Below are 57,671 nucleotides of genomic sequence, written 5' to 3'. Positions count from 1 at the left end.
AGGGGCTGCTCCCTGCCCTGTGGACGTGCCAGGTTCACCAGATTTGCTGGTACCCATGGCGGCCGTACGCGAGGGGACGCCCGGGCGGCGACCCCTCACGGGCGACACACATGTCGTGTCGCCGTTCCTGCTCAACACCGCGAGCAAGGATCCGCTTCCCATCGTAGCCAGCGATGGGGAGGTCGGCCACGACGCGCAAGTGACATCCGTCCCCGCTTCACAGGTCCGACCGGTCCAACTTTGCGCGGACCAGGCGATCCGGAGTTAGAGTCTCAACGACCATTAGTGCACGGGACCCGTGGGGACACTGTCGTGAAGGGCACACTTTCGCGGGGTTGCTCCCGCCGCGGCCGGCGGAGGCCCGCCGCGACGACACCGGGCCCGCGACGGCCCGGCCGAGCCCACGAGCAGCGAGCGCGGCGGCCCACCCGGGCCAGCCCGAAGGAGCGGACATGACCACCAACCCGGCCCTGGAACGCCTGGGCGTCACCGCGTCGCCGCTCGCCCTGCTCCTGCTCGGGCGCGAGGCCGATCCCGACAGCGAGCGGGGAGTCGAGTGCCCCGGTGACCTGCCGCCGGCCGCCGACCCCCAGCTGGCCGAGCGGGCGGCGGCCGCCAAGGCCGCGCTCGGCGACGACGTGTTCATCCTGGGGCACCACTACCAGCGCGACGACGTGATCGCCTTCGCCGACGTGACCGGTGACTCGTTCAAGCTCGCCCAGCAGGCCGCGGCCCGGCCCGACGCCAGCTCGATCGTGTTCTGTGGTGTGCACTTCATGGCCGAGAGCGCGGACATCCTGACCGCCGACCACCAGCGGGTGATCCTGCCGGACCTGGCCGCGGGCTGCTCGATGGCCGACATGGCGACGGCGGAGCAGGTGGCACAGGCCTGGGACGACCTGCTCGACGCGGGTGTCGCCGCCGACACCGTCCCGGTCAGCTACATGAACTCCTCCGCGGCGATCAAGGCCTTCACCGGGCGCCACGGCGGGACGATCTGCACCTCCTCGAACGCCGAGCGGGCCCTGGGGTGGGCGTTCGGCGAGCGGCGCGGGAAGCGGGTCGTGTTCCTGCCGGACCAGCATCTGGGCCGCAACACCGCCATCGACAGGATGGGCATGTCCGAGGCCGACTGCGTGGTCTACGACCCGCGGCGCCCGGGTGGCGGGCTGACCCGCGCCCAGCTCCGCGACGCGCGCATGATCCTGTGGCGCGGGCACTGCTCGGTCCACGGCCGGTTCACCCTCCGGTGTGTGGACGAGGTGCGGGCCCGCGTCCCGCAGGTGCGGGTGCTGGTGCACCCCGAGTGCCAGCGTGAGGTGGTGGCCGCCGCCGACCTGGTCGGATCCACCGAATACATCATCAAGGTGGTGGATGAGGCCCCGTCCGGGTCGGTGTTCGCCGTGGGAACCGAGCTGAACCTGGTACAACGGCTGGCGAACCGCCATCCCGACAAGAAGATCGTCTTCCTCGACCGTACGGTGTGCTTCTGCTCCACGATGAACCGCATCGACATGCCGCACCTGGTGTGGACACTCGAAGCGCTCGCCCGTGGGGAGACCGTGAACCGGATCACCGTCGACCCCGAGGTCGCGACCTACGCCCGGAAGGCCCTCGACCAGATGTTGGCACTGCCCTGATGGCCCTGTTGAAGAAGCGCAAGACCGATCCGGCCGACCCGGCGGGCGGCGCGGCCGCCGACCTCGTCGAGGTCGGACCCGCGGAGGCGACCACCGGCAACGCCCGGGTCACGGCGGGCAAGGGACGCCCGACTCCGACCCGCGCCCAGGCCCGGGCAGCCCGGCCGCGCGGCGCCACCGGTGCCGGGCGCACGAGGGCGACCGGCAAGGAGGGCCGCCGGCAGCAGCGCTCCGAGCGGCGTGAGCAGAGCCAGCAGTACCGGGCCGCCATGCTGTCCGGCGACATCAGCAGGCTCCCGCCCCGCGAGCGGGCCCCGGAGCGGGTGATCGCCCGCGACTTCGTGGACACCCGGCTGAACGTCGGCCCGGTCTTCCTGCTCATCGCCGCCGTCTACTTCGTCGGCGGCCTGGTGCCGAACGACTATGTCCGGCTCTCGGCCACCTACCTGATGCTGGTCGGCATCGTCGCGGTCGTCGTCGACTCGTTCGTGCTCGGCCGGCAGGTGACCCGGCTCGTGGCCGAGAAGCACCCGGACTCGGGCGTCCGCGTGCGGGCCTACTCCGCCCAGCGCGCGCTGCTGCCCCGCCGCTGGCGGATGCCCCGGCCCCGGGTCTCCCGCTCCGGCCGCTGAGGCCCCGGGCGGCTGCCCCGTCGGCCAGCCGTCCGGTCGCGGCCGCGGCGGCCAGCCGCCCGGCCGCGGCGGGCTCGCGGCCGCTGCGGGCCCGTGCACAGGCGGTTCGGCGCCGCCGGGTGACCGGTGCGGCGGGCCGAGTCGCCATCGAGGGTGTGAAAAGGTTCGGATGTGAAGCATCGACGCCTCGGACGCAGCGGACTGTCGGTCAGCGAGATCTCCTACGGCAACTGGATCACCCATGGTGACCAGATCGAGGCCGACGCCGCGACCGCCTGCGTGCACGCCGCCCTCGACGAGGGCATCACCACCTTCGACACCGCGGACGTCTACGCCCAGACCCGGGCGGAGTCCGTGCTCGGCAAGGCGCTCGACGGCGTGCGCCGCGAATCCTACGAGCTGTTCACCAAGGTCTTCTGGCCGACCGGCCCGGGTGAGAACGACAAGGGCCTGGGCCGCAAGCACATCATCGAGTCGGCGCACAACTCCCTGCGCCGCCTGAACACCGACCACATCGACCTCTACCAGGCACACCGCTACGACCCGACGGTGCCGCTCGAGGAGACGCTGCGCGCCTTCGACGACCTGGTACGCGCCGGCAAGGTCCTCTACGTCGGCGTCTCGGAGTGGACGGCGCAGCAGATCACCGACGCCGTGCGCCTCGCCGGCGAGCTCGGCCTCGACCGGATCATCTCCAACCAGCCGCAGTACTCGATGCTGTGGCGGCCGATCGAGACCGACGTCGTCCCGATGTCCCGGGACCTCGGCATCTCGCAGATCGTCTGGTCGCCGATCGCCCAGGGCGTCCTGACCGGCAAGTACCTGCCCGGCCAGCCGCCGCCGTCGGGCAGCCGTGCGACGGCGGGCAGCGGAGCCGGCTTCATCGCCCGGTTCCTGACCGACGAGGTGCTCGGCGCCGTCCAGAACCTGCGCCCGATCGCCGCCGACGCGGGGCTGACGATGGCGCAGCTGGCGGTCGCGTGGGTGCTGCAGAACACCAACGTGGCCTCGGCCATCGTCGGGGCGACCCGGCCGGAGCAGGTGAAGGACAACGTCGGTGCCTCCGGCGTGGTCCTCGAACCGGCGTTGCTGGCCCGCATCGACGAGGTCCTCGCCCACGTCGCCGTCCTCGAGCCGGAAGGAGACTGACGGGCCTCCGCCGCTGGCCTGCCCGGCGGCCATCGGTCTCCGACGGCCCGTCAGTCGCCCGCGTGGGCGGTGAAGGCCCTGGCCAGCGCCGCCCACGTCCGGTCCAGATCGGAGCCGGGCAGGAACCGGTCGGACAGCTCCAGCATCACGGTGCCGTGCGCCGCCGCCCACAGGGCCTGGGCGACGTACGGCTCCGCGGTGGCGCGGTAGAAGGGCTCGCCTGACCAGCCCTCCAGGCCGGGCGTGAGGTCGGCCCGCCCGATCGGGTCGGCAGCGGACAGCCGGTAGAGGTTCGGCCGTGCCAGGGCGAACCGCCGGTACTCGGCCAGCAGCCGGCCCACGACGTCGTCGGGGCCGGCCGCGTCCACCACCCGGTGCAGCGCGTCACCGATCTCCCAGAGCGCGGTCTCGATCAGTGCCGTCTCCACCGCGGGCTTGCCGGGCAGGTGCTTGTACAGCGACGGCGCGCGGATGCCGAGCACCTCACCGAGCCGGCGCATGGTGAGCGACTCCGCGCCCTCGGTCTCCAGCAGCCGCTGCGCCGCCTCGACGATCTCGGCCGCCCGCGAGGAGCGGACCGGCGGCTCCGGGCGCGGCGCGGTCCGCGGGAGCGGGAGCGCCGGCGGCGCCGGGACGGGCGTGGGCGCACCGCCTGCCACGCTCACCGCCGGGTGAGGACGAAGGCCGGGTGCCTCGGCGCGATCCGCGCCAGTTCCTCGTCCGTCGAATCCGGGCCCACCCCGTCGAAGAACACGCCCACCTCCGCTTTCCACTTCGCCAGGTACGCCCGGAGCACCGGGACCTTCGCCGCGTCGGTCAGCTCGACCGCCTGGTAACCCGTCCGCCGGCGTCCCAGGACGAGCGACAGCTCCCCGCCGGCCGCACGGACGTTGCGGACCCACTGGCCGTGCCCGCGGGCCGAGACGAGGTACTGCTGCCCGTCCAGGTCGAGCAGGTTGACCGGGATCCGGCGGATCTCTCCCGAGGTCCGGCCGCGCACCTCCAGCACCCGGCTCCCCCACAGGCTCAGCCCGATTCCGGTGGACAGCATCACCGACCTGTTGAACAGGTTCCGGGTGAACCAGCCGGGTCTGCGGTAGTGCCTGGCCGTGTCCTGGCGGGCCGTGCTCTGCCGGGCTGTGTCCTGGCGGGCTGTGTCGACATCCTGCGCTGTCATGATCTTCGCCTCGCTCGGGTCGTCGAAGCCACCCCACGGCGGCTAACGGTGTTAGCTGACATCGATAGCTAACACCGTTAGCCGCTGGGGCGTCAACCCCTTCGGGCCCGATCGATGTGACTTCGCCCGCCGGGCTCTGCGGCCCCCGGCGCCGGGCCCACAGGCCCGGCAGGTGTACCGGCCGCTCAGGTCACCGGACGCAGGCTCATCGGCCCGTACACCCGGGTGCCTGCCTCGAGCAGGCTCACCTGTGTCACACCCAGGTCCAGCAGCTCCCGCCAGGTCTCGCCGATCCACGTCTCGGCGTCGCCCTGACTGGTGAACGACTCCGACCCGTTCGCGCCGCCCACCGCCACGACCGAGCCGTCCTCTCCCTCGTAACGCCAGGTCCAGCTCACGGTCCACGTCCTTCCCGACGTCCGGCGGCGTGGGCCGCCCGGCCGGGGCCACCACCCACCTCGGGAGATGCCCATCCCCCCATCCAAGCGTGTCCACCCCGCGGATGACGGCCACACGCGACCGGAGACCACCAGGACCCTCGGCCCGGCGTCCCCGCGCGCGGTGGCCCGGAGATCCGGGCACAACCCCGCAGATCCTGGCGCAGGCACGGCATCAGCCACCCGTGGGTCGGTAACGTCGGTTCCGGCCGCGGCCCGCGCGCCGCCCGGCACGCTCGACCGACGCACCTCGACCCGGCCCGGGCCAGTTCTGCAGAGAGGAAGGCAGCAGTGACTCCCGCCTACACCGCCGCGGCGGTACTCGCCGAGACAGCCGAGCACCACGAGGAGGGCGGCATGGTCTGGTGGGCCGCCACCCTGGCCACCTTCGGCGCGATCGCCGCACTCGCCGTGATCCTCACGCTGATGACCCTCTGGGAGCGCAAGCGCCACCCGCACGCCCACCACTGACCGCCGGGGCTCGACAGACATGCGGCTCACCCTGCTGGGCACGGGTTCGGCCGACGGATGGCCGAACCCGTGGTGCGAGTGCGCGTCCTGTGGGTGGGCCCGCGTGCACGGGCCCCGCGGTCAGACCGCCGTCCTCGTCGACGGGCGGCTGCTGCTCGACTTCGGTCCGGACGTCCCGCGGGCCGCGGCCCGGTTCGGGGTGAGCCTGGCCGGGCTGCGCCACGTCCTGATCGGGCACGCTCACCCCGACCATCTCGGTCCCGACGCCCTGATGTGGCGGTCGTGGTCCAGCGTCGCGCAGGAGCCGCTGGACATCGTGGCGCCGCCCGCCGCGCTGGACGTCTGTCGAACCTTCCTCCGCCGCTGGGAGGGCCGCGAGCCCGGTACCGACGGCTCGCCGCTGCGGCTGCTGCCCGCCGTCGCGGGCGGCCCGCTCGAACTCGGCGAACCCGGTGAGGCCGACGAACCCGGTGAGGCCGGTGAGGCCGGATCGGACGGCGGTTCGCGCTACCTGGTGCGTCCGGTCGCGGCCCGGCACGGCGGTGCCGACATCGGGCCGGCCGTGCTCTACGACGTGACGGCGCCCGACGGGGCACGCCTGCTGTACGGCTGCGACACGGCCGCGCCGCTGCCGCCCGAGACACTGGCCGCGCTGACCGGCCGGGCGTTCGACGTCGTGCTGCTCGAGGAGAACAACGGCGACCGCCCCGGCTTCGGCGAGCACCTGGACCTGCCGTCGTTCACCGGGCTCGTCGCCCAGCTGCGCGGCCTCGGCGCAGTCGGGCCCGGCACCCGGGTGCTCGCGGTCCACCTGAGCCACCGCAACCCGCCCGGGGACGAACTGGCCCGGCGGCTGGCCGAGCTGGGCGCGCAGGCCCCGCCGGACGGCACGGTCCTCGACATCCCGGCCGGCAGTGCCTCGGCCCCGATGCCGGCCCCGATGCGCGCGGCTCCGCTTTCGGCGCCGGCGGCGGCGCCGTCCCCGGAGACGGCGCGCCGCATCCTGATCACCGGTGGCACCCGGTCGGGCAAGTCCGCCCATGCCGAGCACCAGCTGCTCGCCGAGCCGGACGTCGTCTACGTGGCCACCGGCCGCCCCGCGGACGGCTCCGACGCCGACTGGGCCGCCCGGATCCAGACGCACCGGGACCGCCGCCCCGGGCGGTGGGCCACCGTCGAGACCCTCGATCTCGAGCCGCTGCTGCGCTCCCCCGGGCCGCCGCTGCTCATCGACAGCATCTCGCTGTGGGTCGCGGCGCGTCTGGAGGAGCCCGACTTCGCGCAGTCCGTGGCCGGCCTGGTCGACGCCTGGCGCGCCACCCGCCGGCGGGTGGTCGCGGTGACCGACGAGGCCGGCTCGGGTCCCGTCGCGCCGACCCCGCTGGGGCGCCGGTTCGTCGACCGCCTCGGCGAGGTCAACGCGCGGCTCGCGGCCGAGTCCGACGAGGTGTGGCTGGCCGTGGCGGGCGTCCCCGTCCGGCTGCGCCCGCGCTGACCCGCGGCTCGGCCGGCGGCCGCTCGGCCGGCGGCCGCTGGGCCGACCCGGCGCCGCCGACCGGCTCTCAGCCGGGCAGGAGCGAGTACAGGTACAGCCCGGACGAGCCTGCGACCGCGAGACTGGACCCGTCCGGTGACCAGGCGCAGCCGCGCGCGGCACCCTCGAAGCGGATCATGGTGCGGCAGGCCCAGGTCCGCGGGTCCCAGATACGCACCGACCCGTCACCGCCCGCGGTGGCGAGCCAGGCGCCGTCCGGGGAGAAGGCCACCTCCCGCACCGTGTGCACGTGCCCCGCCAGGACGGCCAGCGGCTCGCCGGTCGGGACGTCCCAGATCCGCACGGTGTGGTCCAGCCCGGCCGAGGCCAGCACCCGGCCGGCCGGGTCGGTCGCGAGGCCGAGCACCGGCCCGCGGTGCCCACCCAGCAGCCTGCGCTGCTCCAGGGTCACGACATCCCAGATCCGCACGGTCGCGTCGTCTCCGGCGGAGGCGAGCCAGCTGCCGTCCGGCCCGGCCACGGCGGCGAGGACCCGCGCGGTGTGGCCGGTGAAGGTGGCCATCCACTCGCCGGACTCGGTGTCCCAGAGCCGCACCGAGCCGTCCTCGCAGCCACCCGCGACCCAGGTGCCGTCCGCGGCCACGGTGAAGCCGAGCACGGCGACGTCCGCGGTGAGCACCGCCCGCACGTTGCCGGTGGCCGGATCCCACAGCCGCAGTGCGTCCGGCTGGGCCGGCACGACGACCCAGCTGCCGTCGGGGGCGGCCCGACAGCCGCGGGCAGGGCCGGGCAGTCCCACCATCGCCGCGCCGGGCTCGCCTGTCCCCAGGTCCCACGCGGTGACCGTCCCGTCGTCACTGGACGACACGACGTACCCGGCCGACCCGGCCGACCCGGCCGTGGCTGCGACGACGGCGCAGCCACGGGAGCCCTCGTTGCGCCCCCCGCTCGACAGGCGGGGCAGGTCGCTGCCGGTGCTCCAGACCCGGATCGTGCCGTAGCGGCCGCCGGAGGCGATCCAGGAGCCGTCGGGAGCGACCACACAGGCCCGGGTACCGATCGCTCCGGTCAGCTCGGCCCGCTGGGCGCCGCTGAGCGGGTCCCGCACGGCGATCACACCCCCGTCCGGCGCGACGAGGAACGCACCGTCCGGAGCCAGCGCGCAGGAGCGGACCGGGCGGCCGCCGTCGCCGATCACCCCGATCTGCCGGCCGGTGCGGGCGTCCCAGCGCCGCACCGTGCCGTCCTCGCCGGCCGAGACCAGCCAGCTGCCACCCGGGCCGAGGGCAAGCGCGAGCACCGGGCCGGCGTGGCCGGCGAGCGGGCCACGCCGCGCGCCGCCGCCCGCCGGGCCGTCCCGCCCACCGGGGCGTCCCGCCGCGGCTCCGGCCACGCCACCCCGCACCACCGTCCGCCGCTCGTCGGTGGCCGGCCTGTCCGGGCTCCGCTCGAGCATGCGCCGCTCACCGGTCGACGGACCGTCGGTACGCGGGTCGAGCAACCAGATGAACCCGTCGTCCCCGGCCACGGCCAGGGTCGGGCCGTCAGGACCGTCGGGGCCGGCCACGCAGCAGCGCAGGGCGCCGCCCGCCACCGGCATGACCAGGCGGACCCGGCCGGTGACGGCGTCCCAGACCCGCAGGGTGCCGTCGGCACCGACCGAGTACACCGACGCGCCGTCGGCGCTCACCGCACACCCGTTCACCGGGCCGCGGTGCCCGCGCAGCACGAGACGCGCCGCCGGCTCGGCACCACCGATCCCCCCGGCCGCGCCAGGGCCGCCCGCACCTGCGCCGGCACCGCCACCGCCACCGCCACCGCCACCGAGGAACTCTCCGGCATCCTTCTCGTCTGGCACATCCCAGACCCGCAGGGTGCCGTCCGCACCCGCCGAGACGAGCCAGCTGCTGTCCGGCGCCACGGCAGTGCCCAGCACACTGCCGACGTGCCCGGTGAACACCGACCGCGCCGCCCCCGCGCCCGCCGTCCAGGTGCGGACCGTCCCGTCCATCCCGGCGGAGGCGAGCCACCTCCCGTCGGGTGCCACCGCCAGCGCGTGCACCTGCTGGCTGTGCCCGGCCAGGACTCGCCGCAGCGCGGGGTGCGGCTGGTCGGGCAGTGCCCACCGGTTGACCAGGCGCGGGCCCTGGAGCCGGGCGGCGAGCGCGGCCCGGGCCGGTTCGAGGGTGCGAATGCCGTCCAGCCTGCTGAGCAGGACCGCGCCGAGGGCCTCCGGCGGCTCGGTGGGCCCGAGCAGGTGCGCGTTCTGGCCGAGCGCGCGGCTCAGCGCGGCCAGCACCGGGTCGTCCGGCCGCAGCGCGGCGGCCACGTCGAGGTCCGCCTCGACGGCGACCGGGCCGAGCCGGCCCACGGCGAGCTTGCCGACCGTCCAGCGCAGGTCCCCGAGCAGTGCGACCAGCTCGTCGACACGGCCGGCTCCGGCCAGGTGGCCCGCGAGGTGCCCCCACAGGTAGCCGGACTGCTCCGGCGCCGTCCACCACCGCACGGGACGCCGCCCGGCGGCGCCCACACCTCCGGTCGCACGGTCGATCATGCGAGCGAGCGCGTCACACAGGACGCCGTCGAGGTCGCGCAGCCGCGCCGGGCCGACCCGGGAGCGCAGGTAGGTCCGCAGCACGTCCTGCAGCACCAGGGACGGCGGGTCGCGGCGGTAGGCAACCACGAGAGACAGGTCGGAGAGCTCCTGACACAGGTCGTCGACCTCGTCGCGGTCGAGATCGCCGGTGGCCGCCCAGTAGGTCTCCAGAACGTCCCGTGGGATCTCCACGTCCTCGCCGAACACCGCGAGCTCCAGGTAGCGCTCCAGGTCGTCGCCGGTGAGCAGACCCAGGCTCGCGGACAGCGTGGCCTCGACAGCGAGCGCGCGTTCCTCGACCCGGCTGACGTCCAGCGCCGTGGGGCCGCGCCGTTCGAGGCGACGCAGCACCCGCTCGGCCGCCCGCCGCACCGGCATGCCGTCCCGGGCCTGCCGTGCCACCGCCCGGTTGACCAGGGAGAGCAGCACCGGCCAGCGGCCGGTGACCACCAGCAGCCGGCGCAGCAGCGGCTCGGGCAGCCGGGCTGGCAGGTCGCGGGAGAGCAGGCTGGCGGCTTCGCTGTCGGCCATCGCCGGCACCTGGAGGATGTCGCCGTCGGGGACCAGCCCACGCATCCGGGTGGTGATCAGCCGGACGCACCCGGGGCCGCCGGCGAGGAACGGGCGGAGCTGGGCCCGCCGCCACACGTCGTCGAGGACCAGCAGGCGGCGCTCCCGGCCGAGCAGCTCGCCGAGCCGGAAGCCGGCCTGCTCGGGGTCGGACAGGGTCGGTCTGACCCCGGACAGCGCCTCGCTCAGGTCGTTGATCCGGTCTGCCAGGTGCGCGCCGCCGAGCGACTCGCCGAGCGTCACCCACAGCACGCCGCCGTCGAACCGGGACGCCACGCGCGGGCTCGCGCACACCGCGGCCGCCAGCGTCGTCTTCCCGAACCCGCCGGCTCCGGCGAGCACCACCGGGCGGGGGATCTCGCCGTCGCCCGGCCCGCCTGGTGCCGGCCCGCCCGGTGCCGGCCCGCCGCCGGCCGGGGCTTCGGCCGGGCTGCCCGCGGCCAGCAGCCTGCCCAGGACCTCCTCGGCGAGCGCGGGCCGCTCGATCAGCCCCCGGACGGGGGGCACCATGGACGGCGGCCGCACCGGCGCAGGTGATGCCTCCGGCAGCTCCGGGCGCACCGGCCGGTCGCCGCGTTCGCGCAGATTGACCAGGGCACCGAGCACAGCCGTCTCCAGCAGCCCGTCACGGAAGTCGGCGACGATCACCCCGGCGTCGCGCAGCCGCCGGCGGAACGCCTCCTGACGGTCGCCGTACTCACGGTCGAGGAACTCGCGGAACGGCACCTCGGCGTCGTCGTCCAGCAGAAACACCAGCCGCGGCAGGCCCGCCTCGGTCGCCGCCTGAAACTCCAGCTCGGTGTAGGAAAGGTGCGGCATCTCCCGGACGGGTGATCCGTAGCGGAACCCGATGAGGCCGATGTAGACGTCGCATTCCTTGACCTGGCGCACGCAGAAGTCGGCGGGGCTCTGCGCCCGGGCACCGAAGTACTCCATGTCGACGGCCCGGTCGCCGGCAAGCGCGATCGCGCGCTCGGCGGCCGCGACGAACGAGCGGTCCCGGGGGAAACGCCGCAGCTCGGTGGTGTGGCTCAGGAAGACGGATCGGCCACGAACAGGGTCCAACGGGTCCCCCCTCCCCCAGCGCGCAGCGCCCGGTCACGTGTCCGCCGCCGTCCGGCGGACCTGAAGGATGTCGGCCGCTCCGGTACAGACACACCGGCAAATTACCGGATCACTCTCCACCCGGCTCGCCCGGCGATCGGCCACCAGGTGACGATCAGGTAATAAGGACCTGTGGACACCACCTCGCCCGAGCCGCCCGAGCCGCCCGCGGCATCCACGGCGCCCCTCGCACCCGCCGCCCCCGCTCCGGCGCCGGCCCCCGCGTCGGACGCCGTTCCCGCCGTGCCGGACCTCGACCGGGCGGCGATGGACGCCGCGCGCCGGCGCCAGGGCATCCTCACCAAACCGCCAGGTGCCCTCGGCCGGCTGGAGGAGCTGTCGGTCTGGATCGCCGGCGCCCAGGGCCTGTGCCCGCCGCGACCGCCGGCCCGCATCCGGGTCGTCGTCATCGCCGGTGACCACGGCATCGCCAGCGCCGGCGTGTCCGCCTTCCCGGCCGAGGTCACCGCGCAGATGGTGGCGAACTTCGCCGCCGGCGGCGCGGCCGTCAACGTCCTCGCCCGCGGGGTCGGGGCGTCGGTGCGGGTGGTGGACGTCGCCGTCGACACCCCGCTGCCGACCTCCCCGGGCGGGGTGGACGGCACGGCCCCGCCCGAGCGGTACCGGGTCCGGCGCGCGAGCGGCCGGATCGACCAGGTCGACGCGCTGACCCCGGCCGAGGTCGACGCGGCGTTCGCCGTCGGCCGCCTGATCGCGGACGAGGAGATCGACGCCGGGGCGGACCTGCTCGTCCCCGGCGAGATGGGCATCGGGAACACCACTCCCGCGGCGGCGGTCGTCGGCACACTGCTGGACCGGGAGCCGGTGGACGTCGTCGGGCGCGGCACCGGCATCGACGACCAGCGCTGGATGGTCAAGGTGGCGGCCATCCGCGACGCGATGCGCCGCTCCCGGCCCTACTCCGGCAACGCGCTCTCCGTCCTGCGGGTCGCCGGCGGGGCGGATCTCGCCGCGCTCGCCGGGCTGCTCGTGCAGGCCAGCGTCCGGCGCACCCCGGTGGTCCTGGACGGCGTGATCGTCTGCGCGGCGGCACTCGCCGCCGAACGGATCGCGCCCGGGGCGAAGGAGTGGTGGGTCGCGGGCACCCGCTCACCGGAGCCGTCGCAGCGTTTCGTGCTCGACCACCTCGGGCTGGAGCCGCTCGTCGACGCCGGCCTGCGCCTCGGGGAGGGCACCGGCGCGCTGCTCGCCGTGCCGCTGCTGCTGGCGGCGCAGCGCACCCTCGCCGAGATGGCCACCTTCGACCAGGCCGGCGTCAGCAGCAAGGACGTCCTCCCCACCGGAGCGGCCCAAGACGGCGCGGGCAGTGACGGCGCGGAGGACTTCGACGGCGCCGGCCCGGGTACCCCATGACGGCCGCGTGATCGGGGCACGCGCAGCCGTCACCCTGCTCACGGTCGTGCCGATCCGCGGCCCCGAGCGCCTGGACCGCACCGTGGCTGGCCGGGCCATGGTCGCCGCCCCCGCCGTGGGGTTCGCTCTCGGGTTCGTCTGCGCCCTGGTGGTGGTGGCGATGCGGATCATGACCAAGCCGCCGACCGGCAGCCCGCAGACACTGCTGCCGGCCGTCGTCGGTGTGGCGCTGCTCGCCGGGCTCACCCGCGGCCTGCACCTGGACGGACTGGCTGACGTGGCGGACGCGGTCGGCGTCCGTGGCGGGCGCGAGCGGGTGCTGGCCGTCATGCGCGAGTCGACCATCGGGGCCTTCGGCGCGGTCACGGTGCTGTTCGTGGTGCTCGTCCAGGTCTCGGCGCTGAGCACCGCGATCGCCGCCCACCGCGGCACGGTCTCCATCCTGGTCGCGGCGATGGCGAGCCGGCTCGCGGCGACCTGGTCGTGCGTCGAGGGAGTGCCCGCGGCCCGGCCGGACGGACTTGGAGCGCTGGTCGCCGGCACCGTGCGGCGCCGGGACGCGGTCCTGGCCACCGCCGGGGTGTTCGCCGTCGCGGCGCTGGCCGGGCGGTTCGACTTCCACGGCGGAGACAACGGCCGTGCGGTCCGCGCCGTGGTCGCCGTGGCCGTCGCGCTGGGCGCCGCCTTCCTGCTCCGCCGCCGGCTGGTCCGCCGGTTCGGCGGCGTCACCGGTGACACCCTCGGCGCGACCGTCGAGATCACCGCCATGGTCAGTCTGGTCACGATGGCGATGACCATTCCGACCCCGGCCCTGCGGCTCGTCGGCCTCGACTAGTCCTGGTGCCTCGACTAGTCCTGGTGCCTCGGCTGGTCCTGGTGTCTCAGCGCGGGGAGGCGGAGACGAACGGCGGGCGGACGACCGTCATCGCCGAGCTGCGGCCGCGGACGTCCACCGTGACGGTGTCGCCGGCGGTGACCGACCGGTCGAGCAGGGCGAGGCCGATGCCCTGACGCAGGGTCGGCGAGAAGGTGCCGCTGGTGACCTCGCCGAGCTCGGCACCGTCCGCGCCGTTCACCCGCATGTGCGGGCGGGGGATGCCGCGGTCGTTCGACCGCAGGCCCCACAGCGACCGTGCCGGCCCGGCGGCCCGCTCCGCGAGCAGCGCGTCGCGGCCCCAGAAGGCCGGCTTGTCCCACCCGACAGCCCAGCCGGAGCGGGCCTGCACCGGGCTGATGGTGGACGAGAGGTCCTGGCCGTGCAGCGGGTAGCCCATCTCGGTCCGCAGGGTGTCACGGGCACCGAGACCACAGGGAAGGCCACCGAGCCGGGCCGCGACCGCCAGCACCTCGTCCCAGAGCGGGACCGCGTCCTCCCAGCGGGGCAGCAGCTCGAACCCGGTCTCGCCGGTGTAGCCCGACCGGCAGACCACGACCGGCCGCCCCTTCCACTCCGCGTCGGCGAAGGTCATGTAGGCCCCGTCGGCGGGCAGGCCGAGCGCGCCCAGCACCTCGACCGAGGCGGGCCCCTGCACGGCCAGGACGGCGAAGCCGGTGTGCAGGTCCGTCACCGCCACCTCTGCCGGCGCGGCGGCGGCCAGCCGCCCGACGACCGCGCCCGAGTTCGCCGCGTTCGGGACGAGGAACACGTCGTCGTCGGCGTAGTAGTACGCGATCAGGTCGTCGACGACGCCGCCGGTCTCGTCGCAGCACAGCGTGTACTGCGCCTGGCCGGGACCGATCCGGCGCAGGTCGTTGGTCAGGCAGGCGTTGACGAAGTCGACGGCACCGGGCCCGGCCACCCGGGCCTTGCCCAGGTGGCTCACGTCGAAGACACCGACGGCGGAACGCACGGCCGCGTGCTCGGCCAGGACCCCGCGCCCGGCGTACTCGATCGGCATCTGCCACCCGCCGAAGGCGGCCAGTTTGGCGCCCAGCTCGACATGCCGCTCGTGCAGCGGGGACCGGCGCAGCTCTGTCATGCCGGCAGCGTAACCGCCCGCGGAGCGCTCCGGCGGGTCGGCCGGGGATCGCCCGGATGGTCGAGCTGCGCCGCCGGGAGTGAGCTGCGCCGCCGGGAGCGCTGCCCGACTGGCCACCGGCCTGCCCGCGGCGCTGCCGAGCCGGCACGGCGCTGCCGAGCTGGCACGGCGATGCCACACCGGCACGGCGATGCCACACCGAGATGCCACACCGAGGCACACGCGCGGGCGGCCAATACGCTGAGGCCATGACCGTCACCGCTGCCTCCGCCACCATCCTCACCGATCTTGACGTCGACACGATCGTGATCGGCATGGCCAGCGGTGACGACGGCCCGGTCCCCCTCGGCGGGGCCGGCGCGATCGACGCCGCGCTCGGCGGCCGGCTGGCCCGGATCCTCGCCGACCTCGGGGCGACCGGCGCCATCGGGAACACCGTGCGCTTCGCGACGCTCGGCGCCACGAAGGCACCCACCGTGCTCGCGGTCGGCGTCGGGGACCACAGCACGTTCACGGCGAGCTGGGCCGCCGGCGGCAGCGAGGGCGCCCAGGCCAGCCAGGGCAGCCCCGCGCACGAGACGTTGCGGCGGGCCGCCGGCGCGGCGGTGCGCACGCTGGCCGGCACCCGCCGGGTCGCCACCACACTCGCGCTCGCCCCCGGCGGGCTGACGCCTGCGTCACTGCGGGCCGCGGCCGAGGGCTCGCTGCTCGGGGCCTACGCCTTCGACAGCCTGCGGTCCGCCGCGAACGGGCCGGCGCCCGTCCGGGAGATCGTCCTGGTGGTCGACGATCCGGCCGGCGTGGCGCCGGCGGAGGCCGCGCTGGAGCGGGCGGGCATCGTGGCCGAGGCCGTCGCCCTCGTCCGGGACCTGGTGAACACCCCGCCGAGCCATCTCTCCCCGGCCCGGCTCGCCGAGATCGCGACGGAGCGGGCCGCCGCCGCCGGCGTCGAGGTGACGGTGCTGGACGAGACCGCCCTCGCCGAGGGCGGCTACGGCGGCCTGCTCGGCGTCGGCCAGGGGTCGGCCAACCCGCCGCGGCTCATCCGCCTGCGGTACGCGGGCGCCGAGGCTGCGGGTACCGCCGGGTCGGCCTCGGAGGGCGGCGGCCCCGACACCGATCTGGCACTGGTGGGCAAGGGCATCACCTTCGACTCCGGCGGCCTGTCGCTCAAGCCGCCGGTGTCCATGGAGTGGATGAAGAGCGACATGGCCGGCGCCGCCTCGGTGCTCGCCGCGGTCGTGGCCGTGGCCCGGCTGGGCCTCCCGCTGAACCTGACCGGCTGGATGCCGTGCGCGGAGAACATGCCCTCCGGCGACGCCATCCGCCCGTCCGACGTGATCACTCTGCGCGGCGGCAAGCGGGTCGAGGTGCTCAACACCGACGCCGAGGGCCGGCTGGTGCTCGGGGACGCGCTGGCCAGCGCCGCCGAGGAGGAGCCGGCACTGATCGTCGACGTCGCCACCCTCACCGGCGCACAGATCGTGGCGCTGGGCACCCGCACCGCCGGGGTGATGGGCCGCGGCGACGCGCCGGACACCGTCGCAGCCGCCGCCGGCCGGGCCGGGGAGACCGTCTGGCCGATGCCGATGCCCCAGGAGCTGCGCAAGAGCCTGGACTCGGCCGTGGCCGACCTGGCGAACGTCGCCCCCGGCGGCAACCGGGACGCCGGCATGCTGCTGGCCGCCCACTTCCTCGCCGCCTTCGTGCCCGAGGAGATCCCGTGGGCGCACGTCGACATCGCCGGCCCCTCCTGGAACGGCGGCGAGCCCTACGGCTACACCCCCAAGGGCGGGACCGGGGCCATCGTGCGCACGCTCGTGCAGCTCGCCGAGGATCGTGCGGGCGCCGGTGAGCCGGGCCACCACGACGTCGCGTAATGCGGCACAGTCGGCGCCGTCTGTCCAGACAGCGCGCCTCCGCGTGAAAGACTGGTCCCAGCCGGAGCGGTCCGGGCGGGGGACATCAGTCCCCTTTCCGCACAGTCGTTCCGGCCAGGCTCACCGGTCTGCGACGACGGCCACGCTCCCGCCGCCGCCGGGCCGTGACCCGCAGTCCGCAAGCTGACGACGAAGGGACCCTCGCGTGGCGGGCACAGCGGACGGTCCTGTCGACCTCGTCGTCCTCGGCGGCGGCAGCGGCGGGTACGCCGCCGCGCTGCGGGCGGCCGAGCTCGGCCTGCGGGTCGTGGTGGTCGAGAAGGACAAGCTCGGTGGCACCTGCCTGCACCGCGGCTGCATTCCGACCAAGGCCCTGCTGCACGCGGCGGAGGTCGTCGACACCGTCACCGGCAGCGCCGCCGTCGGCGTGCACGCCACGCTGGACGGGATCGACATGGCCGGCGTGGCCGGCTACCGCGACTCGGTCGTGGACGGCCTCCACAAGGGCCTGACCGGCCTGGTGCGCTCCCGCGGCATCGAGGTGGTCGAGGGAACCGGCCAGGTCGTCTCCCCGACCGCCGTGGCCGTCGGGGACCGTCTCGTCGAGGGCCGGCACCTGCTGCTCGCCACCGGCTCCGCCCCGCGCGCCCTCCCCGGCCTGGACGTCGACCACCACCGGGTGATCGACAGCAACGACGCGCTCGCGCTGACGCGGGTACCCGCCTCGGTGGTGGTCCTCGGTGGTGGCGCGATCGGGTGTGAGTTCGCCTCGCTGTGGCGCTCGTTCGGCGCCGAGGTGACGCTCGTCGAAGCCCTCCCCCACCTGGTGCCCGCCGAGGACGAGGCCAGCTCGAAGCTGCTGGAACGCGCCTTCCGCGGGCGCGGCATCACGCTGCGCCTCGGAGCGGCGCTCAGCGACGCCAAGGCCACCGACCAGGGCGTGACCGTCACCCTGGCGGACGGCTCGACGCTCGGCGCCGAGCTGCTCCTGGTCGCGGTGGGGCGCGGCCCGGTCTCCGCCGGGCTCGGCCTCGCCGGCATCGGGATCGCCACGGACCGCGGGCATGTCGTCGTCGACCGGCACCTGCGCACGAACGTCCCCACGGTCTCCGCGCTCGGGGACCTCCGACCGGGGCTCCAGCTGGCCCATCTGGCGTTCGCCGAGGGCATCCTGGTTGCGGAGCGGCTGGCCGGGCTCGACCCGGTTCCGGTCGACCACGACAACGTCCCGAAGGTCACCTACTCTCATCCCGAGGTGGCGTCCGTCGGCCTGACCGCGGCCGCCGCCCGGGAACGTCACGGGGAGATCAGCACCGCCACGTACCACCTGGCCGGCAACGGCAAGGCCCGCATCCTGCGCTCGACCGGAGCGGTGACCGTCGTCGCCGCGAAGGACGGCCCCGTCCTGGGCGTCCACATGGTGGGCGACCGGGTCGGCGAGCTGATCGCCGAGGCCCAGCTCATCACCAACTGGGAGGCCTACCCCTCCGACGTCGCCCAGCTGCTCCACCCGCACCCGACCCTCTCCGAGGCGCTCGGCGAGGCGCACCTCGCTCTCGCCGGCAAGCCACTGCACGTCCACAGTTAGCCTGCGGTGCCCGCCGTCCGCGCCGGCCGCCCGACCGGGCACCGGGACGGACGTCGGGCGCGACGAAGGAGTCGTTGTCAGCATGTCAGTATCCGTCACAATGCCCCGCCTCGGGGAGAGCGTCTCCGAGGGGACGGTCACCCGCTGGCTGAAGAAGGAAGGCGAGCGCGTCGAGGCCGACGAGCCGCTGCTCGAGGTCAGCACCGACAAGGTCGACACCGAGATCCCCGCGCCCGCCTCCGGCGTCCTGAGTTCGATCAAGGTCGCCGAGGACGAGACCGTCGAGGTCGGCGTCGAACTGGCTGTCATCGAGGACGGGGCGGCGGGCTCCGGTGACGGCGCGGCCCCGGCCGCACAGCCCGAGCCGGCCCCGGCACAGGCCGCTGCGCCCGCACCGCCGGCTCCTGCGCCGACGCCGCCGCCCGCACCCGCGCCGAAGCCCGCTCCCACGCCGACGCCGCCGCCCGCACCGGCCCCGACTCCGCCGCCCGCACCGGCCCCCGCACCCGTCCCGGCGCAGGCCCCGGCCGCCGCGTCCGCCCCGGACGCCGGAGCGGACGGCCTGGGCCGGTACGTGACGCCGCTGGTCCGCAAGATGGCGGCCGAGCTCGGCGTCGATCTCGGTTCGGTCACCGGCAGCGGCCCGGGCGGACGCATCACCAAGCAGGACATCCAGGACGCGGCGCGGTCGCAGACGGCCCCGGCCCCCGCGCAGGCAGCACCGCCCGCTCCCGCCGCACCGGTGGCCGCGGCCGCACCGGCGGCGCGGCCGGCCAGCGCACCGGCGACGGCTCCCGCCACGGCCGCGGCCCGCGGTCGCACCGAGAAGCTCACCCGGCTGCGTTCCCTCGTCGCCCGCCGGATGGTCGAGTCGCTGCAGATCAGCGCGCAGCTCACGACCGTCGTGGAGGCGGACGTCACCCGGATCGCGAAGCTGCGCGACCGGGCCAAGGGTGCCTTCGCCGCCCGCGAGGGCGTGAAGCTGTCGTTCCTGCCCTTCTTCGCGGTCGCCGCCTGTGAGGCGCTGCGCGAGCACCCGGTGATCAACTCCAGCATCGACCTGGAGGCGGGCACCGTCACCTACCACGACTCGGAGAACCTCGGCATCGCGGTCGACACCGACCGCGGCCTGGTCGTCCCGGTCATCCACAGCGCGAGTGACCTGAACCTGAGCGGCATGGCACGCAAGATCGACGAGCTTGCCGCCCGCACCCGCGCCAACCAGGTCTCCCCGGACGACCTGGGCGGGGGCACCTTCACCCTCACCAACACCGGCAGCCGGGGTGCGCTGTTCGACACCCCGATCCTCAACCAGCCGCAGGTGGCGATCCTGGGCACCGGGACGGTCGTGAAGCGGCCGGCGGTGGTCACGGATCCCGAGCTCGGCGAGGTCGTCGCGGTCCGGTCGAAGGTCTACCTGGCACTGACCTACGACCACCGGATCGTTGACGGCGCCGACGCGGCCCGTTTCCTCACCGCGGTGGCCAGCCGGCTCGAGGAAGGTGCCTTCGAGGCCGAGCTGGGGCTGTAGACAGGCACGACGCAGTGGTGGCGGTCAGACGCGGGTCACGGGCCGCGGGCCGGGTCACACCGGCCTCACTCCCAGCCCTCCTGGCCGCCACCGCCGTCGCCGTCGCTGTTCAACTACGGTCGGCTACGGTCGGCTACGGTCGGCTACGGTCGGCTACGGTCGGCTACGGTCGGCTACGGCGCTGAACGTGCCTGGCACGGCGGTCGAGATGGTTGATCGAGCAGGCGAGGAGCCCGGCGCATGAAGGTGGCCGTCACCGGATCATCGGGGCTGATCGGCTCCGCGCTGCTCCCCGCGCTGCGGGCAGACGGCCATGAGGTCGTACGGATCGTCCGCCGCCCCCCGGGCGAACCGTCGGAGATCCGGTGGGATCCGGCCGCCGGCATGCTGGATCCCACCGCGCTGCGGGGCGTCGACGCGGTGGTGAACCTGGCCGGCGCGGGCATCGGTGACCACCGGTGGACCTCGGACTACAGACAGCGGCTGCGGTCGAGCCGGATCGACGGCACCCGGCTGCTCGCCGAAACCCTGGCGGGTCTCTCCCCGGCCCCACGGGTCCTGCTCTCGGGCAGCGCCATCGGCTGGTACGGCACTGCGGCGGGGTCGGAGACGGCCGCCCTGGACGAGTCCGCCGCCCCCGGCGACGGGTTCCTCGCCGGCCTCGCCCGCGACTGGGAGGCCGCCACCACGGCAGCCGACCAGGCCGGCCTCCGGGTCGTGCACCTGCGCACCGGCATCGTGCTTTCCGCCCGCGGCGGCATGCTCCCCCGCCTGCTCCCGATCTTCCGCCTCGGGGCGGGCGGGCGGCTCGGTTCCGGTCGGCAGTGGCTGAGCTGGATCAGCCTGATCGACACGGTCGGGGCGCTGCGCTTCCTGCTGGGCGCGGAGGAGGTGCGGGGGCCGGTGAACCTGGTCGCCCCCCATCCGGTGACCAACGCCGAGTTCACCACCGCCCTGGCCCACGCCGTGCGCCGCCCCGCCGTGGCACGGGTGCCGCGGGCGGCGCTGCGCCTGGCCCTCGGTGCGTTCGCGGACGAGGGGGTGTTCGCCTCCCAGCGCCTCACCCCGGCCGCCCTGCTCGGAGCCGGTTTCGCTTTCGCCCACCCGGATCTGGCCTCCGCGCTCTCGGAGGCGCTCCGCTCCGGTACCTGACCGGCTCAGCCGGGCGCGACCGACGCACTGCTGGCCAGCCGCCACCCACCCTCTGTCCGCCGCAGGGTCAGGTCCCTGGTGCTCGGCGGCACCCGGGGCTCGCTCGCCTGCACCGTGCCCGCGGCGTCGACGAAGTCGTAGGGCTCGATGCTCTCGGTGACCCGCAGGACCACCTCGTCCGCGCTCTCCGACCGGATCACCAGGTCGACGATCTGGACACGGACCGGGGTGGCGTGCACGCCGCGCTCCCGCATCTCGCCGATCAGCCCCTCGTCGTGGCTCAGCGCCGGGCTGCCCGGCGCGTCGGCACCGGCAAGGGTGGCCGGGTCGGCCCGCTCGAAGGCGGCGCTGCGCGCGCTGTTGAGCTCGTCCAGGACCGCACGCCAGGCCTGTTCCGGGGAGCGACCGTTCACCGGGGTGGCGCTCGAGTCCCGCTGGCTGCCACCGCCGGCCGTCGCGGCGGCCGGTCTCCCCTCGGAGCCCTCGGGACCACCACCACTCATCAGCACGGCCGCGATGACGACCGCCACAAGCCCGACGCAGCCGACCACCGGAAGCAGCAGCCGGCTCCGCGCGGTGCCGCCGGCCCGCCGCCCCGCGCCGCCGCGCCCGCCGTCACGCCCGGCACCGCGCCCCCGGACGTGGCCTGCTCCGCCCGGTGCGCCACGGCGCCCCGACGCGGCTGGGCGCCCGGCCCGGCCTGTGGCCGGCCGGCCCGCCCGCCCGCCGCTGCGAGGGGGCCGGGGCCTGCGCTCCCGCTCGGTCGGCGGCAGCGCACCCACCAGCTGGGACGGGTCGGACGGCGCCGTGCGGCCGTCGCGCGGCCACCCGCTGCCCGCCCCGGTGTCCTCGCTGCCGCCCTCATGGGCGGCCTCGGCCTGCGGTTCCCCGGCCGTTGCCTGGCGGGCGGGACCGCCCGCGCCGCGGGGATCATCCCAGGCGGGATCGAGCCCCGCCGGCTCACCGCCCGAGAGGTCGCCGCCCAGATCGGCATCGCCGGTGGCCGCCTCCGGGATCCGGCCGCTCTGCCACTCGGGGCCGGTGGCCCACGGGTCGTCTCTCTGCTCGCCCTCGCCCTCGCCGTGGCCGGAGCTCGCGCCGGTCGGCTCCCCCCACCCGTCGTCCGGGAGTGGTTCGACGTCGATGACGGGCGCGTCGGCCGGCACCGCTGTCATCCGGACCGGCAGCGGGGTGGTGCTGCGGGCCAGGCCGGCAGCCAGCTCGGCCGCCGAGGGCCGGCGCCGCGGGTCGTCGACCAGCGCCAGCGCCACCGCGACCGCCACCGCGGCCGCGTCGGGGCCGGTGGCCTGCCGCATCGCGCCGAGCAGGAGATCGGCGAGATCGCGCACGTCGTCGGCGGTCGACAACCCGGGGCTGGTCAGACCGGCGATGCCGGTACCGGTGAGGAGCGGCCGGCCGTTCGCCTCCAGCAGGATGTCGAGCGCGGTCAGCTCGCCGTGGACCAGCCCTGCCTCGTGCGCCACGGCGAGCGCCTGCGCCACGGGCAGGCCGATCGTCACCACCTCACCCGGATCGAGCCGGCCGCGGGCCGCCAGGAGCCTGGACAGGCTGATGGTCTCCTCCACCGGCTCGGAGACGACGGCCAGCCCGTCGGGCGTGGGGATCGCGCCGGTCACCGCGGCCAGGTGCGGATGGCGGACGTCCAGCTGCCGGCGGGCCTCGTCGACAGCCTCGGCGCGCAGCAACGGATCGGCCGGAAGCCGCACGTAGCGGACGGTGACAACCGTGCCGAGACGCTCGGCGCGGCCTGACCAGACCTCGCCGGCGCCGGCGTCGTAGTGGCGGTGGCGCAGGAAGATGCCCGGCACCACGGGATCGCCGCCGCGTCGCCCGGGCCGTTCGCCGGATTCGTCGGTGAAGGTCACGAATCGACGCTAGGCGCAACGGGCCCCCCACGCAGAAGAGTTTTCCGCGCTGTGGATAACTTCCTCCCGTATGACGGCAATGGTCCGCCGGGGCGCCCGGCAGCGCGGCCTGCCACGCTGCTACCCCGTCATCCAGCCACCCCGGGTCACCGGGCCGGTCAACCAGGAGTCCTGACGTGCAGATCCTCGCGGCAAGCGGCGGCTTCCAGCCCGACGGCCGGTGGGGCGCCCGGGTGGGGCCGCTGCTCGACCATGCGATCGCGGTGGCGGCGACCTCCGGCCGGCCCCGACTGTGCCTGCTCCAGACCGCGCTCGGCGACGACCAGTCCGCCTACGCCCGCGGCTACGCCGCGCTGAACCGGGACCGCCCCGAGGTCGTCGTCTCCCACCTCGCACTGTTCCCGATGCCGTCGGTCGCCGACGTCCGACGTCACCTGCTCGCGCAGGACGTCATCTGGGTCGGCGGCGGCAGCGTGGCGAACCTGCTCGCCGTGTGGCGGGTACACGGCCTGGGCGAGATCCTGCGCGCGGCGTGGGAGGCCGGAGTGGTCCTCGGAGGCGTCTCCGCCGGCTCGCTGTGCTGGCACGTCGGTGGCACCACCGACTCGTTCGGCCCGGACCTGCGCCCGGTGACGAACGGGCTGGCCCTGCTGCCCCACAGCAACACCCCGCACTATGACTCCGAGGCGGCCCGCCGACCGCTGTACCAGCGGCTGGTGGCCGATGGGACACTGCCCGCCGGCTGGGCCACCGACGACGGCGTCGGCCTGCACTTCCGCGGGACGGAGCTCGTCGAGGCGGTCGCCGACCGACCCGACGCGTACGCCTGGCGGGTCGAGCCGGGCCCGGGCGGCAGGGCCGTCGAGACCCGCGTCACCCCCCGGCTGCTGTCCGAAGCGCGGACGGGCGGGGAAGGCGGAGGTCGCTGACACCGGTGGGGCGCTGACACCGGTGGGGCCGCTGACACCGGTGGGGCGCTGGCGGGGCGCTGGCGCCCGCCGATGGCCCGGCCTGTTCGCCCCACCGGCGTACGCTCGGACGGTGGATGTCCTCCGGTTGGGTGTCGTTCCATATCACGAGGCCTGGAGCATGCAGCGGGCTCTGGCCGAGGAGCGCCGCCACGGGCGCGGCGAGGACACGCTGATCCTGCTCGAGCATCCCGAGGTCTACACCGCGGGCCGGCGGACCGGCGCGGGTGACCGCCCGGTCGACGGCACTCCCGTCGTCGACGTCGACCGGGGCGGCGGCATCACCTGGCACGGCCCGGGGCAGCTCGTCGGTTACCCCATCGTGCGGCTGCCGATGCCGCTGGACGTCGTCGCCTACGTCCGCGCGCTGGAGGCCGGCCTGATCGTGGCCTGCTCCGAGTTCGGCCTGCCCGCCCGCCGCGTCGAGGGCCGCACCGGCGTCTGGACGTCCGACGGGCAGCGCAAGCTGGCCGCGATCGGGGTGCGGGTCAGCTGGAAGGTGACCTGTCACGGCTTCGCGGTCAACTGCGATCCCGCGCTGTCCGCCTTCGGCCGGATCGTGCCCTGCGGAATCTCCGACGCGGGGGTGACCAGTCTGAGCCGGGAGCTGGGGCGGCCGCTGCCTGTCGCCGAGGCCCGTCCGGTGGTCGAGCGGCACCTCACCCGGGCGATCGGCGACTATCTCGCCGCCGGCCGTGAGGCGCCGGCCCGCCGCACGCCGAAGACCGACAGTGACCAGACCAGTCCGCCCGACCTGATCGGCGTCGGGCGCGCCGACGGGAGGACGACCCGATGACCGCCGTCGCACCGGAGGGCCGGCCGTTGCTGCGTCTGGAGGCGCGTAACGCGCAGACGCCGATCGAGCGCAAGCCGCCGTGGATCCGTACCCGGATGCGCACCGGCCCCGAGTACACCGACATGCGCAGTCTGGTGCGCGGGGCGGGCCTGCACACGGTGTGCGAGGAGGCCGGCTGCCCGAACATCTACGAGTGCTGGGAGGACCGCGAGGCGACCTTCCTGATCGGCGGGGACGTCTGCACCCGCCGCTGCGACTTCTGCCAGATCGACACCGGCCGCCCGGCCCCGCTGGACGTCGACGAGCCCCGCCGGGTCGCCGAGTCGGTGTCGACCATGGGGCTGCGGTACGCCACCGTGACCGGCGTCGCCCGCGACGACCTGCCCGACGGCGGCGCCTGGCTGTACGCGGAGACGGTCCGCCGCATCCACGAGCAGTCCCCGGGGACGGGGGTCGAGGTGCTGATCCCGGACTTCGCCGGCCACGCCGACCAGCTCGACGAGGTCTTCGGGGCCACGCCGGAGGTGCTCGCGCACAACCTGGAGACGGTGCCGAGGATCTTCCGCCGGATCCGGCCCGGCTTCCGCTACGAGCGCTCGCTGGAGGTCCTCACCCGGGCCCGCGCCGCCGGTCTGGTCACCAAGTCGAACCTGATCCTCGGCCTCGGCGAGACCGACGAGGAGGTCGACGAGGCGATGACCGCGCTGCACCGCGCCGGCTGCGACCTGCTGACCGTCACCCAGTACCTGCGCCCGACCCCGCGCCACCACCCCGTCGAGCGCTGGGTCCGGCCCGAGGAGTTCGTCGCCTGGGAGCAGCGCGCGACCGCGATCGGCTTCGCCGGGGTGATGTCGGGGCCGCTGGTCCGCTCCTCCTACCGGGCAGGCCGCCTCTACCAACAGGCAGTCACATTCCGTAATGGCAATGTGGCTTCCGAGGGCGTTCTGCCCGAAAGTGTGTCGCACGACTCTCACGTGGGGTGACGGTCGCGCTGGTGAGGGCCACCGCCTGCGACTAGGCTCGGAGCTGCGTCACGCGGTCGTCACGAGAAACGTGGCGTCCGCGGTGTAGGGGTTGCCGCCATCGGAGTGGATATCCGGATGACACCTGCGCCGTTCACACTCAGTGCTGTTCCGGCGGGACCTGTCCCGCCCCGGGCGCCACGACCGCGTCGGGAGGTCGTCGACACCGTGCTCCGCTCACTGCTCAACGCACTTGAGGAACTGACCCTTCTCGTTCTTCCCCACGGCGGCCAGCGCACGGCCCGCCACAACGCCTGGCGCGCCGCCACCGACCTTCACGTCACAACCGGCTACCAGTGGGTCGACCAGATCTCCGTGTCCGCGTTCGATCCCGCTCCCGACCCGTCGGCGCAGCCCGCGCCGGTCGTCGCGACCGTGCCGTCCGCAGCACCGCCGCCGTGTGTGCCACCGCGTGCCCCGGTGGCAGCCGGGTCCCGGATCTCCCGGCCGCGGCTCGCCGCGGCCCGTCCGCCGGCGACCGTGGGCGCGCCCTCCTGAACCACCTGGCGTCGACCACCCGCCAGGCAGGCGCCGCGAAGCCGTAGGCTCGCGGCTATGGCGCTGCGGAGGAAGCCGTCCGGTGCCGGCGGGGAGCCGGTACTGGCGGCCGCGGGTAAGGACGGGACATCGGGTGGCGGGGCATCCCGCCGGTCGGGGCAGTCGGGCGGTACCGGTAAGGGCGCCGCTCGGGCGTCGGGCACCGGGGGCGGCTCGCGCGGCGCGGACCGCGGCGAGAAGTCGCCTGACGCGGGCGGCGGCAGGAAGGGCGCGGGCGGCGGCGGGACCAGCAAGCTCGCCCAGATCCGGCTCGTCTACAAGATCACCCGCGAGCGCGACCCCAGCGTGCTGTGGTGGTCCCTCCTCGGGCTGGCCGTTCCTGTCGTGGTCGGTGTGCTCCTGGGTGTCTTCGTGGGCCCGCTCTACCTGTGGCTGCCGATCGCGATCCTGCTCGGCGTCGTCGTGGCGCTCAACGTCTTCAGCCGCCGGGTGCAGCGAACCGCGTATGCCGAGATGGAGGGCAAGCCCGGCGCCGCGGCAGGTGTGGTGGAGCGCATGCGGGGCGACTGGCGCCTCACCCCGGCGGTCGGTGTGAACCGGCACCAGGACGTGGTCCATCGCGTGGTCTGTCGCGCCGGGGTTGTGCTGATCGCCGAGGGCCGTGGCCGCGGTCCGCGGGAGCTGCTGGTCGCCGAGAAGCGCCGCATTCGCAAGATCGTCGGTGAGGCGCCGCTGACCGACTACATCGTCGGCACCGGCGAGGGTGAGATCCCGCTGCCGAAGCTGCAGAGCACCCTCATGCGGATGCGCCGCGAGCTGCGCAAGCGGGACGTCGACGCCCTCGAGCGCCGACTGCGGGCCGTGAGCGCCCCGGCCCTGCCCATCCCGAAGGGCCCGATCCCCCGCAACATCTCCCGCGGCGGCCGCCCGCGCTGATCCGCACCCGCAGACCCGCGCTCACGCGCCCGGCGGACCCGCGCTGACCCCCAGCACGGGTCCGCTCTGTTTTCTCCTCGGCCGTGGCCTCCGCCTGCCTGCGGCGCTACGGCCAGGACACAGCAGCAGTAGCGGGTAGCCGCGCTCAGGCGCCGGTCGGGACCACCGCGTCACGCACCACGACCGTGCCGGCGGCACGGTCGTGCGTGCCACGCAGATCACGGTCCCAGATGAAGGCGGGCACCAGCAGGGCGAGCAGCAGTGTCCGCACCGCGATCCAGGACCAGCTCTGCCGCGCGCCGTCACGGGCCCGGATCACCCGGATGCCGGCGAGACGCATGCCGATGGTCTGCCCGGCCACGGCGACCAGCAGGAACTCCTCCAGGAGGAAGGCCCCGTAGACCGCCAGCCCGCGGATGTCCGCCGCTGCGTCGAGCCCGACGATGAACAGCACGCCGACCAGCAGGTTCGCGATGACCGCGTCGACGAGGTAGGCGACGATGCGCGGCCCGAAGCCCACCACCGACCCAGGCCCGTCAGCCGGTAGCCCGAGCCGGGCTCCGGGCGGTGTGTCCCGGGGCAGCCCGGGCCCTTCCAGCCAACCTCCGAGTGCGCGTCCCACGACGCAAGCCTATGCGGCGCGCCCGCACCATCCGGGCGATGACACAACGTCACAGACACCACTAAGGTAACATCCCAGAAACAGTGTAGTGATTTCCCGGGTACGCCACGCCGTGCCGCCACGCCAGCGATCAGAGCGTACTCTGTCAGTCATTGGAAGCCTGAACAACGCTGGAGGGTGGATGTTCACGAACGCCGACGACGTGCTCCGTTATATCCGGGACGAAAAAGTTCTGTTCATTGACGTACGATTCTGTGACCTTCCCGGCGTCATGCAGCACTTCACTATCCCGACGGAGGTCTTCTCCCAGTCGGTCTTCAGCGATGGCCTCATGTTCGACGGCTCGTCGATCCGCGGGTTCCAGGCGATCCACGAATCCGACATGCTGCTGCTGCCGGACCCCCGCACCGCGTTTGTCGACCCCTTCCGCGAGCACTCGACCCTCGCGATGACCTTCTTCATCCACGACCCGATCACCAAGGAGCAGTACTCGCGCGACCCGCGCAACATCGCGAAGAAGGCCGAGGAGTACCTGCGCGGCACCGGCATCGCCGACACCGCGTACTTCGGCCCGGAAGCCGAGTTCTACATCTTCGACGACGTCCGGTACGACTACAGCCCCTACGGCTCGATGCACGCCGTCGACTCGGTCGAGGCCGCGTGGAACACCGCGCGCAAGGAGGAGGGCGGCAACCTCGGGTACAAGCCCCGCTTCAAGGGGGGCTACTTCCCGGTGCCGCCGACGGACCACTTCACCGACCTGCGCTCGGAGATGACCCGGGTGCTGTTCGACGTCGGCATCACCGTCGAGATGCAGCACCACGAGGTCGGCACCGCCGGCCAGGCGGAGATCGACATCAGGTACGACACGCTGCTCAAGACCGCCGACAACCTGATGCTCTACAAGTACGTGATCCGCAACGTGGCGCGCAGCCGGGGCAAGACGGTCACCTTCATGCCCAAGCCGCTGTTCGAGGACAACGGCTCCGGCATGCACACACACCAGAGCCTCTGGAAGGACGGCGAGCCGCTCTTCTACAGCCCCAACGGGTACGGCGGCCTGTCCGACACCGCCCGGCACTACATCGGCGGCCTGCTGCACCACGCCCCGGCCCTGCTCGCGTTCACCAACCCGACCACGAACTCCTACCGGCGACTGGTGCCCGGCTACGAGGCCCCGGTCAACCTGGTCTACTCGGCCCGCAACCGCTCGGCGTGCTGCCGGATTCCGCTCGGCGGCGACTCCCCGAAGGCGAAGCGGGTCGAGTTCCGCGTGCCCGACCCGAGCTGCAACCCCTACCTGGCGTTCGCGGCGATGCTGATGGCCGGCCTGGACGGCGTCAAGAACAAGATCGACCCGCCGGACCCGATCGACAAGGACCTCTACGAGCTGCCGCCGGACGAGCTCGCCGCCGTCCCGCAGGTGCCCGGCTCCCTGGAGAAGGTGCTGGACGCCCTCGAGGCCGACAACGAATTCCTGCGTGCCGGGAACGTGTTCACTCCCGACCTGATCGAGACCTGGATCGACTACAAGCGGGTGAACGAGGTGGACGCCATCCGGCTCCGCCCCCACCCCTACGAGTTCAGCCTCTACTACGACATCTAGCCCCGGGCAGCCCCGGATTTCCGACTGGTCCGGACCGGCGCCACCATCGGGTCCCGGCACCTCTCGTCACACCGTGCCGGCCCTCGGGCGACGGCCTCGGGCATGACCTGTGGCCCCGCCCGCCGGGCCATCGGTCTACCACCGGCGACCTGCGCACAGGTCTTACCTGAATAGGTCCGGCACCGCCTCGCCGGGATCGGCCGACAACGGACGGCCCGTGTCCATGAACCCCCGGACACGGGCCTTCTGTCGTTACGACAACTTTTCCGGCCGCCGTCTCCCGCGCCCCTCCCACTATTCGGCCCGCCGCCACCGCCACGCCACCCCCGCAACGCCCGAGTGACCGAGAATTAACAATGCGGGAACTGATTGGAAACCAGGCCCGACCAAGCTCCGGACGAACCCTCCCGTCAGTCGCGGCCGGGGGTCGGCCCTCCCCCGGCCGATCACACAGTCGCTCCGTCACGTGACACGTCAACCACGGGGAGTATGAGTGAGCTATCAGGCCGAGTACATCTGGATCGACGGCACCAAGCCGGAGCCGTTGATGCGGAGCAAGACCCGCATCGTGAAGAGCGGCAAGGAGCCGGAGATCTGGGGCTTCGACGGCTCCAGCACCAACCAGGCCCCGGGTTCGAACTCCGACTGCGTGCTGCAGCCCGTCTTCACCGTCCCGGACCCGCTGCGCGGTGGCGACAACGTCCTCGTCCTGTGCGAGGTACAGCTGACCGACTTCACGCCGCACCCGACGAACACCCGCGCCGCGGCCCGCAAGGTGGCCGAGAAGTACGCGGACATGACGCCGAACTTCGGCATCGAGCAGGAGTACACGTTCTTCCAGAACGGCCGGCCGCTGGGCTGGCCGGCGACCGGCTTCCCCGAGCCGCAGGGCCCGTACTACTGCGGCGTCGGCGGCGAGAAGATGCCCGGCCGTGCCATCGTCGAGCGGCACACCCAGGCCTGCCTGGACGCCGGTCTCGCGATCGAGGGCACCAACGCCGAGGTCATGATGGGCCAGTGGGAGTTCCAGATCGGCGTCCTGCCGACGCCGGCGATCGGTGACCACATCTGGCTCGGCCGCTGGCTGCTGCACCGGATCGCCGAGGACTTCGACACCACGGTGTCCTTCGCCGCCAAGCCGGTGCTCGGTGACTGGAACGGTGCCGGCGCGCACACCAACTTCTCCACGAAGCAGACCATGGAGAGCTGGGACGCGATCGTCGCCGTCTGCGAGGCGCTGGGCACCCGGGTCATGGAGCACGTCACCCACTACGGGACGGGCATCCAGGACCGCCTGACCGGCCAGCACGAGACCGCCCCGTGGAACAAGTTCTCCTGGGGTGCCTCGGACCGCGGCGCGTCCATCCGCATCCCGTGGGCTGTCGAGAAGGCCAAGAAGGGCTGGATCGAGGACCGCCGGCCGAACGCGAACATGGACCCGTATGTGGTCTCCGCGCTGATCGTCGACACCTGCTGCAGCGCGCTGGCCGGCGACAAGCCGACCCTGTTCGTACCGTCACAGACCGCCGACGCGACCGTCTCGGTCTGACCGACCACCGACCAGCGGACCCACCGCACGGCCCGCTGGTCACGACAGCACAGGTCGCGGTTCCGGCGCCGCACGCGCCGGGGCCGCGGCCAGCCCGCCGAGTTCGGTCCGCTCCGGTCCGCCGCTAGCCCGCCCGTTCGTGGTCGAGGACGTCGTCAGCCACCGAGCGTGCCCGGGCGGCTACCCGGCGGTAGTCATCCGGCAGCGCCTCCACCTTCTCCGCCGGGTAGCCAAGGGCACGGGCGACCCGCTCCAGCCCCGGCCGGCTCGCCGGCAGCAGGTCGCCGGCCTGGCCGGAGGTCAGCATGATCCCGTTGCGGATCCGGGACGCCAGCGTCCAGGCGGCATCCAGGGCCGCGAGCTCCCCCGGGGTGAGCAGGCCGGCGTCGGCGGCGGCGCGCAGCCCCTCCCGGGTCGCCGTCGTGCGCAGCGCGGGCAGCCGTGCCGCGTGCCGCAACTGCAGGACCTGCAGAGTCCACTCGACGTCGGTCAGCCCGCCGGGCCCGAACTTCACGTGCAGGCCGTGGTCCACCCCGCGGGGAATGCGCTCCTGCTCCATCCGGCCGCGCAGCCGCAGCACCTCGGCGATGGCACCGTCCGGCAGCTGGTCGGGGTAGCGGACCCGGTCGACGAGCCGGCACAGCCGCCCGCCGAGCTCCCGGTCGCCGGCGACCGGCCGGGCGCGCAGAAGTGCCTGTGCCTCCCAGCCCGCCGACCAGCGGCCATAGTAGGCCGCGTAGGCGTCCAGTGTGCGGGAGAGCGGGCCGCCGCGGCCCTCCGGGCGCAGCGCCGCGTCCAGCCGCAGCGGCGGGTCCGGGCCCGGTAGCGCGAGCAGGCGGTGCAGCTCCCCGATGATCGCGGCGGCCAGCCGGGCCGCCTCCACCTCGTCGAGGCCCGGGCCCGGCTCGTGCACGAAGAGCACATCGGCATCACTGCCGTAGGACAGTTCGCCTCCGCCGAGGCGGCCCATGGCCACCACGCCGAGGCGCAGCAGGCCCCCGCCCGCCTCCCTGCGCTCGCCTGGCTCCCTGTGCTCCTCCGGCCCGCGGTGCTCCCCCGGCCCGCGGTGCTCCCCCGGCTCCCTGTGCTCCTCTGGCTCGCTACCGAGAACCTGGCGGCGGGCGACGAACAGAGCGGCCTCGATGGTGGCGGCGGCCGCGTCCGACAGTGCCCGGCCGACGGCGCCGACGTCCAGCAGGCCCAGCAGGTCCGCGCAGGCGACCCGGACCAGCTCGACCCGGTGCACGGCCCGCGCGCGTCCGACCGCGTCCAGGGCGTCGGGGTTGCGGTGGGCGACCGCGAGCAGGGTCCGGGACAGGGCCTCGCGGGGCACCGGCCGCAGCTCGTCCTCGGTGCGCAGCAGACGTACCGACTCGGGTGCGCGGGTCATCAGGTCGGCGACGTACCGGCTCGTCGCGAGCAGCCGGGCGAGGCGGTCCGCGGCACCGGCGGAGTCCCGCAGCAGCCGCAGATACCACGGGGTGCGCCCGAGCGCATCACTCACCTGCCGGTAGGCCAGCAGGCCGGCGTCCGGTTCGGGTGCGTCGGCGAAGGCCGGCAGCATCGCCGGCAGCAGGTGCCGCTGGATGGTGGCGGTCCGGCTCACCCCGTTGGTCAGCGCCTCGATGTGGCGCAGCGAACGAGCGGGGTCGGCGAAGCCGAGTGCGGCCAGCCGGTCGGCGGCCTCCTGCGGCGTCAGGCGCATCTCCTCCGCCGACAGCCGGGCGACGGCCTCCAGCAGCGGCTGGTAGAAGAGCTTCTCGTGCAGGCTGCGGACGGACCGGGCCACCCGCCGGTGCTCGTCCGTCAGCTCGGCGGCGCCCGGCAGCCCCAGGCAGCGGGCGAGCCAGCGCAGTTCGGCCGGGTCACGCGGCAGGGTGTGCACGCGCCGCAGCCGCTGCAGCTGCAGGCGGTGCTCGGCTGTGCGCAGGAACCGGTACGCGTCGGCGAGCCCGGCGGCGTCCCGGCGCCCGACATACCCGCCGCGGGCGAGGCCGTCGAGGGCGTCCAGCGTGGACGCCACCTGCAGCTTGCCGTCCGTCCGGCCGTGGACGAGCTGCAGCAGCTGCACCGCGAACTCGACGTCCCGCAGCCCGCCCGGGCCCAGTTTGAGGTTGCGGTCGGCCTCGGAGCGCGACAGGGAGCGCTCCACCCGGCGCCGCATGGCGCGGATGTCCACCACGAAGTCCGGGCGGGAGGCCGCCGTCCACACCATCGGCCCGATCATCGCCGCGAAACGCTGCCCCAGCTCGGGGTCGCCGGCGATCGGCCGGGCCTTCAGCAGCGCCTGGAACTCCCAGGTACGGGCCCAGCGACGGTAGTAGGCCCGGTGGCTGTCGAGGGTCCGCACCAGAGCGCCGTGGCGGCCCTCGGGCCGCAGGTTGACGTCGACCTGGAACAGCTCCCCGGCCGGGGTCGTCAGCCCGCAGGCCCGCACGACGCCTTCGGCCAGCCGGGTGGCGGTCCGCAGCGCCGCGTCGACGCCGGCGCCCGCCTCTGGTTCGGCGATGAACAGGACGTCCACGTCGCTCACGTAGTTCAGCTCGCGCCCGCCGCACTTGCCCATGCCGATGATCGCCAGGCGGACGGGGGGCTCGACCGGGCCGAGCCCGGCACGGGCCACCGCGAGGGCGGCGTCGAGCGCCGCCCCGGCGAGGTCGGCGAGCTCCGCTGTCGCATCGTCCAGCGACACGGCGCCGGTCAGGTCACGGGCGGCGAGGACCAGCTGGGCTCGGCGGTAGGAGAGCCGCAGTGCGTCAAGCACTTCCGGGCCGTCGCCGCCGGCCCGGGGCTGGGCGGCCGCGGGGTCGGCGCCGACGGCATGGAGCAGGTCCGCCCGGGCGGCCGTCGCGTCCGGCGGGCCTGCCAGAGCCGTGTCGGAGGCAAGAACCGCCCAGTCGGCGGGATGCGCGGCGAGATGATCACCCAGCGCCGAGCTCGCCCCCAGGACTGCGATCAGCCGGCGGCGCAGGCCCGGGCTCCCGGCGAGCGCGGCCAACACCCGGTCGCCCTCCCCCGCGGGCTGGGCGGCGAGCAGCCGTTCCAGGCTGCGCAGCGCCAGATCGGGATCGGCTGCCGCGGCGAGTTCGCCGACGATCGCACTGACCGGGAACCCGGCGGCACTCCCGTCACCCGCCGCCCCGCCCGCCGCCGCCCCGCCCGCCGCCGCCTCGCGCGCAGCTGTCTCGCCCGCCGCCGTCTCACCGGCAGCCGTCTCACCGGCAGCCGGCAGCAGCCCGATTCGCCGCATGGTCGCCGCGACCCGCTCGACGTCGGAGAAACCGAGCCGCGCGAGCTGGGCGGCGACGGTCGCCCGCCGGGCGGTCACAACGTCGGGAGGTACCGGTCGATCTCGAAGGGCGTGACCTGCCGGCGGTACTCCGTCCACTCGGACCGCTTGTTCCGCAGGAAGAAGTCGAACAACTCGTCACCGAAGGTCTCGCGGACCAGCGACGAGCCCTCCATCGCCGTGATCGCCTCGGCGAGCGAGCCGGGCAACGCGGTGATGCCCCGCTCGCGGCGCTGGGAGTCGGTCAGCGTCCACACGTCGTCGGCCGCCGGGGGCGGCAGCTCGTACCCGTTCTGCACCCCGCGCAGCCCGGCGGCGAGCATGAGCGCGAAGGTGAGGTAGGGGTTGCAGGCGCTGTCCGGCGAGCGGAACTCGACCCGCGCGGCGTTCGACTTGTTCAGCTTGTACAGCGGGACCCGCACCAACGCCGACCGGTTGTTGTGACCCCAGCAGACGTAGGCGGGGGCCTCGATGAGCTCCCCGGCGCGCTGGTCACCGACGAGGCGCTTGTAGGAGTTGACCCACTGGTTCGTCACCGCGGTGATCTCCGCGGCGTGCGCCAGCACCCCGGCGATGAAGGCCTTCGCCACCTTGGAGAGCTGGTACTCGTCGGTCGGGTCGTGGAAGGCGTTGCGGTCCCCCTCGAACAGGCTCATGTGGGTGTGCATGCCCGAGCCGGCCTGGGCGCTGAACGGCTTGGGCATGAACGTCGCGTAGATGCCCTGCCGCAGCGCCACCTCCTTCACCACCTGACGGAAGGTCATGATGTTGTCGGCGATGGTGAGCGCGTCGGCGTAGCGCAGGTCGATCTCCTGCTGGCCCGGCGCCACCTCGTGGTGGCTGAACTCCACCGAGATGCCGAGCCGCTCCAGGACGCTGATCGCCTGCTGGCGGAAGTCGTGGCTGATGTCGTTCGGGGTCAGGTCGAAGTAGCCCGACTCGTCGACCGGCTCCGGCACCGGGCGCCCGCGGGTCGGCGGCTCCTTGAGGAGGAAGAACTCGATCTCCGGATGGGTGTAGAAGGTGAATCCGGCGTCCGCCGCCTTCGCCAGCGTGCGGCGCAGCACCCAGCGGGAGTCCGTGGCCGCCGGCAGGCCGTCCGGCATCACCAGGTCGCAGAACATGCGGGCGGTCATCGGGTGCTCACCGCGCCACGGCAGGACCTGGAAGGTCGACGGGTCGGGCCGGGCCAGCATGTCCGCCTCGTGCACCCGGGCGAAGCCCTCGATCGCCGAGCCGTCGAAGCCGATGCCCTCCGCGAGCGCGCCCTCCAGCTCCGCCGGTGCGATCTCGACGGACTTCAGCACCCCGAGCACGTCGGTGAACCAGAGCCGGACGAAACGGATGTCCCGTTCCTCGAGTGTGCGAAGAACGAATTCCTGTTGCTTGTCCATGGGCCCTCCGCGCGCAGTGCGGACTCGTCGGCACGGCGAGCCGAGTCATCTACCGGCAGTCTGGCCCGGAACCGCCGCCCGCCCGGACGGCTCCGGGCGGGGGCTCGGCGCCACCGGGTACTTTGCCCGAGGGTAGCGACAGATCCCGCCCCAGGCATCGCGCGTCACGGCGAAGTTGCGCGGCCGCAACCGCCGGGAGCACCACCCGCGCACCGGATTGCGGTCAGCTCCGCCGCCCGCCGAGCCCGTGCCGGGCCGGCTCGGCTCCGACCGGCTGCCGGACGGAGTAGCCCACGCCGGCCCCTCAGCCATCCAGCAGCCTGGCGGCCCGCCAGCCCGACGGCCCCCGGCGCAGCCTGGCGCCGCGGTCTCCGGCCCCGGTCAGACCTGGATGCGGCGGTCCACGGCGTCGAGGATCTCGGCGACCGCCTCGTCCATCGGCACGCCGTTGCGCTGCGTGCCGTCCCGGAAGCGGAAGGAAACCGCACCCTTGGCGACGTCCTCGTCGCCGGCGAGCAGCATGAACGGCACCTTCTGCTTCTGCGCCGTGCGGATCTTCTTCTGCATCCGGTCGTCGGAGGAGTCGACCTCGACCCGGATGCCGCGCTCCCGCAGCTTCGCGGCGACGCCGGCCAGGTAGGGGACGTGCTCGTCGGTGATCGGGATGCCGACGACCTGCACCGGGGCCAGCCACGGCGGCAGCGCCCCCGCGTAGTGCTCCAGCAGGATGGCGAAGAAACGCTCGATCGTCCCGAACAGCGCCCGGTGAATCATGAACGGGCGCTGGCGGGTGCCGTCCGCCGCCTGGTAGGTCATGTCGAAGCGCTGCGGGAGCTGGAAGTCGACCTGGATGGTGGACAGCTGCCAGGTGCGGCCGATCGCGTCGCGGGCCTGCACCGAGATCTTCGGCCCGTAGAACGCGCCGCCGCCCGGGTCCATGACGAGCTCGAGGTCCTGCTTGGAGGCGGCCTCGCGCAGCAGCTCGGTCGCCTCCTCCCACTCCTCGTCCGAGCCGATCGCCTTGCCCTCGGGCCGGGTCGACAGCTCCAGGTAGAAGTCCGCCAGGCCGTAGTCGCGCAGCAGGCCCAGCACGAACTTCAGGACGGTGTCGAGCTCGGTCGGCAGCTGCTCCCGGGTGCAGAACAGGTGCGCGTCGTCCTGGGTGAGCCCGCGGACCCGGGTCAGGCCGTGCACCACGCCGGACTTCTCGTACCGGTAGACGGTGCCGAACTCGAACAGCCGCAGCGGCAGCTCCCGGTACGACCGGCCGCGCGACCGGAAGATCAGGATGTGCATCGGGCAGTTCATCGGCTTGAGGTAGTAGTCCGCCCCGCCGTCGAGCTGCATGGGCGGGTACATGCCGTCGGCGAACCAGTCGAGGTGCCCGGAGATCTCGTACAGGTCGGACTTGGTGATGTGCGGGGTGTTGACGAACTCGTAGCCGGCCTCGATGTGCCGGCGCCGCGAGTAGTCCTCCATGACGGTGCGGATCGCGCCGCCCTTGGGGTGGAAGACGGCGAGGCCCGGGCCGATCTCGGTCGGGAAGGAGAAGAGGTCCAGCTCGGCGCCGAGGCGGCGGTGGTCACGCTTCTCCGCCTCGGCGAGGCGGTGCTGGTAGGCCTTCAGCGCGTCCCGCGACTCCCAGGCGGTGCCGTAGATGCGCTGCAGCTGCGGGTTGCGCTCGCTGCCCCGCCAGTAGGCCGCCGCCGAGCGCTGCACCGCGAACGCCGGGATGTGCCGGGTGGTGGGCACGTGCGGCCCGCGGCACAGGTCCTTCCAGCACAGCTCGCCGCTCTTCGGGTCGAGGTTGTCGTAGATGGTGAGCTCACCCTCGCCCACCTCGACCCCGGCCTCGTCGTCCGACCCGGCGCTGGACTTCAGCCCGATCAGCTCGATCTTGTAGGGCTCGTCGGCGAGCTCGGTGCGCGCCTCGTCCTCGCTGACCACCCGGCGGGAGAACCGCTGCCCGGCCTTGATGATCTCCTGGGCGCGCTTCTCCACCGCCTTCAGGTCCTCGGGGGTGAACGGCCGCTCGACGTCGAAGTCGTAGTAGAAGCCGTCCTGGATCGGCGGGCCGATGCCGAGCCGGGCCTTGGGGAACAGGTCCTGCACAGCCTGGGCCACGACGTGGGCACAGGAGTGGCGGACGATGGCCCGCCCGTCGGGCGAGTCGACGGTGATCGGCTCGACGACGTCGCCCTCGGCGAGCGGATGGGCCAGGTCACGCTGGACCCCGCCGACCCGGGCGGCGACCACCGACCGCTCGCCCTCGAACAGCCCGGCGGCCGTGGTACCCGTCCGCACCACCCGCTCCTCGGCCTGCTGACCTCGCTGGACGGTAATGCGGACGTCGGACACCGGACTCTCCTGCTGTGTGGACGGATGGCCGGGCGCGTCCCCCGCGCCCCGGACACGACTTGTGACATGCACGACTTGTGACAGGGATGACTTGTGGCAGGGACGCCAGGTGCGTCCCGACCGCGATGCTACCCGTGCGCTCCGACACCCCCAACGGGATTACGCGCACGGTCGGTGACCGCCGGGCAGCCGGCCCCCGCCACGCGGCCCACCCGTGACGCGACAGCCGGTCAGCGGGCGCGGATGCCGCCCAGGACGGTGTCCACGATCTGGCCGATCCGGGTGCCGGTCACCTCGTGGCTGCCGCCGGTGTACTGCCGGTAGGAGACCGGGCCGACGAGCATGTCCGTCGCCAGGTCGATGTCGAGGTCGGCCCGCAGCTCCCCGGCGGCCACCCCGCGCCGCAGCACGCTCGCGACCTGCTCCCGGGAGGGGACGATCACCTGCTGGCGGTAGGTGTCGAACAGGTCCGGGTGGCTCTCCTTCTCGGCGAGCAGCCGCGGCATGATCCGCCCGGACAGCGTCTGGATGTTGTGCCGGCGCACCGCGTTCACCGCGGCGACCAGGTCGTCGCGCAGCGACCCGGTGTCATGCGGCTCGTGCGACTCCGCGAGCGTCGCCAGCGCGTCGGCGACCAGGGCGCCCTTCGTCGGCCAGCGGCGGTAGACGGTGGCCTTCCCCACACCCGCGGCCGCGGCGACCGCCTCCATCGACAGGCCCCCGAAACCGTTGTCGGCCAGCGCCGCGAGGGTCGCCTCGATGATCAGCGGGTCACGCCGGGTGTCGCGGGGTCGCCCCGGAGGCCGGCCCGGGGGACGGGCCACCCCCGAGGGTGGGGGTGCCTGGCGTCCACGGGGATCCGTCCCGCTGGCATGCGCCACCGTCATCCGACCGCCATTCGCATGCCCGTATGCCACCCGCGCCTTCGTCGCACCGCCGCGCGGCCGTGGAAGCACGGCCGCGTTCCCAAGATCGTAGAGTACGTCCGCGCGCCGCCGGGCGCATCCGATTGCGACGGCGGCACCGCCGGCGTTGCAGGCCGGTCACAGGTCTATCGGCGGTGGCCCGGTCGGTGGCAGCATGGGGACACGCCGGGACGCGATCCCGCGCCCGGACGGATCACCGGGAGTTCGCATGACGTCATCGATCAGCAACCCCTCCGCGATCAGCAACCCCGCCGGCCCCGGAGCGGGGGCCGGCTCCCCCGCCGGCCCGGACGAGGCGGCGACGCTCTACGGCGCGCCGACCCCGGCCCGTTCCACCACTGCGACGGCGGCCCCAGCTCAGCCTCAGGCCCCTCAGGCCCCTCAGGCCCCGGCGCAGGCGCGGGGCTCGCTTCGCGGCGCCCGCCCCGGGCGGACCACGGTCCGCGACGTCCGCGCGGCCAAGGAGCGGGGCCAGAAGTGGGCCATGCTCACCGCCTACGACGTCACCACGGCCGGGATCTTCGACGAGGCCGGGATCCCGGTCCTGCTCGTCGGCGACTCGGCGGCCAACACCGTCTACGGCTACGAGACCACCGTCCCGATCACCGTGGACGAGCTGATCCCCCTGGTCCGCGGGGTCGTGCGCGGCGCCCCGAACGCGATGGTCGTCGCGGACCTGCCGTTCGGCTCCTACCAGGCCAGCCCCGAGCAGGCGCTGGCGACCGCGGCCCGCTTCCTCAAGGAGGGCGGCGCGCAGGCCGTCAAGCTGGAGGGCGGTGCCCGGGTGCTGCCCCAGGTCGAGACACTGGTGGCTGCCGGCATCCCGGTGATCGGGCACCTGGGCCTCACCCCGCAGAGCGTGCACGCCTTCGGCGGCTACCGCGTGCAGGGCCGTGACCGGGCCGGTGAGGTGCTGCTCGCCGACGCGCACGGCCTGCAGGAGGCCGGTGCGTTCGCGGTCGTGCTGGAGGTCGTCCCCGCCGACCTGGCGGCTCGGATCACCAAGGAGCTGGTGATCTCCACCGTGGGGATCGGCGCGGGTGCCGACTGCGATGCCCAGGTACTGGTCTGGCAGGACATGGCCGGCCTGACCGGCGGTCCCGCCCCCCGCTTCGTCAAGCGCTTCGCCGACCTGCGCACGGCGCTGGCCGAAGCGGCCACGGCGTACAGCGACGAGGTGTCACGCGGGGTGTACCCGACCGTCGAACACAGCTACTGAGGCCCGTCCGCTACTGAGGCCCGTCCGCACCAGTCACCGCTCCTGAGCAGCCCCGGGGCCCGGGCTGGCGGCCAGTGCCGCGGCCAGGCTGGCCCGGGCCTCGACCAGTGACGGGCCGTACCAGGTGAGCAGGCGTCCGGAGACGCACACCGCGGGCACCGCGAACGCCTCCGGGCCGTCGGACGGGCTGAAGGCGTATGGCTCGTCCGGCAGCACCACCAGATCGTGCGGCGGCAGGGCGGCGACGTCCACCCGCGGGTAGCGCTGCTCGGAGCCGCCGAGCGCGTTGTCCACACCGAGCCGCGCCAGCACGTCACCGGTGAAGGTGTCCCGGCCGACCGCCATCCACGGCCGGCGCCAGATCGGGATGACCGCCCGGCGGCGTGGCCCCCGGTACGGCTCGGCCCAGGCCTGCTCCGCGGTCGTGAGCCAGGCCGGACGCGGCAGCCGGCAGCCCAGGCGCAGCAGCCGGTCGAGGCTGTGCAGCGCCGCGGGGACGGTCGTCGGCGCGGTCACCCAGACGGCGAGCCCGGCGGCACGCAGCGCGTCGAGATCGATTTGACGGTTCTCCTCGGCGTTGGCGCAGACCAGGTCCGGTGCCAGCGCGGCGATCCGCTCGAGGTCCGGGTTCTTGGTCCCGCGGACCCGGGTCACCGCCAGATCCCCGGGATGGGTGCACCAGTCGGTCGCCCCCACCAGCAGGCCCGGCGCGCTCGCCGCGACCGACTCGCTCAGGCTCGGCACCAGCGAGACGACGCGCCGGACCTCCGCGGGGACGGGCACCGGGTTTCCCAGGTCGTCCCGCGGCTGCGCCGGCTCCTCCCGCGGCTGCGCCGAGCCGGCCGGCGGCCTCGACGGGTCGACCGGCGGCCTCGACGGGTCGACCGGCGGCACTGCCGAACCCGCCACCACGGGCTCAGACGTCGGTGACGCGCAGGCCGGCGTGCGCCTTGTAGCGGCGGTTGACCGAGATGAGGTTCGCGGTGAGCGCCTCGACCTGGCCGGCGTTGCGCAGCTTGCCGGCGTAGATACCGCGCATGCCGGTGATCTGGTTCGCAAGCGCTATCACCGTGTCGGTCGCGGGGCGGTCGTCGCCGATCACCAGGATGTCGGTGTCGATCGACGCGACCGTCTCGTCCATGAGCAGGACGGCGGAGACGTGGTGGAACGCGCCGACGACGGTGCTGTCGGGCAGCACGGCCGCGGCCTGCTGCGCGGCGCTGCCCTCCGCGACGGGCAGCGCGAAGGCGCCGCCCTTGTCGAAGCCCATCGGGTTCACACAGTCGATGACGATCTTCCCGGCGAGCTGCTTGCGCAGATCGGCGAGGAGCTCGCCATGGCCCTCCCACGGCACCGCGACGATCACGACGTCCGCCCGCTCGGCGACGTCGGCGTTGTCCCCGCCCTCGATGCGCCGCCCGGAACCGGCCAGCTTGGCGGCGGCATCCCGCCCGCGGTCAGCCGAGCGCGAGCCGACCAGCACCTGGTGGCCCGCCAGGGCGAAGCGGACCGCGAGGCCGCCACCCTGCGGCCCAGAGCCGCCGAGGATACCGATCACAAGGGACGACACGTCAGGGAGAGGGGTTGAGACTGAGGTCACGGACCTCATCCTGCCCGAATCCGCCCGCACATGCCGACCCGTGTCACAGCCTGTGACGCCGCTCCCAGTTCACGGCTTCCACGGTCGGTCCCGGCGGGCGTCCGGTGGACTCGGGCGGGCGGCGCCGGCCGGGGGCGGCGCCAGCCCGGCGGGCCCGGGCCGCCGCCGCCGCGGCCCGGGCCTCACGCGGCGTCGCGGTGTCGTCGCACCGCCCGAAGGGGCGCCCGGCGGGGGCCATGACTGGCCGGAAGCCCCCATCGCACGGGGTTTGCGGACGCACAAGCTCGACAACGCAACCGGGAGGACATTTCTCCGACCCCCCGAAAGGGGCACTCACCCGATAGTGGACTATGAGGGAACAACGGGGCAGCTACGATCGCGACCGCGCCCCCAGGGCCCGTCTGAACCCCGGCCCGTCGGGTGGCAGCCCGGACACCCCGGCGATGCGTCGCGACCGGCGAAGGAGCAGCACGAGTGGCAGATCCTCACAGAACTCTGACCACAACATGGAGCGCCGGCGATGCGACGCACCGTGAGGGGCGGCAGGTTTCGGGCAACCCCGAGCGTGCGTTCGTCCGAGATGGGCCGTACCGTTCCGAGTCACATGCACCACACAGATCTTCGGTAGGCAGAACTTCCGAGTCAGGCGAGAGAGGTCGAGCAATGGCGGACGTGTCGGTTCGCTTCGCGATGACGAACGACAGCGAAGTGGTGCTGAACCTGTCGCTGCCGCAGGCACTGCGCCTGATGGAAGCGATCGCGCGCAAGGTGGGCGAGACCCTTGCCGAGCGCAGCAACCAGTCGGTGGGCGGGGTCGGCGGGGTTCCTTCGCCCGCGCCGTCCAACGGGATGCCGAGCTTGGGGCCGTACACACCGTCCTGAGCACGCCGCGACGCGGTCCCGGGCGCCCGTGCGGGGCGCCCTGCACGAGCAGGGCAGCCGGTCATGCGCCGGGGGCGGGTGGTCCCGTCTCCGGCCGGCGGGGTGGCCCGTCGACCGGCAGATCCACAGTGGCGTCCGGCGTGACCAGCGTGTAGATCTGGGTCGTGCTCACCGAGGCATGGCCCAGCAGCTCCTGGACCACCCGCACGTCCGCCCCGCCGTCGAGCAGGTGGGCCGCGAACGAGTGCCGCAGCACGTGCGGTGAAGCCCCGTCCACCCCGGCGGCATCCGCCGCGGCCCGCAGCACCGACCAGGCGCTCTGTCGGGACAGCCTGGTCCCACGGCGGGACACGAACACGGCTGCGCCCGGGCCCCGCGTCACCTCGGGCCCGGAGCCGGCCAGCAACGGCCGGCCGCGTCGCAGGTAGCGCTCCAACGCCGTCACGGTGCCATGGCTCAGCGGAACGGCCCTGACCCGGCCACGCCGGGCGCGCAGCCGCACCACGGACCGTTCCAGGTCGAGGTCGTCGAGGTCGAGCCCGACCGCCTCCGAGATTCGCGCGCCGGTGCCGTAGAGCAGTTCGAGCAGGGCTGCGGTGCGCAACCGCCGGGCCAGCCCGGACGGATCCGGGCCTGCCGGCACCTTCGCGCCGGCAGGCGGTCCGGCGGGTGCCACCACCGGGGTCGGCCCGCCACCGGCCCGCCCGGATCGGGCCTCCCCCGCCGGCGCGGCCGACATCTCCCCGACCAACGGATTCCCGACCAACGGCTCCCCAGCCAACGGCTCCCCGGCCGGTGTCGCTCCAGCTCGCGACGTCCCGATCGGGAACGCCGCGTCCTGGCGGGCGGCGAGGCCGGCGGCGGCAAGGACCGCGGCGACCTGTTCCACAGTCAGCGCGCGCGGCGGGCGCCGCGGGGGCAGCGGTGCCCGGACCGGAAGCGACACGTCCGCTTCGACGTCCCCTTCCCGGACCGCGAACCGGTGCAACGACCGGACCGCGACCAGCATCCGGGCAACCGAGGCCGGTGCCAGTGGCGGGTGCTCGGCATCGCCGGTGCGCAGCGCGGCGGCGAAGTCCGCGATCTGGACCGCGTCAACCGCGCCCAGTGCATCGAGGTTCCGCGCTGCCAGGTACTCTCGGTAGCGGCGTAGGTCGCGCCGGTAGGCGAGGACCGAGTTTCGGGCCAGCCCCCGCTCACGGCCAACATGATCCAGATAGCGGTCGATGACCTGGCCAGGGTGGGCCGGGTCGCCCGCTGCCCCACGGCGGCCGGCATCGTCACCGCCCGCCGTGGTCATCATCGAACTGATATTAGGGGGCGGCGGCTCCGGTTCGCCGGTGCCCGTCCCGACGGCGCTGGGAAACGTCTATCGTGCACCTTGTGCGGACGGACGCGGGATCGTCACGCCGCGCCGCATCCCCGGGGGTCCTCATTGCCGCCGTCTCGGTCATCCTCACGCTCTGCGCGGGCTCGCTGCTCGCCGGTTGCGGGGGCTCGGGCCGGCCGGGCGGCGCGCCGGCCCCGCCCCGCCCCGGCTCCGCCACCGGCGCCGCGGGAACGGGGGAGGCAGCGGATGCGGGTGCCGCCGCGGCCTCCGGCAGTCCGGCGGCGCCCGGAGGGCCCGTCCCCTCCGCCTCCGCCGGGAGCGGAGCCCCGGTGCCGCCCAGCTCCCCCGCTCGCGCCGCCCAGGTCGTCGGGGCCTACTTCGCCGAGATCAACGCCGCCGCGCGCGACGGGCGCGTCGCCGACACCGCCGACACCGCGCTGCCCGGCTGCCAGACCTGCGCGCTGGACGTCGGCATGACCCGCCACCTCGACCAGAACGGCGTGCGGACCGCGACACCCCCCTACGAGATCACCGGCCTCGCCGCGGGCGAGCGGCGGGGCACCGTCGTCGACGTCCGGTTCACCGCCACGGCCCGCCCGGTTCGGCTCCTCGACCCGGCGGGCCGCGACGCCGGTCTGGAGCCCGGTGTCCCGGCCCGGGCGGCCACCGCCCGGCTCGTCCTGACCGGCCCCGGCTGGCGCATCCAGAACATCGTCTACGCCGCGGGGGCCACCCGGTGAGCCGCCACCCGGTGAGCCGCCACCGCGGGCGGGTCGCCGCCGCCGTACTGACCACCGTCGCGCTGACCGGCGCCGCGCTGACGTCCGCGGTGGTGGGCCCCGGCCCGGGGCCCGGCCTGCTTCCCGGTCTGGCGGCCCGACCGGCCGCGGCGGCGCCGCAGCCCCCCTCGCAGACCGGCTGTGCCGGCGCCCACTGGGGCAGCTGCGACACCCGGGCCACGGACCGTGGCTACCAGTACCGCTACCACAACGGCCTGCTCGAGCAGGTGCCGATCGACAGCGGAGGCGGCGGGGGCGGAGCCGGCTGCGGCGACGACTGCCCGCCCGACCCGGACGCCCTCTGCCAGCTGCTGACCGGTGTCGGCGCCGCCCCGGAGATGACCGAGGCCGAGCGGGCCGAGTACGACGCCCTTGTCGCGGAGTGCGGGCCGGTGCTCTACGACCCCGACGGGATCGCGGTCGACGACCTCGCCGCCCAGTTCGCCGACTACCTGCGGGAGGAGCTGCTGCCCACCCCGGGGGTGGTGATCCAGCCGGTCGGGAACAGCTTCGCCAACCTCCCGTCGATCATGCACACGGCGGTGCCGGCGGCGTTCACCTTCGACGTCACCGAACCGGTGCTGGCGACGATCAGCGCCGCGCCGCACTACGCCTGGCGCTTCGGCGACGGGGAGAGCGGCCCCGACGCACCCGGCCGCCCCTACGACCCGGCGATCTCGCCACGTGACCATCCGGACGCCTACGTCGCCCACTCCTACCGCCGCCCCGGCACCTACCAGGTCACGCTCACCGTGACCTGGAACGGCTACTTCACCGTCCCCGGGGTGGGGCAGGCGTTCCCGCTGGACGACGTCATCCTCACCGCCACCGAGACGATCACGGTCGAGGAGGCCGGCGGCGTCCTCGTCGGCAACGACTGACACACCGGCCGGCCGGGACGGCTGGCTGGCTGGCTGGCTGGCGCAACGGTCGCCGCCGGCCGCCGCCGGCCGGATGGTGACGGCAGCGGCCGTCAGCCGCCCGCGGTGGGCCGGGCCGACCAGGCGGCGTCGACCGGCCGCAGGCCGCGGAAACCGTCCGCCCGGGCACGGTAGGCCGCCAGCAGGCCGATCATCGCCATCGCGTTGGTGATCTCCCCGCGCATGACCTGGTCCACCGCGTCGGACAGGTCGACGCGGGTGATCGCCATCTCCGCCTCCTCGTGCACCCCGACGTACCGCTGGGCCGTGGGGATCTCCCGCAGGTCGCGGGCGAGGAACACGCGGTAGGCCTCGTCGGTCATCCCCGGTGAGGCGTACACGTCGACGAGCAGGTCGATGCGGCCGGCCCGCAGGCCCGCCTCCTCCGCGAGCTCCCGGGCGGCCGCGAGGGACGCCGGCTCCCCGGGGACGTCCAGCAGGCCTGCCGGCAGCTCCCAGAGCGGGCCGCGCACCGGGTGCCGGTACTGGCGCACCATCACGACCCGTTCCCGGTCGTCCAGTGCCACCACCCCGACCGCACCGGGGTGCACCACGACATCCCGCTGGGAGGTGTCGCCGTCGGGCATCCGCACCATGTCACGCCGGACGGCGATGATCCGCCCCTGGTAGACGACGGAGCTGTCGGCCACCTCGTAGCTGTGTGCCGCCTCGCTCACGGGGAGACCAGCTCCCCGTCGGTCACGCCGGTGACGTCCGCGCCGGACGGGGTGCCGCTCGCCGGGCGGGCCGGTTCGGTGGCTGCGATGTCGACGGGCAGCAGGCCGCGCCGGCGGTTCGCGTGGGCCACCGCCGCGCGGGCCAGGCCGCGGAACAGCGGATGGGCCCGTGTCGGCCGCGATCGGAACTCCGGGTGCGCCTGCGAGCCGACGTAGAACGGATGCGTGTCGGCGGGCAGCTCGACGACCTCGACGAGGCGGCCGTCCGGGGAGGTGCCGGAGAACACCAGCCCGGCGGCGGACAGCCTGTCGCGGTAGGCGTTGTTGACCTCGTAGCGGTGGCGGTGCCGCTCCGAGACCTCGGGCTCGCCGTACTCGCGGCGGGCGACCGTGTCCGCCTCCAGCGCGCACGGGTAGAGGCCGAGGCGCATGGTGCCGCCCATGTCACGCTCCCCCGCCACGACGTCGCGCTGGTCGGCCATCGTCGAGATCACCGGGTGCGCGGTCTGCGGGTCGAACTCGGCCGAGTTGGCGTCGGTGAGCCCGGCCAGCGAGCGCGCCGCCTCGATCACCATGCACTGCAGGCCCAGGCAGATCCCCAGGGTGGGGATGCCGTGCTCGCGGGCGTGCCGCAGCGCGGAGATCTTGCCCTCGATCCCACGGATCCCGAACCCGCCCGGCACGATGATCCCGTCGACGCCCTCGAGCAGGTGGGAGGCGGCCTCCGGCGAGGTGAACCCGTCCGAGCCGATCCAGCGGATCTCCGGGCGGGCGTCGGCGGCGAACGCCCCGGCCCGCAGGGCCTCCGTCACCGACAGGTAGGCGTCGGGCAGGTCGATGTACTTGCCGACGATGGCGATCGTCGCCGTGTTCGCCGGGTGGTGCACCCGCTGCAGCAGGGTGTCCCACTCCGTCCAGTCGACGTCCCGGAAACTCAGGCCGAGCCGGCGGACCACGTAGGCGTCGAGCCCCTCCCGGTGCAGCACCTTCGGGATGTCGTAGATCGAGCCGGCGTCCGGCGCGCCGACGACAGCCTCGTCGTCCACGTCGCACATGAGCGCGATCTTGCGCTTGAGCGCGTCGGGCAACGGCCGGTCCGACCGGCAGACCAGCGCGTCCGGCTGCAGCCCGATGCTGCGCAGCGCGACGACGGAGTGCTGGGTCGGCTTGGTCTTGAGCTCACCGGACGGCGCCAGGTACGGCACCAGGCTCACGTGCACGGTGAACGCGTTGTCCCGCCCCACCTCGTGCCGGACCTGCCGGATCGCCTCCAGGTAGGGCAGCGACTCGATGTCGCCGACCGTGCCGCCGACCTCGGTGATGACGACGTCCACCGCGTCGGTCGCCAGCCGGCGGATGCGGTCCTTGATCTCGTCGGTGATGTGCGGGACGACCTGCACGGTCTGGCCGAGATAGTCGCCGCGCCGCTCCCGCGCGATCACCGCCGAGTACACCTGCCCGGTGGTCACGTTCGCACTGGCGTCGAGGTCGACGTCGAGGAACCGTTCGTAGTGCCCGATGTCCAGATCGGTCTCGGCCCCGTCGTTGGTGACGAAGACCTCCCCGTGCTGGAACGGGTCCATCGTGCCTGGATCGACGTTCAGGTAAGGGTCGAGCTTCTGCATCGTGACCCGCAACCCGCGGGCCTTCAACAGACGGCCGAGGCTGGACGCCGTCAGCCCCTTACCGAGACTGGAGGCGACGCCCCCCGTCACGAACACGTGCTTGGTCATATGCGCCTGTGCCACGCGGACTCCCGTGGTCACGCCGCCGGTACCGGCCCCGGCGCCTCCACGGGTCTTCACGGTAACACCGGACCGAACAGGCCTGCCGGGCGCCCCACCGCAGGCCACCGCGCTCCGGGCCGGTCGTCAGGGGCGGGCGAGTTCGGCCTTGTCCGCCGCCGCGGCGGCGAGGAGCTCCTCGGCGTGGCCGCGGGCCAGCGTGCTCTCCTCCTGGCCCGCCAGCATCCGGGACAGCTCGCGCACCCGCTCCGGCCCGTCGAGCGCCACCACGCCGCTGCGGGTCACCGAGCCGTCGTCGGCCTTGTGCACGACCAGGTGCCGGTCGGCGAACGCCGCGACCTGTGGCAGGTGCGTGATGCACAGGACCTGGTGGGTGCGGGCGAGCCGGGCGAGCCGGCGGCCGATCTCGACCGCGGCGCGGCCGCCCACTCCCGCATCGACCTCGTCGAACACCATGGTCGCGCCGGCGTCGGCGGCGGCGAGCACCACCTCGATCGCCAGCATCACCCGGGAGAGCTCACCGCCGGAGGCGCCCTTCTCGACCGGGCGGGCGGGGGCCCCCGGATGCGGCACCAGCCGCAGCTCCACGTCGTCGATCCCGCTCGGGCCGAAGGCCACCGTCCGGCCACGGACGGGCAACCCGGTGGGGTCGTCGCGCTGCACGACGACCGCCTCGACCCGCGCCCGGGGCATCGCCAGGCCGGCGAGCTCCGCCGCCACCGCCACCCCGAACCGCTCGGCGGCGGCGGACCGGGCGGCGCTGATCCGTTCCGCCAGCGCGGCGAGCTCGGCGGTCAGCTCGTCGCGTTCGGCTGCCAGCGCGCCGGACTGGTCACCGTCACCGTCGAGCTCCAGCAGCCGGCGCCCCGCCGTGTCCGCCCAGGCCAGGACGCCGTCGACGTCCGTACCGTGGGCGCGGGCGAGCGCCGTCAGCTCGGCCTTGCGGGCCTGGGCGTGCGCGAGCCGGGCCGGGTCGGACTCCACCCCCGCCCCGTAGGACGCGAGGTCCGCGGCGACGTCGGCGAGCAGGGTCGCCACCTCGGTGAGCCGGTTCGCGAGCTCGCCGAGCGCCGGGTCGAGGGAGGCGTCGCCCGCGACGACCCGGCGGGCGGCACCGACCAGGTCGACCGCCCCCGGCACGTCGTCCCCGGCGGCGGGATCGCTGACCAGGGCGCCGTGGGCGGACCGCGCCGACTGCACCAGCGTCTCGGCGTGCTCCAGCCGGCTGAGCTCGGCGCCGAGCGCCACATCCTCCCCGGGCTGCGGGGCGACCCGTTCCACCTCGTCGAGCCCGAGGCGCAGTAGCTCGGCCTCCTGCGCGCGCTCCCGGGCCCGCCCGGTGATCTCGGTGAGCCGGGCCCGCACCTTCGCCAGCCTCGTGTGGACCCGCCCGTAGCGGGCCAGCGGCTCGGCGACGGCGGGCCCGGCGAACCGGTCGAGGGCGTCCCGCTGGGTCGAGGGACGCCGCAGCCGCTGTGCCTCGGACTGACCGTGGACGGCGATCGCGTTCTCGGTGATCTCGGCGAGGACACTCGCGGGCACGGACCGGCCGGCCAGCTGCGCGCGGGAACGCCCCTCCGCGGTCAGCGTGCGCCCCACGATGATCACATCGTCGTCGAGCTCGCCGTCGAGCTCGCGGACCCGTTTCACCAGCGCGGACTCCGGCGGCACGACGAGGCGGGCCTCCACGGAGGCACGCCCCAGGCGCGAGGAGACCAGGGCGTAGTCGGCCCGCCCGCCGGTCAGCAGGCCGAGCCCCTGCACGATCATGGTCTTGCCCGCGCCGGTCTCACCGGTGACCACCGTCAGCCCCGGTGCCAGATCGAGGACCGCGTCATCGATCACGCCGAGCCCGCGGATACGAATCTCCTCGAGCACGTCCCGAACTCTAGCGTCACCCACCCCTCACCCGGCACCCGGAAAACGGGGAATGACCGGCGAGCCGCCGATTCCCGTCACGTCCCGGGCGGGCGCAGGTACCGGTCAGCGCGCCGTTCACCCCGCCAGCCGGCCACCGGCAGGTCGAACTTGGCGACGAGGCGGTCGGTGAACTGCCGTGGTCTGATCACCGCGAGCCGCACCGGGCGCCGCCCCCGGACCACCTCGACCCGCGACAGCTGGGGGACGTCCACCAGCCGGCGCCCGTCGCAGTACAGCACCGCCGGGACGTCCGGCAGGACCTCGATCGCCACCGTCGCCCCCGGCGCGAGGACCAGCGGCCGGGCGAACAGCGCATGGGCACTGATCGGCACGACGAGCAGCGCCTCCACCCCCGGCCACATCACCGGCCCGCCGGCAGAGAACGCATACGCCGTCGACCCCGTCGGCGTCGAGCAGATCACGCCGTCGCAGCCCCACCGGGACAGCGGCCGGCCGTCGATCTCCAGGACGCACTCCAGCATCCGGGCCCGCTCGGCCTTCTCCAGCGACATCTCGTTGAGCGCCCAGCCGGTGTAGATCACCTCGCCCTGGTGGCGGACCGTCACGTCGACGGTCATCCGCTCCTCGACGGAGTACTCCTTGCGCACCACGTGCTCGACCGTGGCCGCCAGCGCGTCGGGCTCCGCCTCGGCCAGGAACCCGACGTGGCCCAAGTTGACGCCGAGCAGCGGGATGTCGGCCGAACGCGCGAACTCCGCTCCCCGCAGCAGGCTGCCGTCGCCCCCCAGGACGAGCACCAGCTCCGCCCCGACGGCGGCGTCGACATCCGCCGGGACCACGTTCGGCGCGGCGAGGTCGAGCAGCTCCGCCTCGTCGCGCAGGACCCGCGGGGAGACCCCGGCCGCGCCGAGCATCTCCAGCACCCGCTGTGCGCTCTCCCGCACCACGGAGCGGCGGGGATGGGTGACGACGAGCACCTCACGGGTCATCAGCCGGTCCTCGGGGGGGTGGTCGGAGAGGCGGACCCGGTCGGGCCCGACGATCCCGGATCCGGCAGGCCGGGCCCCGGGCCGAACGGCTGCGGGCCGGAGCCGGCCCGGTCACCCGCGGGTCCCGCCGCGATCGCACCGGCGATCATCGCCTCGACCTCCCCCGAGCCCGGCACGGCATCGGCACGCAGCCACAGAAGGTATTCGACGTTGCCCGCGGGCCCCGGCAGGGGGCTCGCGACCACCCCGCGGACGCCGAGCCCGAGGCCCAGGGCCGCCTGAGCGACGGACCGCACCGCACTCGCGTGCAGGGCCACATCACGGACGACACCGCCGGCACCGAGGAGCTCCCGCCCGACCTCGAACTGCGGCTTGACCAGCAGGACGAAGTCGGCGCCGGGCGCAGCGCACGCACGCAGCGCCGGCAACACCAGCTCCAGCGAGATGAACGACAGATCACCCACGACCAGTTCCACCGGCTCCCCGACCTGATCGAGGGACAGGTGGCGGGCGTTCGTCCGGTCCAGCACGAAAACCCGCGGATCAGTGCGCAGCCGCCAGACAAGCTGCCCGTAGCCGACGTCGACAGCCACCACCTCCCGAGCGCCGTACCGCAGCAGCACGTCGGTGAAGCCGCCGGTGGAGGCCCCGACATCCAGGCAGCGCCGCCCCGCCACGACCAGCCCGGGCCACGGGTCCGGCATCGATCCCGACTCAGCGGGGCCGGGATCCGCGGAGTCCGGATCCGCGGAGCCGAGAGGCGGTGGGCCGGGAGACGGCGGTGGGCCGGGAGACGGCGGTGGGCCGGGAGACGGTGGCGGACCGAGAGGCGGTGGCGGACCGAGAGGCGGTGGCGCGGCGCCGAACGCCTCGAAGGCGCCGACCAGTTTGTGCGCCCCGCGGGAGGCGTAGCCCGGATCGTCCTCGGTCACGACGACGATCGACGCCGACATGTCGACCATCGTCGCGGCCTTCGCCGCCGGGACCCCGCCGACACGGACCCGGCCGGCGGAGATCGCCTCGGCCGCCCGCTCCCGGGAGGACACCAGCCGGCGACGGACAAGCTCGACGTCCAGACGGGTCCGACGTGCCATCGACGATCCCGCCCGCCTCACCGAGGAGCCCGGGCGCCACCCGCGCCGGGCACACCCGAACCCGCCTGCGGACCGGAACCGGCAGGCGGGCCCGGCACACCGCGGCCAGCGGGCCCACCGGCAAGATCCTGCAGGGACTCCTCCAGAAGCCTGTGCACGTCCTCGAACACCTCCAGGTGCTCGGCGGCCGGCCGGCCGGGGAGCGTGGCGAGCCGCGTGAGTGCCGCTGTCAGCTCGGCGGGCAGTTCGTCGGTGTTCACCGGACAAGCCTCTCGCATTCGGTGTGACGCTGGTGGTCGGCCACCGCATCAGCCGGGGCGCACGTGGCTGCCCTCACATCCGCTGTGCCGGCCCCGTCGCTCTCACCTCGCCACTCCCGCCCCGCCCGCCCCGCCCGCCGGGCCGAGCGGGTCCGGTCTGGGAGCGTGTCCGGGCGTTAGTGTCTCTGGCCGGGGGATCCGAGCCGTCCGGGTCCCGGCCCGGCGCCGAGGAGGGGAACGTCCGGCATGGCCGACCGTGTGCAGTGTGAGGCAGCGCTGCGCGTCCTCGCCTCCCGCCTCGACGAGCTCGCCCGGGGCCGCCGCCCGCCGCGAACCCCCGACCGCGTCATCTCATGCCGCATCCCGGACCTGGCGACCACGTTCTCCGGCCATCTCCGCGACGGCTTCCTGCAGGACATCGGCGAGGGCGAACACCCGGGCGCCCAGATCACCCTCACGCTGAGCAGCGACGACCTGCTTGCCGTCACCGAAGGAAGGCTCTCGGTGAGCACCGCCTGGGCCAGTGGACGACTCAAGGTCGACGCGAGCATCCGTGATCTCCTGCGGGTCCGCTCACTGCTCTGAGACGGATCATCATTGACTCCGAGGTGGCTCATCGGGTCGCCGGCAGGCGAAGATCCTCACATCCCGGTGGGCGTTCGTCCGCCAGCGCCGTCAGCCCGTGCCCGGCGTCGGCGGCAGACCAGACCAGCACACAGGCCGCCCGCAGCGCGTTCAGACCGTCATCACCTCCGGTGCCCGCATCGGCGGTGTCCGCATCCGCGGCGGGGCGCCAGCGCAGCGTCCGCCCGTCGATGACGCAGGCCCAGGAGCCGCAGCGCGACGCCCCGTCCACCGCCACCGCGGCCGGCTGCGGGCGCAGCAGCCCGCGCAGGTCGGCGGCGAGGAACGTCGGGCGATGCCGCGGTGGCGCCGCGAGCAGCTCCGCCGGCCCGGTCACCCCCGTGAAGACCAGCAGTGTCGGCGTCCCGGACCGAGACCCCGCCTCGATGTCGGTGTCGAGCCGGTCCCCGACGATGATCGGCTCGCGGGCGCCGCTGCGCCGCACCGACTCGGCGTGCATCGCCAGCTCCGGTTTTCCGGTCACCACCGGCTCGGCCTCGGTCGCGGCTCGGACAAACGCGACCAGCGCGCCGTTACCGGGCGCCAGACCACGCTCGGTCGGCACCGTCAGGTCCGTGTTGCTCGCGACCCACCACGCGCCCGCCCGGACGGCCAGCACCGCCTCGACCAGCCGCGCGTAGGTCATCTCCGGGTCGAAGCCCTGGACCACCGCGGCCGGCCGGTCATCGGCCGAGGACGTCGGCGACAGGCCCTCCGCACGCACCGCCTCCCACAGCCCCGCGCCGCCGGCGACCAGCACCGCCGCGCCCGCCGGCAACCGTTGCGCCAGCACGTGCGCGGCCGCCTGCGCCGATGTCACCACCTCGGCGGCGGTAGCCGGAACACCGAAGCCGGTCAGCCGCTCGGCGACGGTCTCCGGCGTGCGCAGCGCGTTGTTCGTCACGTAGACGGAGCGCATCCCGTCACGGCCCGCGGCCTCGATCGCGGCCGCCGCGTGCGGGACCGCCCGCTCGCCGCGGTTCACGACGCCGTCCAGATCGAGCAGGGCGACGTCGAACAGTGACGTGAGCGGGCGGGACGTCCCCGACAGCGGCGCCCTGGCCGGCGCCGACGGTGGCTTCATGCGCGGTTCAGCGCGGCACGTGCCCCGCGCAGTGCGACGCCGTAGTGGGCCAGGTCGGGCCGCATCGCCACGGCGAGCGCCAGGTGCTCCACCGCGACCCGCAGGTCACCGGTGCGATGGGCCGCCATACCCAGGCCGAACTGGGCGTAGTCGTCGGTCGGGTGCCGGTCGACGATCCAGGCGAAGGTGCGCACCGCGTCGTCGTACTGCCCCGCCTCGAACTGCGCCCGGCCGAGCGCCTCACGGACGCTGGGCGACGCCGGCTCGGCGGCGACCGCGTGGCCGAGCAGCTGCACGGCGGCATTCGCGTCGCCATGCCCGAGCAGGGCCATCCCGCGGGTATACCAGTCGTAGACCTCCCCGGCCGGGGAACCGTTGCCCGCGAAACCGCTGCCGTGCGGAACGCCGTTGCCTCCGGGAAAACCGAACTCCTCCGTCATGGCACCTCCACGTCGTCCGGACCGCCACGGCCGTGGCCACCGCGGCGGCGGCACCAGTACCGCCAGGACGCCACACCAGGCCGCGCCACGGGCCCGCGCGATCAGTGCCGAGCACGATCAGTGCCGAGCACGATCACGCGGCGCGACAACCGCACCGGAGTCAGCCGGCCCACACCCGACCGACCCCACCGGCCGGCGTCCTCGGCGACACAGGTGGGAGGGAGGCGTCCCACCCTCCTCACCAGTGTCACCGTAAGCGGCACTCAGATGCCTCAACATCGGAATAACGGCCTGTCTTCCGCGCCACCCGGACCCGCCGGCGCCGCACACGGCGGGGGTGCACGAGCACCTACGATGCGCGTCATGGTTGCCCCCGACGCCGTCGTGCCCGTTCCTGCCGGCCTGGTCCTCGCCCCGTTCCGCGCGGCACGCTTCGCCGCAGCGGGCCCGGAGCTCGCCGCGCTGACCTCGCCGCCCTACGACGTCATCGACGACGGCGAGCGCGCCGAGCTGGAGGCGGCGGCGGAACACAACGCCGTCCGGCTGATCCTGCCCCGCGACCCCGAGCGCGTCGACGACGGCGCGGACCGATACGAACGGGCGGCGCGGACGCTCCGACGCTGGCTGGCCGGCGGAGTCCTGGTCCGCGACACCAGCCCGCGGCTCTACGTCTACGAGCAGCGTCAGGACGGCCACGTCCAGCGCGGGCTCGTCGGGGCGCTGGCGCTCGCCGACCCCGACGCGCAGATCGTGCTGCCGCACGAGAACACCATGGCCGGCCCGGTCTCCGACCGCCTCGCCCTGACCCGGGCGACCGAGGCGAACCTGGAACCGATCTTCCTTCTCTACGACGGGGGCGGCGCCGCGAGCGAGGCCGTCGCGGCTGCCGTGCGCACCGAACCGCTCATGGACGTCAGCACCGCCGACGGCGTGACCCACCGACTGTGGACGATCGAGGAGCCGGCCGCCCTGGAGGTCATCGCGGCGGACCTGCTCCCCCGCCGGGCAGTGATCGCCGACGGTCACCACCGCTACGCGACCTACCGCCAGTACCAGGCCGAACGCCACACCGCGGGCGACGGCGACGGCCCCTGGGACTACGGGCTCACCTTCCTGGTGGACGCGACCGTCAGCGGCCCGCAGGTGCACCCCATCCACCGCGCCGTGCGGGGCCTCACCCTCGCCGACGCGGTCGCCCGGGCCGAGCAGTTCTTCACCGTGCGCCCACTCACCACCGGCATCGGCACCGGCACCGCGGGCGTCCTCCCCGGCCTGCTGGACAATCTCGCGAAGGCCGGCCTCGACGGCCACGCCTTCGTCATCGCCGACGGCTCGGCCGCCTACCTGCTGACCCGGCCCACGGCCGACCTGCTCGGCCGGGCCCTGCCCACGGACCGGTCAGCGGCCTTCCGCGGCCTGGATGTGACCGTGGCGCACCTCGCCCTCATCTCCGACGTCTGGGGTCTGGAGGACACGGTCGGCGTCGTCGACTACCACCACGACGCCCCGGCCGCGGTCGCCGCGGCCCAGGCGCACGGCGGCGTGGCGCTGTTGCTCAACCCGACCCCGGTCACGGACGTCATCGCCGTCGCCGGGGCCGCGGAGCGGATGCCCCGCAAGTCCACCCTCTTCACCCCCAAGCCACGTACCGGCCTGGTGATGCGCCCGCTGGACTGATCGGCGACACCGCCCGGGACGTCCGCACACGTCGATCCCGGGCGGTGGATCACCGTCAGGCCGGCGGCTGGTCCTGCGCGCGGGACGGCACCGCGGGCTGTTCCCCGCCGTCCGGAGCATCCGAGAAAACGATCTCCGGGATGGGGGCCGTGCTGTCGGCGGCGACGGTCGCCGCGGCTCCCTCCCCAGCAGCCGAGAAGTCGACCGCGGCCTCGGGAACAGCCGGTGTCGCCTCGTCCACGCCCGGTGCGGGCCCCTCGGAATCGCCCCTGGTGTCGGCGCTCTCGTCCACCGGGCCCTCGAACGCGGGCATAGCCACACGCTCCGCCGACTCGGCCTCACCGGCCTCGCCGGTCCCGGCGTCCTCGGTCAGCGCGTCCTCGGCCGGTCCGGCCCCGTCGGCCGGCTCGTCCGCTGTTCCCCCAGCGACCGCCTCGGCCACATCTGTCTCAGCCATGCCCGGTGGAGCTGCCACGGCCTCTGTGTCGCGGATGCTCGCCGCTCGCTCCGCTCCGTCAGTGCCGACGCCGGTGGCGTCGGCACTGACATCGTCCGCGACGTCGGCGCCAGCGTCGTCGTCGGCCACGCCATCGGCGGCGTCGTCGTCGTCGATGACGGTGAGCTCGTAGATCCGTTCGGCTGCGTCGGTCTCGTCCTCGTCGATACCGGCCGTCGCCGTGAACCAGCGCAGCGCCTCGACCTGACGACCCGAAGCCAGCAACGCCTCGGCGTAGGCGTACCAGAGGCGGGGCGTCCAGGGCCTGGGCTCCGTCCGGGCCGTCGCATGCTCTCGGAGAAGCACTGCGGCGGCTTCCGGCTGGCCCATGTCGCGTCGAGCGCCAGAGACAACGATCAGCAGTTCGATACGCCCGGCGGCGTCGAGCTCGGCAGCTCCGGGGTCCGACAGGCAGTCCACTGCGCGCTCCGGCCGGCCGAGGCCACGCTCCGAGTCGGCGATCAGCGGCAGGTTGTGCGGCGAGCCGTCGATACGGCGAGCTGCGCGCAGTTCCAGCAGCGCCGCCGCGTACTCGCCGGCGTGGTACGCGGCGACACCGACCGCCTCACGGACAGCCGCCATTCTCGGCAGCCTCGCGGCAGCCGCCCGTGCATGTTCCAGAGCCAGCGCGGGATCCTCGTCGACAAGCATCGCGGCAGCAACGAGATGCCGGGCGATGGTCTCCGCCAGCGGTGCAGGCACACTCCGCAGGTCGCGCCGGATGTCCCGGTCGAGCAGCTCGGCCCGGGCCTCGTCCGGCAGCGGGGGAGCCGGCGGGCGGCGGCGCGGAGCCGCACCGTCCCGTGCCGGCCCCGACCGGCCGTGGCCGCCGGCACCACCACGGGCCGGCCTGTCCGCGCTTGCGCCTCCGCGGGCCTGACGGTCAAAGCCGCCGCCAGCGCCACGGGCAGGACGGCCGACACCTCCGCCACCTCCACGAGCCGAACGGTCGGGCCCGCCGGTACCACCACGAGCCGGCCTGTCGGTCGCGAACCGACCCCGGGTCTCCGGTCGCCCAGCCCCGCTGGCCCCGGCTGGCCGTTCTCTGCGCTCAGGGGCCGATCCGTCCGGGCGGCGACTGGTGACCGCGCCACCCGCCGAGCCGTTGTCACCGCCCGCTCGTTCCGGCGAAGGCCGATCGGAGGACGATCGACTGGCGGGACCACTGGGCCGGCGATCACCGGCCGCGCCCCCAGCTGTCCGGGCGGGGCCGGTGCCGCGCTCCGGCCGCTCACTGTTGTACGGCCGCGAGGACCGCTCCGGCCGCTCACTGTTGTACGGCCGCGAAGGCCGCTCCGGCCGCTCACTGTTGTACGGCCGCGAAGGCCGCTCCGGCCGCTCACTGTTGT

General features: G+C 74.3%; 47 protein-coding genes. 24 read left to right on the top strand and 23 right to left on the bottom strand.

The features are described from left to right. Positions 1-452: 452 nt before the first annotated feature. The 3 genes from nadA to B207_RS0107035 all read left to right on the top strand — a co-directional run bounded on the left by nadA (position 453) and on the right by B207_RS0107035 (position 3,421). Entirely contained in the window at positions 453-1,640 is a 1,188-nt protein-coding gene (gene nadA, locus B207_RS0107045; RefSeq protein ID WP_018635819.1) for a quinolinate synthase NadA, read from the top strand. Next, positions 1,640-2,272 (top strand): DUF3043 domain-containing protein, encoded by a 633-nt coding sequence (locus B207_RS0107040; protein WP_018635818.1) that lies wholly within the window; start codon positions 1,640-1,642, stop codon positions 2,270-2,272. The genes nadA and B207_RS0107040 overlap by 1 nt, the downstream gene beginning before the upstream one ends. Before the next feature lie 171 nt (positions 2,273-2,443). Next, a complete protein-coding gene (locus B207_RS0107035; RefSeq protein WP_018635817.1) occupies positions 2,444-3,421 on the top strand; it encodes an aldo/keto reductase family protein in 978 nt (325 codons plus the stop codon). Positions 3,422-3,471: 50 nt separating this feature from the next. Here the strand turns inward: B207_RS0107035 and B207_RS32935 are convergent, their stop codons facing one another. The 3 genes from B207_RS32935 to B207_RS0107020 all read right to left on the bottom strand — a co-directional run bounded on the left by B207_RS32935 (position 3,472) and on the right by B207_RS0107020 (position 4,996). Continuing rightward, a complete protein-coding gene (locus tag B207_RS32935; protein ID WP_018635816.1) occupies positions 3,472-4,086 on the bottom strand; it encodes a TetR/AcrR family transcriptional regulator in 615 nt (204 codons plus the stop codon). Next, on the bottom strand, positions 4,083-4,598 hold the full coding sequence (locus tag B207_RS0107025) for a nitroreductase/quinone reductase family protein (protein ID WP_018635815.1): 516 nt from the start codon (positions 4,596-4,598) through the stop codon (positions 4,083-4,085). Before B207_RS0107025 ends, B207_RS32935 begins: the two co-directional genes overlap by 4 nt. A 185-nt stretch (positions 4,599-4,783) precedes the next feature. Then, entirely contained in the window at positions 4,784-4,996 is a 213-nt protein-coding gene (locus B207_RS0107020; RefSeq protein ID WP_018635814.1) for a hypothetical protein, read from the bottom strand. Between the two features lie 330 nt (positions 4,997-5,326). Here B207_RS0107020 and B207_RS0107015 point away from each other — a divergent pair, with 330 nt between their 5' ends. Together B207_RS0107015 and B207_RS0107010 are read left to right on the top strand one after the other, a co-directional pair. Beyond that, a complete protein-coding gene (locus B207_RS0107015; protein WP_018635813.1) occupies positions 5,327-5,506 on the top strand; it encodes a hypothetical protein in 180 nt (59 codons plus the stop codon). Between the two features lie 19 nt (positions 5,507-5,525). After that, positions 5,526-7,001 carry a bifunctional adenosylcobinamide kinase/adenosylcobinamide-phosphate guanylyltransferase gene (locus tag B207_RS0107010; RefSeq protein ID WP_018635812.1) on the top strand — a complete coding sequence of 492 codons (1,476 nt, stop codon included), beginning with the start codon at positions 5,526-5,528 and terminating at the stop codon, positions 6,999-7,001. 67 nt (positions 7,002-7,068) lie between these two features. Here B207_RS0107010 and B207_RS0107005 read toward each other — a convergent pair whose 3' ends face one another. Next, the gene (locus B207_RS0107005) at positions 7,069-11,232 is read right to left on the bottom strand and encodes a DUF4062 domain-containing protein (protein WP_018635811.1); all 4,164 of its coding nucleotides are present in this window, start codon (positions 11,230-11,232) and stop codon (positions 7,069-7,071) included. A gap of 171 nt (positions 11,233-11,403) precedes the next feature. Between B207_RS0107005 and cobT the strand changes: the two genes are divergently transcribed. Then, a complete protein-coding gene (cobT, locus tag B207_RS0107000) occupies positions 11,404-12,645 on the top strand; it encodes a nicotinate-nucleotide--dimethylbenzimidazole phosphoribosyltransferase (RefSeq protein WP_018635810.1) in 1,242 nt (413 codons plus the stop codon). A gap of 7 nt (positions 12,646-12,652) precedes the next feature. Then, positions 12,653-13,480 carry an adenosylcobinamide-GDP ribazoletransferase gene (gene cobS / locus B207_RS0106995; RefSeq protein WP_018635809.1) on the top strand — a complete coding sequence of 276 codons (828 nt, stop codon included), beginning with the start codon at positions 12,653-12,655 and terminating at the stop codon, positions 13,478-13,480. A 46-nt stretch (positions 13,481-13,526) separates the two neighbouring features. Here cobS and gcvT read toward each other — a convergent pair whose 3' ends face one another. Next, on the bottom strand, positions 13,527-14,624 hold the full coding sequence (gcvT, locus tag B207_RS0106990) for a glycine cleavage system aminomethyltransferase GcvT (RefSeq protein WP_018635808.1): 1,098 nt from the start codon (positions 14,622-14,624) through the stop codon (positions 13,527-13,529). Positions 14,625-14,872: 248 nt separating this feature from the next. On the opposite strand from gcvT, the gene B207_RS0106985 reads away from it, so the two are divergent. From B207_RS0106985 to B207_RS0106970, 4 genes are all read left to right on the top strand, one after another. Then, positions 14,873-16,504 carry a leucyl aminopeptidase gene (locus tag B207_RS0106985; RefSeq protein ID WP_018635807.1) on the top strand — a complete coding sequence of 544 codons (1,632 nt, stop codon included), beginning with the start codon at positions 14,873-14,875 and terminating at the stop codon, positions 16,502-16,504. A gap of 205 nt (positions 16,505-16,709) precedes the next feature. Then, positions 16,710-18,092 (top strand): dihydrolipoyl dehydrogenase, encoded by a 1,383-nt coding sequence (lpdA, locus tag B207_RS0106980; RefSeq protein ID WP_018635806.1) that lies wholly within the window; start codon positions 16,710-16,712, stop codon positions 18,090-18,092. An 82-nt stretch (positions 18,093-18,174) separates the two neighbouring features. Continuing rightward, on the top strand, positions 18,175-19,623 hold the full coding sequence (gene sucB / locus B207_RS0106975) for a 2-oxoglutarate dehydrogenase, E2 component, dihydrolipoamide succinyltransferase (RefSeq protein ID WP_026310772.1): 1,449 nt from the start codon (positions 18,175-18,177) through the stop codon (positions 19,621-19,623). A gap of 240 nt (positions 19,624-19,863) precedes the next feature. Beyond that, entirely contained in the window at positions 19,864-20,775 is a 912-nt protein-coding gene (locus B207_RS0106970) for a TIGR01777 family oxidoreductase (RefSeq protein ID WP_018635804.1), read from the top strand. A gap of 5 nt (positions 20,776-20,780) precedes the next feature. Here the strand turns inward: B207_RS0106970 and B207_RS0106965 are convergent, their stop codons facing one another. After that, positions 20,781-22,661, bottom strand: coding sequence for a protein kinase (locus tag B207_RS0106965; protein ID WP_026310771.1), 1,881 nt, complete (start codon positions 22,659-22,661; stop codon positions 20,781-20,783). A gap of 176 nt (positions 22,662-22,837) precedes the next feature. Between B207_RS0106965 and B207_RS0106955 the strand changes: the two genes are divergently transcribed. The 5 genes from B207_RS0106955 to B207_RS0106935 all read left to right on the top strand — a co-directional run bounded on the left by B207_RS0106955 (position 22,838) and on the right by B207_RS0106935 (position 26,881). Continuing rightward, positions 22,838-23,590, top strand: a complete 753-nt coding sequence (locus tag B207_RS0106955; protein ID WP_018635802.1) for a Type 1 glutamine amidotransferase-like domain-containing protein — start codon at positions 22,838-22,840, stop codon at positions 23,588-23,590. Positions 23,591-23,702: 112 nt separating this feature from the next. Beyond that, entirely contained in the window at positions 23,703-24,425 is a 723-nt protein-coding gene (lipB, locus tag B207_RS32930; protein ID WP_084692038.1) for a lipoyl(octanoyl) transferase LipB, read from the top strand. After that, a complete protein-coding gene (gene lipA / locus B207_RS0106945; RefSeq protein ID WP_018635800.1) occupies positions 24,422-25,408 on the top strand; it encodes a lipoyl synthase in 987 nt (328 codons plus the stop codon). The genes lipB and lipA overlap by 4 nt, the downstream gene beginning before the upstream one ends. Before the next feature lie 117 nt (positions 25,409-25,525). Continuing rightward, positions 25,526-25,945 carry a hypothetical protein gene (locus B207_RS40525; protein WP_195905255.1) on the top strand — a complete coding sequence of 140 codons (420 nt, stop codon included), beginning with the start codon at positions 25,526-25,528 and terminating at the stop codon, positions 25,943-25,945. Positions 25,946-26,002: 57 nt separating this feature from the next. Then, positions 26,003-26,881, top strand: a complete 879-nt coding sequence (locus tag B207_RS0106935) for a DUF4191 domain-containing protein (protein ID WP_018635798.1) — start codon at positions 26,003-26,005, stop codon at positions 26,879-26,881. Between the two features lie 145 nt (positions 26,882-27,026). Here the strand turns inward: B207_RS0106935 and B207_RS32925 are convergent, their stop codons facing one another. After that, on the bottom strand, positions 27,027-27,503 hold the full coding sequence (locus B207_RS32925) for an RDD family protein (protein WP_026310770.1): 477 nt from the start codon (positions 27,501-27,503) through the stop codon (positions 27,027-27,029). 181 nt (positions 27,504-27,684) lie between these two features. On the opposite strand from B207_RS32925, the gene glnA reads away from it, so the two are divergent. Next, entirely contained in the window at positions 27,685-29,109 is a 1,425-nt protein-coding gene (glnA, locus tag B207_RS0106925) for a type I glutamate--ammonia ligase (protein ID WP_018635796.1), read from the top strand. Between the two features lie 493 nt (positions 29,110-29,602). Then, entirely contained in the window at positions 29,603-30,658 is a 1,056-nt protein-coding gene (glnII, locus tag B207_RS0106920) for a glutamine synthetase GlnII (RefSeq protein ID WP_018635795.1), read from the top strand. Between the two features lie 124 nt (positions 30,659-30,782). On the opposite strand, the gene B207_RS0106915 is transcribed toward glnII, so the two are convergent. From B207_RS0106915 to B207_RS0106900, 4 genes are all read right to left on the bottom strand, one after another. After that, positions 30,783-33,986 (bottom strand): bifunctional [glutamine synthetase] adenylyltransferase/[glutamine synthetase]-adenylyl-L-tyrosine phosphorylase, encoded by a 3,204-nt coding sequence (locus B207_RS0106915; protein ID WP_018635794.1) that lies wholly within the window; start codon positions 33,984-33,986, stop codon positions 30,783-30,785. Then, the gene (locus B207_RS0106910; RefSeq protein WP_018635793.1) at positions 33,983-35,341 is read right to left on the bottom strand and encodes a glutamine synthetase family protein; all 1,359 of its coding nucleotides are present in this window, start codon (positions 35,339-35,341) and stop codon (positions 33,983-33,985) included. The genes B207_RS0106915 and B207_RS0106910 overlap by 4 nt, the downstream gene beginning before the upstream one ends. 381 nt (positions 35,342-35,722) lie before the next feature. Continuing rightward, a complete protein-coding gene (gene thrS, locus B207_RS0106905) occupies positions 35,723-37,699 on the bottom strand; it encodes a threonine--tRNA ligase (protein WP_018635792.1) in 1,977 nt (658 codons plus the stop codon). 230 nt (positions 37,700-37,929) lie between these two features. Further along, a complete protein-coding gene (locus B207_RS0106900) occupies positions 37,930-38,586 on the bottom strand; it encodes a TetR-like C-terminal domain-containing protein (RefSeq protein WP_026310769.1) in 657 nt (218 codons plus the stop codon). A gap of 247 nt (positions 38,587-38,833) precedes the next feature. On the opposite strand from B207_RS0106900, the gene panB reads away from it, so the two are divergent. Then, positions 38,834-39,844 (top strand): 3-methyl-2-oxobutanoate hydroxymethyltransferase, encoded by a 1,011-nt coding sequence (gene panB, locus B207_RS0106895; protein WP_018635790.1) that lies wholly within the window; start codon positions 38,834-38,836, stop codon positions 39,842-39,844. A 33-nt stretch (positions 39,845-39,877) separates the two neighbouring features. Here panB and B207_RS0106890 read toward each other — a convergent pair whose 3' ends face one another. Together B207_RS0106890 and npdG are read right to left on the bottom strand one after the other, a co-directional pair. After that, complete coding sequence (locus tag B207_RS0106890) at positions 39,878-40,756, bottom strand: helical backbone metal receptor (RefSeq protein ID WP_018635789.1); 879 nt, start codon at positions 40,754-40,756, stop codon at positions 39,878-39,880. Between the two features lie 4 nt (positions 40,757-40,760). Continuing rightward, on the bottom strand, positions 40,761-41,453 hold the full coding sequence (gene npdG / locus B207_RS0106885) for an NADPH-dependent F420 reductase (protein WP_195905254.1): 693 nt from the start codon (positions 41,451-41,453) through the stop codon (positions 40,761-40,763). A 654-nt stretch (positions 41,454-42,107) separates the two neighbouring features. On the opposite strand from npdG, the gene B207_RS0106880 reads away from it, so the two are divergent. Then, entirely contained in the window at positions 42,108-42,326 is a 219-nt protein-coding gene (locus B207_RS0106880; protein WP_006542192.1) for a hypothetical protein, read from the top strand. Positions 42,327-42,387: 61 nt separating this feature from the next. Here the strand turns inward: B207_RS0106880 and B207_RS38010 are convergent, their stop codons facing one another. Next, positions 42,388-43,629 (bottom strand): tyrosine-type recombinase/integrase, encoded by a 1,242-nt coding sequence (locus B207_RS38010; RefSeq protein ID WP_018635787.1) that lies wholly within the window; start codon positions 43,627-43,629, stop codon positions 42,388-42,390. A gap of 71 nt (positions 43,630-43,700) precedes the next feature. On the opposite strand from B207_RS38010, the gene B207_RS0106870 reads away from it, so the two are divergent. Together B207_RS0106870 and B207_RS0106865 are read left to right on the top strand one after the other, a co-directional pair. Next, the gene (locus B207_RS0106870; protein WP_326828388.1) at positions 43,701-44,396 is read left to right on the top strand and encodes a hypothetical protein; all 696 of its coding nucleotides are present in this window, start codon (positions 43,701-43,703) and stop codon (positions 44,394-44,396) included. An 11-nt stretch (positions 44,397-44,407) separates the two neighbouring features. Then, positions 44,408-45,316: a PKD domain-containing protein gene (locus B207_RS0106865; RefSeq protein WP_026310767.1), complete on the top strand. Its 909-nt coding sequence runs from the start codon at positions 44,408-44,410 to the stop codon at positions 45,314-45,316. 92 nt (positions 45,317-45,408) lie between these two features. On the opposite strand, the gene B207_RS0106860 is transcribed toward B207_RS0106865, so the two are convergent. From B207_RS0106860 to B207_RS32915, 6 genes are all read right to left on the bottom strand, one after another. Next, complete coding sequence (locus B207_RS0106860; RefSeq protein WP_018635784.1) at positions 45,409-46,032, bottom strand: NUDIX domain-containing protein; 624 nt, start codon at positions 46,030-46,032, stop codon at positions 45,409-45,411. Further along, positions 46,029-47,780 (bottom strand): CTP synthase, encoded by a 1,752-nt coding sequence (locus tag B207_RS32920; protein ID WP_035740222.1) that lies wholly within the window; start codon positions 47,778-47,780, stop codon positions 46,029-46,031. The genes B207_RS0106860 and B207_RS32920 overlap by 4 nt, the downstream gene beginning before the upstream one ends. 123 nt (positions 47,781-47,903) lie before the next feature. Beyond that, positions 47,904-49,655 (bottom strand): DNA repair protein RecN, encoded by a 1,752-nt coding sequence (gene recN / locus B207_RS0106850; protein ID WP_018635782.1) that lies wholly within the window; start codon positions 49,653-49,655, stop codon positions 47,904-47,906. A 77-nt stretch (positions 49,656-49,732) separates the two neighbouring features. Beyond that, entirely contained in the window at positions 49,733-50,647 is a 915-nt protein-coding gene (locus B207_RS0106845; RefSeq protein ID WP_018635781.1) for an NAD kinase, read from the bottom strand. Next, complete coding sequence (locus B207_RS0106840) at positions 50,647-51,741, bottom strand: TlyA family RNA methyltransferase (RefSeq protein ID WP_018635780.1); 1,095 nt, start codon at positions 51,739-51,741, stop codon at positions 50,647-50,649. Before B207_RS0106840 ends, B207_RS0106845 begins: the two co-directional genes overlap by 1 nt. A gap of 17 nt (positions 51,742-51,758) precedes the next feature. Further along, a complete protein-coding gene (locus B207_RS32915) occupies positions 51,759-52,001 on the bottom strand; it encodes a hypothetical protein (RefSeq protein WP_018635778.1) in 243 nt (80 codons plus the stop codon). Positions 52,002-52,247: 246 nt separating this feature from the next. Here B207_RS32915 and B207_RS0106830 point away from each other — a divergent pair, with 246 nt between their 5' ends. After that, positions 52,248-52,586, top strand: coding sequence for an alkyl sulfatase C-terminal domain-containing protein (locus B207_RS0106830; protein ID WP_018635777.1), 339 nt, complete (start codon positions 52,248-52,250; stop codon positions 52,584-52,586). Between the two features lie 28 nt (positions 52,587-52,614). Here B207_RS0106830 and B207_RS0106825 read toward each other — a convergent pair whose 3' ends face one another. Both B207_RS0106825 and B207_RS0106820 read right to left on the bottom strand, forming a co-directional pair. Continuing rightward, on the bottom strand, positions 52,615-53,709 hold the full coding sequence (locus B207_RS0106825; protein WP_018635776.1) for an HAD hydrolase-like protein: 1,095 nt from the start codon (positions 53,707-53,709) through the stop codon (positions 52,615-52,617). Further along, complete coding sequence (locus B207_RS0106820; protein WP_018635775.1) at positions 53,706-54,149, bottom strand: tetratricopeptide repeat protein; 444 nt, start codon at positions 54,147-54,149, stop codon at positions 53,706-53,708. Before B207_RS0106820 ends, B207_RS0106825 begins: the two co-directional genes overlap by 4 nt. Before the next feature lie 354 nt (positions 54,150-54,503). Here B207_RS0106820 and B207_RS0106815 point away from each other — a divergent pair, with 354 nt between their 5' ends. Continuing rightward, positions 54,504-55,826 (top strand): DUF1015 family protein, encoded by a 1,323-nt coding sequence (locus B207_RS0106815; RefSeq protein ID WP_018635774.1) that lies wholly within the window; start codon positions 54,504-54,506, stop codon positions 55,824-55,826. 55 nt (positions 55,827-55,881) lie between these two features. Here B207_RS0106815 and B207_RS32910 read toward each other — a convergent pair whose 3' ends face one another. Beyond that, on the bottom strand, positions 55,882-57,024 hold the full coding sequence (locus B207_RS32910) for a hypothetical protein (RefSeq protein WP_018635773.1): 1,143 nt from the start codon (positions 57,022-57,024) through the stop codon (positions 55,882-55,884). Positions 57,025-57,671: the final 647 nt, after the last annotated feature.

The organism is Parafrankia elaeagni (assembly GCF_000374165.1).
GTDB lineage: Bacteria > Actinomycetota > Actinomycetes > Frankiales > Frankiaceae > Parafrankia > Parafrankia elaeagni.
This window is presented reverse-complemented; position numbering and strand designations above follow the sequence as displayed.

Excerpts from the sequence above, each read along its gene's own strand:
- B207_RS0106840 (WP_018635780.1), bottom strand. The coding sequence starts at position 51,741 with ATGGCACGTCGGACCCGTCTGGACGTCGAGCTTGTCCGTCGCCGGCTG.
- B207_RS38010 (WP_018635787.1), bottom strand. The coding sequence starts at position 43,629 with ATGATGACCACGGCGGGCGGTGACGATGCCGGCCGCCGTGGGGCAGCG.
- B207_RS0106900 (WP_026310769.1), bottom strand. The coding sequence starts at position 38,586 with ATGACGGTGGCGCATGCCAGCGGGACGGATCCCCGTGGACGCCAGGCA.
- B207_RS0106970 (WP_018635804.1), top strand. The coding sequence starts at position 19,864 with ATGAAGGTGGCCGTCACCGGATCATCGGGGCTGATCGGCTCCGCGCTG.
- B207_RS0106910 (WP_018635793.1), bottom strand. The coding sequence starts at position 35,341 with ATGGACAAGCAACAGGAATTCGTTCTTCGCACACTCGAGGAACGGGAC.
- B207_RS0106815 (WP_018635774.1), top strand. The coding sequence starts at position 54,504 with ATGCGCGTCATGGTTGCCCCCGACGCCGTCGTGCCCGTTCCTGCCGGC.
- npdG (WP_195905254.1), bottom strand. The coding sequence starts at position 41,453 with ATGAGGTCCGTGACCTCAGTCTCAACCCCTCTCCCTGACGTGTCGTCC.
- B207_RS0106820 (WP_018635775.1), bottom strand. The coding sequence starts at position 54,149 with ATGACGGAGGAGTTCGGTTTTCCCGGAGGCAACGGCGTTCCGCACGGC.
- glnA (WP_018635796.1), top strand. The coding sequence starts at position 27,685 with ATGTTCACGAACGCCGACGACGTGCTCCGTTATATCCGGGACGAAAAA.
- B207_RS0106825 (WP_018635776.1), bottom strand. The coding sequence starts at position 53,709 with ATGAAGCCACCGTCGGCGCCGGCCAGGGCGCCGCTGTCGGGGACGTCC.
- lipA (WP_018635800.1), top strand. The coding sequence starts at position 24,422 with ATGACCGCCGTCGCACCGGAGGGCCGGCCGTTGCTGCGTCTGGAGGCG.
- B207_RS0106985 (WP_018635807.1), top strand. The coding sequence starts at position 14,873 with ATGACCGTCACCGCTGCCTCCGCCACCATCCTCACCGATCTTGACGTC.
- B207_RS0106935 (WP_018635798.1), top strand. The coding sequence starts at position 26,003 with ATGGCGCTGCGGAGGAAGCCGTCCGGTGCCGGCGGGGAGCCGGTACTG.
- sucB (WP_026310772.1), top strand. The coding sequence starts at position 18,175 with ATGTCAGTATCCGTCACAATGCCCCGCCTCGGGGAGAGCGTCTCCGAG.
- B207_RS0106845 (WP_018635781.1), bottom strand. The coding sequence starts at position 50,647 with ATGACCCGTGAGGTGCTCGTCGTCACCCATCCCCGCCGCTCCGTGGTG.
- B207_RS0107025 (WP_018635815.1), bottom strand. The coding sequence starts at position 4,598 with ATGACAGCGCAGGATGTCGACACAGCCCGCCAGGACACAGCCCGGCAG.
- B207_RS0107010 (WP_018635812.1), top strand. The coding sequence starts at position 5,526 with ATGCGGCTCACCCTGCTGGGCACGGGTTCGGCCGACGGATGGCCGAAC.
- nadA (WP_018635819.1), top strand. The coding sequence starts at position 453 with ATGACCACCAACCCGGCCCTGGAACGCCTGGGCGTCACCGCGTCGCCG.
- B207_RS0106830 (WP_018635777.1), top strand. The coding sequence starts at position 52,248 with ATGGCCGACCGTGTGCAGTGTGAGGCAGCGCTGCGCGTCCTCGCCTCC.
- B207_RS0107040 (WP_018635818.1), top strand. The coding sequence starts at position 1,640 with ATGGCCCTGTTGAAGAAGCGCAAGACCGATCCGGCCGACCCGGCGGGC.
- gcvT (WP_018635808.1), bottom strand. The coding sequence starts at position 14,624 with ATGACAGAGCTGCGCCGGTCCCCGCTGCACGAGCGGCATGTCGAGCTG.
- B207_RS0106880 (WP_006542192.1), top strand. The coding sequence starts at position 42,108 with ATGGCGGACGTGTCGGTTCGCTTCGCGATGACGAACGACAGCGAAGTG.
- B207_RS40525 (WP_195905255.1), top strand. The coding sequence starts at position 25,526 with ATGACACCTGCGCCGTTCACACTCAGTGCTGTTCCGGCGGGACCTGTC.
- panB (WP_018635790.1), top strand. The coding sequence starts at position 38,834 with ATGACGTCATCGATCAGCAACCCCTCCGCGATCAGCAACCCCGCCGGC.